General features: G+C 35.5%; 65 protein-coding genes and 2 pseudogenes (1 of these 67 running past the window's edge). 47 read left to right on the forward strand and 20 right to left on the reverse strand.

Features of this window, described 5'->3' with window-relative positions; genetic code table 11:
* On the reverse strand, positions 1-90 hold the 5' portion of the coding sequence (locus LRP81_RS11570; protein ID WP_230501428.1) for a sugar O-acetyltransferase. It extends 471 nt beyond the left edge of the window; only the first 90 of its 561 coding nucleotides appear in the window; it begins with the start codon at positions 88-90; its stop codon lies off the left edge, out of view.
* A gap of 185 nt (positions 91-275) precedes the next feature.
* Here LRP81_RS11570 and LRP81_RS11575 point away from each other — a divergent pair, with 185 nt between their 5' ends.
* Entirely contained in the window at positions 276-1,427 is a 1,152-nt protein-coding gene (locus LRP81_RS11575; protein WP_230501429.1) for a PstS family phosphate ABC transporter substrate-binding protein, read from the forward strand.
* A gap of 52 nt (positions 1,428-1,479) precedes the next feature.
* Here the strand turns inward: LRP81_RS11575 and LRP81_RS11580 are convergent, their stop codons facing one another.
* Positions 1,480-1,722, reverse strand: coding sequence for an HPr family phosphocarrier protein (locus LRP81_RS11580; RefSeq protein ID WP_230501430.1), 243 nt, complete (start codon positions 1,720-1,722; stop codon positions 1,480-1,482).
* 92 nt (positions 1,723-1,814) lie between these two features.
* Here LRP81_RS11580 and LRP81_RS11585 point away from each other — a divergent pair, with 92 nt between their 5' ends.
* Both LRP81_RS11585 and LRP81_RS11590 read left to right on the forward strand, forming a co-directional pair.
* Positions 1,815-2,648, forward strand: coding sequence for an SPL family radical SAM protein (locus tag LRP81_RS11585; protein WP_230501431.1), 834 nt, complete (start codon positions 1,815-1,817; stop codon positions 2,646-2,648).
* Between the two features lie 2 nt (positions 2,649-2,650).
* The gene (locus LRP81_RS11590) at positions 2,651-3,331 is read left to right on the forward strand and encodes a GNAT family N-acetyltransferase (RefSeq protein ID WP_230501432.1); all 681 of its coding nucleotides are present in this window, start codon (positions 2,651-2,653) and stop codon (positions 3,329-3,331) included.
* A gap of 14 nt (positions 3,332-3,345) precedes the next feature.
* Here the strand turns inward: LRP81_RS11590 and LRP81_RS11595 are convergent, their stop codons facing one another.
* The gene (locus tag LRP81_RS11595) at positions 3,346-3,837 is read right to left on the reverse strand and encodes a hypothetical protein (protein ID WP_230501433.1); all 492 of its coding nucleotides are present in this window, start codon (positions 3,835-3,837) and stop codon (positions 3,346-3,348) included.
* An 888-nt stretch (positions 3,838-4,725) separates the two neighbouring features.
* On the opposite strand from LRP81_RS11595, the gene LRP81_RS11600 reads away from it, so the two are divergent.
* The 7 genes from LRP81_RS11600 (at position 4,726) to LRP81_RS11630 (ending at position 9,959) form a co-directional block, all read left to right on the forward strand.
* Positions 4,726-5,577 (forward strand): DUF2785 domain-containing protein, encoded by an 852-nt coding sequence (locus LRP81_RS11600; RefSeq protein WP_230501434.1) that lies wholly within the window; start codon positions 4,726-4,728, stop codon positions 5,575-5,577.
* A 15-nt stretch (positions 5,578-5,592) separates the two neighbouring features.
* Positions 5,593-5,967, forward strand: a complete 375-nt coding sequence (locus LRP81_RS11605) for a hypothetical protein (protein WP_230501435.1) — start codon at positions 5,593-5,595, stop codon at positions 5,965-5,967.
* 17 nt (positions 5,968-5,984) lie between these two features.
* Positions 5,985-6,557, forward strand: a complete 573-nt coding sequence (locus LRP81_RS11610) for a GNAT family N-acetyltransferase (protein ID WP_230501436.1) — start codon at positions 5,985-5,987, stop codon at positions 6,555-6,557.
* A complete protein-coding gene (locus LRP81_RS11615; RefSeq protein WP_230501437.1) occupies positions 6,529-7,287 on the forward strand; it encodes a DUF7683 domain-containing protein in 759 nt (252 codons plus the stop codon). Before LRP81_RS11610 ends, LRP81_RS11615 begins: the two co-directional genes overlap by 29 nt.
* Positions 7,288-7,304: 17 nt before the next feature.
* Entirely contained in the window at positions 7,305-8,126 is an 822-nt protein-coding gene (locus LRP81_RS11620) for a GNAT family N-acetyltransferase (RefSeq protein ID WP_230501438.1), read from the forward strand.
* Between the two features lie 178 nt (positions 8,127-8,304).
* A complete protein-coding gene (locus LRP81_RS11625; protein ID WP_230501439.1) occupies positions 8,305-9,138 on the forward strand; it encodes an arylamine N-acetyltransferase in 834 nt (277 codons plus the stop codon).
* 23 nt (positions 9,139-9,161) lie between these two features.
* Complete coding sequence (locus LRP81_RS11630) at positions 9,162-9,959, forward strand: phosphotransferase family protein (protein WP_230501440.1); 798 nt, start codon at positions 9,162-9,164, stop codon at positions 9,957-9,959.
* Between the two features lie 93 nt (positions 9,960-10,052).
* Here LRP81_RS11630 and LRP81_RS11635 read toward each other — a convergent pair whose 3' ends face one another.
* Positions 10,053-10,256, reverse strand: a complete 204-nt coding sequence (locus LRP81_RS11635) for a zinc ribbon domain-containing protein (RefSeq protein ID WP_230501441.1) — start codon at positions 10,254-10,256, stop codon at positions 10,053-10,055.
* Positions 10,257-10,480: 224 nt separating this feature from the next.
* On the opposite strand from LRP81_RS11635, the gene LRP81_RS11640 reads away from it, so the two are divergent.
* Complete coding sequence (locus LRP81_RS11640) at positions 10,481-11,509, forward strand: serine hydrolase domain-containing protein (protein WP_230501442.1); 1,029 nt, start codon at positions 10,481-10,483, stop codon at positions 11,507-11,509.
* 186 nt (positions 11,510-11,695) lie between these two features.
* Here LRP81_RS11640 and LRP81_RS11645 read toward each other — a convergent pair whose 3' ends face one another.
* Positions 11,696-11,908 carry a CDGSH iron-sulfur domain-containing protein gene (locus tag LRP81_RS11645; protein WP_152444920.1) on the reverse strand — a complete coding sequence of 71 codons (213 nt, stop codon included), beginning with the start codon at positions 11,906-11,908 and terminating at the stop codon, positions 11,696-11,698.
* A 166-nt stretch (positions 11,909-12,074) separates the two neighbouring features.
* Between LRP81_RS11645 and LRP81_RS11650 the strand changes: the two genes are divergently transcribed.
* The 9 genes from LRP81_RS11650 (at position 12,075) to LRP81_RS11690 (ending at position 18,602) form a co-directional block, all read left to right on the forward strand.
* Positions 12,075-12,410 carry an iron-sulfur cluster biosynthesis family protein gene (locus tag LRP81_RS11650; RefSeq protein WP_230501443.1) on the forward strand — a complete coding sequence of 112 codons (336 nt, stop codon included), beginning with the start codon at positions 12,075-12,077 and terminating at the stop codon, positions 12,408-12,410.
* Entirely contained in the window at positions 12,407-12,655 is a 249-nt protein-coding gene (locus LRP81_RS11655; protein ID WP_230501444.1) for a DUF2552 family protein, read from the forward strand. Before LRP81_RS11650 ends, LRP81_RS11655 begins: the two co-directional genes overlap by 4 nt.
* Before the next feature lie 255 nt (positions 12,656-12,910).
* Positions 12,911-13,159, forward strand: a complete 249-nt coding sequence (locus LRP81_RS11660) for a hypothetical protein (protein WP_230501445.1) — start codon at positions 12,911-12,913, stop codon at positions 13,157-13,159.
* A 1-nt stretch (position 13,160) separates the two neighbouring features.
* Complete coding sequence (locus LRP81_RS11665; RefSeq protein WP_230501446.1) at positions 13,161-13,520, forward strand: cupin domain-containing protein; 360 nt, start codon at positions 13,161-13,163, stop codon at positions 13,518-13,520.
* Positions 13,517-14,194, forward strand: a complete 678-nt coding sequence (locus LRP81_RS11670) for an HAD family hydrolase (protein WP_230501496.1) — start codon at positions 13,517-13,519, stop codon at positions 14,192-14,194. Before LRP81_RS11665 ends, LRP81_RS11670 begins: the two co-directional genes overlap by 4 nt.
* A 118-nt stretch (positions 14,195-14,312) precedes the next feature.
* Positions 14,313-14,933 (forward strand): signal peptidase I, encoded by a 621-nt coding sequence (gene lepB / locus LRP81_RS11675; protein WP_230501447.1) that lies wholly within the window; start codon positions 14,313-14,315, stop codon positions 14,931-14,933.
* 20 nt (positions 14,934-14,953) lie between these two features.
* Entirely contained in the window at positions 14,954-15,745 is a 792-nt protein-coding gene (locus tag LRP81_RS11680; protein WP_230501448.1) for an aminoglycoside adenylyltransferase domain-containing protein, read from the forward strand.
* Positions 15,742-16,212 (forward strand): GNAT family N-acetyltransferase, encoded by a 471-nt coding sequence (locus LRP81_RS11685; RefSeq protein ID WP_230501449.1) that lies wholly within the window; start codon positions 15,742-15,744, stop codon positions 16,210-16,212. Before LRP81_RS11680 ends, LRP81_RS11685 begins: the two co-directional genes overlap by 4 nt.
* Before the next feature lie 458 nt (positions 16,213-16,670).
* Positions 16,671-18,602, forward strand: coding sequence for an endonuclease MutS2 (locus LRP81_RS11690; protein ID WP_230501450.1), 1,932 nt, complete (start codon positions 16,671-16,673; stop codon positions 18,600-18,602).
* Between the two features lie 116 nt (positions 18,603-18,718).
* Here the strand turns inward: LRP81_RS11690 and LRP81_RS11695 are convergent, their stop codons facing one another.
* The gene (locus LRP81_RS11695) at positions 18,719-20,641 is read right to left on the reverse strand and encodes a S8 family serine peptidase (RefSeq protein WP_230501451.1); all 1,923 of its coding nucleotides are present in this window, start codon (positions 20,639-20,641) and stop codon (positions 18,719-18,721) included.
* Between the two features lie 188 nt (positions 20,642-20,829).
* Between LRP81_RS11695 and LRP81_RS11700 the strand changes: the two genes are divergently transcribed.
* The 7 genes from LRP81_RS11700 (at position 20,830) to LRP81_RS11730 (ending at position 28,157) form a co-directional block, all read left to right on the forward strand.
* On the forward strand, positions 20,830-21,522 hold the full coding sequence (locus LRP81_RS11700) for a response regulator transcription factor (protein ID WP_230501452.1): 693 nt from the start codon (positions 20,830-20,832) through the stop codon (positions 21,520-21,522).
* A 1-nt stretch (position 21,523) separates the two neighbouring features.
* Positions 21,524-22,528 carry a sensor histidine kinase gene (locus tag LRP81_RS11705; RefSeq protein ID WP_230501453.1) on the forward strand — a complete coding sequence of 335 codons (1,005 nt, stop codon included), beginning with the start codon at positions 21,524-21,526 and terminating at the stop codon, positions 22,526-22,528.
* Between the two features lie 80 nt (positions 22,529-22,608).
* Positions 22,609-22,806: a hypothetical protein gene (locus tag LRP81_RS11710; RefSeq protein ID WP_230501454.1), complete on the forward strand. Its 198-nt coding sequence runs from the start codon at positions 22,609-22,611 to the stop codon at positions 22,804-22,806.
* Positions 22,796-24,739: an ABC transporter permease gene (locus tag LRP81_RS11715; RefSeq protein WP_230501455.1), complete on the forward strand. Its 1,944-nt coding sequence runs from the start codon at positions 22,796-22,798 to the stop codon at positions 24,737-24,739. Before LRP81_RS11710 ends, LRP81_RS11715 begins: the two co-directional genes overlap by 11 nt.
* Positions 24,740-24,914: 175 nt before the next feature.
* Positions 24,915-25,685 (forward strand): ABC transporter ATP-binding protein, encoded by a 771-nt coding sequence (locus tag LRP81_RS11720; protein ID WP_230501456.1) that lies wholly within the window; start codon positions 24,915-24,917, stop codon positions 25,683-25,685.
* Positions 25,675-27,633 (forward strand): FtsX-like permease family protein, encoded by a 1,959-nt coding sequence (locus tag LRP81_RS11725; RefSeq protein ID WP_230501457.1) that lies wholly within the window; start codon positions 25,675-25,677, stop codon positions 27,631-27,633. The genes LRP81_RS11720 and LRP81_RS11725 overlap by 11 nt, the downstream gene beginning before the upstream one ends.
* A gap of 377 nt (positions 27,634-28,010) precedes the next feature.
* Positions 28,011-28,157 carry a hypothetical protein gene (locus LRP81_RS11730; RefSeq protein ID WP_230501458.1) on the forward strand — a complete coding sequence of 49 codons (147 nt, stop codon included), beginning with the start codon at positions 28,011-28,013 and terminating at the stop codon, positions 28,155-28,157.
* A gap of 182 nt (positions 28,158-28,339) precedes the next feature.
* Here LRP81_RS11730 and LRP81_RS11735 read toward each other — a convergent pair whose 3' ends face one another.
* Positions 28,340-29,041, reverse strand: a complete 702-nt coding sequence (locus LRP81_RS11735; RefSeq protein ID WP_230501459.1) for a DUF459 domain-containing protein — start codon at positions 29,039-29,041, stop codon at positions 28,340-28,342.
* 119 nt (positions 29,042-29,160) lie between these two features.
* Here LRP81_RS11735 and LRP81_RS11740 point away from each other — a divergent pair, with 119 nt between their 5' ends.
* Positions 29,161-29,607 (forward strand): DUF4306 domain-containing protein, encoded by a 447-nt coding sequence (locus tag LRP81_RS11740; protein WP_230501460.1) that lies wholly within the window; start codon positions 29,161-29,163, stop codon positions 29,605-29,607.
* An 83-nt stretch (positions 29,608-29,690) separates the two neighbouring features.
* Here the strand turns inward: LRP81_RS11740 and LRP81_RS11745 are convergent, their stop codons facing one another.
* Entirely contained in the window at positions 29,691-31,172 is a 1,482-nt protein-coding gene (locus LRP81_RS11745) for an esterase/lipase family protein (RefSeq protein WP_230501461.1), read from the reverse strand.
* A gap of 273 nt (positions 31,173-31,445) precedes the next feature.
* Between LRP81_RS11745 and LRP81_RS11750 the strand changes: the two genes are divergently transcribed.
* From LRP81_RS11750 to LRP81_RS11760, 3 genes are read left to right on the forward strand one after another with little or no spacing between them, the layout of a single operon-like run.
* Complete coding sequence (locus LRP81_RS11750; protein WP_230501462.1) at positions 31,446-31,742, forward strand: hypothetical protein; 297 nt, start codon at positions 31,446-31,448, stop codon at positions 31,740-31,742.
* Positions 31,743-31,751: 9 nt separating this feature from the next.
* Positions 31,752-32,234, forward strand: coding sequence for a hypothetical protein (locus LRP81_RS11755; protein WP_230501463.1), 483 nt, complete (start codon positions 31,752-31,754; stop codon positions 32,232-32,234).
* Positions 32,235-32,244: 10 nt separating this feature from the next.
* Positions 32,245-32,415, forward strand: a complete 171-nt coding sequence (locus LRP81_RS11760) for a hypothetical protein (RefSeq protein ID WP_230501464.1) — start codon at positions 32,245-32,247, stop codon at positions 32,413-32,415.
* A 28-nt stretch (positions 32,416-32,443) separates the two neighbouring features.
* Here LRP81_RS11760 and LRP81_RS11765 read toward each other — a convergent pair whose 3' ends face one another.
* Complete coding sequence (locus LRP81_RS11765; protein WP_230501465.1) at positions 32,444-33,196, reverse strand: hypothetical protein; 753 nt, start codon at positions 33,194-33,196, stop codon at positions 32,444-32,446.
* Positions 33,180-33,395 carry a helix-turn-helix transcriptional regulator gene (locus LRP81_RS11770; RefSeq protein WP_230501466.1) on the reverse strand — a complete coding sequence of 72 codons (216 nt, stop codon included), beginning with the start codon at positions 33,393-33,395 and terminating at the stop codon, positions 33,180-33,182. The genes LRP81_RS11765 and LRP81_RS11770 overlap by 17 nt, the downstream gene beginning before the upstream one ends.
* A 148-nt stretch (positions 33,396-33,543) precedes the next feature.
* Between LRP81_RS11770 and LRP81_RS11775 the strand changes: the two genes are divergently transcribed.
* Positions 33,544-33,879, forward strand: a complete 336-nt coding sequence (locus LRP81_RS11775; protein ID WP_230501467.1) for a zinc ribbon domain-containing protein YjdM — start codon at positions 33,544-33,546, stop codon at positions 33,877-33,879.
* A gap of 85 nt (positions 33,880-33,964) precedes the next feature.
* Positions 33,965-34,366: a GNAT family N-acetyltransferase gene (locus LRP81_RS11780; protein WP_399207599.1), complete on the forward strand. Its 402-nt coding sequence runs from the start codon at positions 33,965-33,967 to the stop codon at positions 34,364-34,366.
* A 504-nt stretch (positions 34,367-34,870) separates the two neighbouring features.
* On the opposite strand, the gene LRP81_RS11785 is transcribed toward LRP81_RS11780, so the two are convergent.
* Entirely contained in the window at positions 34,871-35,500 is a 630-nt protein-coding gene (locus LRP81_RS11785) for a LysE family translocator (protein ID WP_230501469.1), read from the reverse strand.
* A gap of 130 nt (positions 35,501-35,630) precedes the next feature.
* On the opposite strand from LRP81_RS11785, the gene LRP81_RS11790 reads away from it, so the two are divergent.
* Positions 35,631-36,701, forward strand: a complete 1,071-nt coding sequence (locus LRP81_RS11790; protein WP_230501470.1) for a YqcI/YcgG family protein — start codon at positions 35,631-35,633, stop codon at positions 36,699-36,701.
* A 19-nt stretch (positions 36,702-36,720) separates the two neighbouring features.
* Here LRP81_RS11790 and LRP81_RS11795 read toward each other — a convergent pair whose 3' ends face one another.
* Positions 36,721-37,197 carry a DinB family protein gene (locus LRP81_RS11795; protein WP_230501471.1) on the reverse strand — a complete coding sequence of 159 codons (477 nt, stop codon included), beginning with the start codon at positions 37,195-37,197 and terminating at the stop codon, positions 36,721-36,723.
* A gap of 566 nt (positions 37,198-37,763) precedes the next feature.
* Between LRP81_RS11795 and LRP81_RS11800 the strand changes: the two genes are divergently transcribed.
* From LRP81_RS11800 to LRP81_RS11810, 3 genes are all read left to right on the forward strand, one after another.
* Positions 37,764-38,354, forward strand: coding sequence for a nitroreductase family protein (locus tag LRP81_RS11800; protein ID WP_230501497.1), 591 nt, complete (start codon positions 37,764-37,766; stop codon positions 38,352-38,354).
* A gap of 262 nt (positions 38,355-38,616) precedes the next feature.
* Complete coding sequence (locus tag LRP81_RS11805) at positions 38,617-39,159, forward strand: histidine phosphatase family protein (RefSeq protein ID WP_230501472.1); 543 nt, start codon at positions 38,617-38,619, stop codon at positions 39,157-39,159.
* On the forward strand, positions 39,159-39,713 hold the full coding sequence (locus LRP81_RS11810) for a GNAT family N-acetyltransferase (protein ID WP_230501473.1): 555 nt from the start codon (positions 39,159-39,161) through the stop codon (positions 39,711-39,713). The genes LRP81_RS11805 and LRP81_RS11810 overlap by 1 nt, the downstream gene beginning before the upstream one ends.
* Before the next feature lie 34 nt (positions 39,714-39,747).
* Here LRP81_RS11810 and LRP81_RS11815 read toward each other — a convergent pair whose 3' ends face one another.
* On the reverse strand, positions 39,748-40,173 hold the full coding sequence (locus tag LRP81_RS11815) for a ferritin-like domain-containing protein (RefSeq protein ID WP_230501474.1): 426 nt from the start codon (positions 40,171-40,173) through the stop codon (positions 39,748-39,750).
* 258 nt (positions 40,174-40,431) lie between these two features.
* Between LRP81_RS11815 and LRP81_RS11820 the strand changes: the two genes are divergently transcribed.
* Positions 40,432-40,872 carry a hypothetical protein gene (locus tag LRP81_RS11820; protein ID WP_230501475.1) on the forward strand — a complete coding sequence of 147 codons (441 nt, stop codon included), beginning with the start codon at positions 40,432-40,434 and terminating at the stop codon, positions 40,870-40,872.
* A 234-nt stretch (positions 40,873-41,106) separates the two neighbouring features.
* Positions 41,107-41,335: pseudogene (locus LRP81_RS11825) on the forward strand (hypothetical protein).
* Between the two features lie 74 nt (positions 41,336-41,409).
* On the opposite strand, the gene LRP81_RS11830 reads toward LRP81_RS11825, so the two are convergent.
* Positions 41,410-42,342 (reverse strand): alpha/beta hydrolase, encoded by a 933-nt coding sequence (locus LRP81_RS11830; RefSeq protein WP_399207592.1) that lies wholly within the window; start codon positions 42,340-42,342, stop codon positions 41,410-41,412.
* A 94-nt stretch (positions 42,343-42,436) separates the two neighbouring features.
* Between LRP81_RS11830 and LRP81_RS11835 the strand changes: the two genes are divergently transcribed.
* Positions 42,437-43,150 (forward strand): nucleotidyltransferase domain-containing protein, encoded by a 714-nt coding sequence (locus tag LRP81_RS11835; RefSeq protein WP_230501476.1) that lies wholly within the window; start codon positions 42,437-42,439, stop codon positions 43,148-43,150.
* Positions 43,151-43,258: 108 nt separating this feature from the next.
* Here LRP81_RS11835 and LRP81_RS11840 read toward each other — a convergent pair whose 3' ends face one another.
* On the reverse strand, positions 43,259-43,435 hold the full coding sequence (locus LRP81_RS11840; protein ID WP_230501477.1) for a hypothetical protein: 177 nt from the start codon (positions 43,433-43,435) through the stop codon (positions 43,259-43,261).
* A gap of 486 nt (positions 43,436-43,921) precedes the next feature.
* Here LRP81_RS11840 and LRP81_RS11845 point away from each other — a divergent pair, with 486 nt between their 5' ends.
* Complete coding sequence (locus tag LRP81_RS11845; RefSeq protein WP_230501478.1) at positions 43,922-44,491, forward strand: hypothetical protein; 570 nt, start codon at positions 43,922-43,924, stop codon at positions 44,489-44,491.
* A 14-nt stretch (positions 44,492-44,505) separates the two neighbouring features.
* Here the strand turns inward: LRP81_RS11845 and LRP81_RS11850 are convergent, their stop codons facing one another.
* Positions 44,506-44,775, reverse strand: coding sequence for a hypothetical protein (locus LRP81_RS11850; RefSeq protein ID WP_230501479.1), 270 nt, complete (start codon positions 44,773-44,775; stop codon positions 44,506-44,508).
* A 66-nt stretch (positions 44,776-44,841) separates the two neighbouring features.
* On the opposite strand from LRP81_RS11850, the gene LRP81_RS11855 reads away from it, so the two are divergent.
* Together LRP81_RS11855 and LRP81_RS11860 are read left to right on the forward strand one after the other, a co-directional pair.
* On the forward strand, positions 44,842-45,027 hold the full coding sequence (locus tag LRP81_RS11855; protein WP_230501480.1) for a DUF6366 family protein: 186 nt from the start codon (positions 44,842-44,844) through the stop codon (positions 45,025-45,027).
* Positions 45,028-45,089: 62 nt separating this feature from the next.
* Complete coding sequence (locus LRP81_RS11860) at positions 45,090-45,989, forward strand: aminoglycoside phosphotransferase family protein (protein WP_230501481.1); 900 nt, start codon at positions 45,090-45,092, stop codon at positions 45,987-45,989.
* A gap of 111 nt (positions 45,990-46,100) precedes the next feature.
* Here LRP81_RS11860 and LRP81_RS11865 read toward each other — a convergent pair whose 3' ends face one another.
* Positions 46,101-46,316, reverse strand: a complete 216-nt coding sequence (locus tag LRP81_RS11865; protein ID WP_230501482.1) for a hypothetical protein — start codon at positions 46,314-46,316, stop codon at positions 46,101-46,103.
* A gap of 128 nt (positions 46,317-46,444) precedes the next feature.
* Between LRP81_RS11865 and LRP81_RS11870 the strand changes: the two genes are divergently transcribed.
* The gene (locus tag LRP81_RS11870; protein WP_230501483.1) at positions 46,445-46,774 is read left to right on the forward strand and encodes a YnfA family protein; all 330 of its coding nucleotides are present in this window, start codon (positions 46,445-46,447) and stop codon (positions 46,772-46,774) included.
* Positions 46,775-46,900: 126 nt separating this feature from the next.
* Here LRP81_RS11870 and LRP81_RS23225 read toward each other — a convergent pair whose 3' ends face one another.
* Positions 46,901-47,032 (reverse strand): hypothetical protein, encoded by a 132-nt coding sequence (locus LRP81_RS23225; protein ID WP_263458238.1) that lies wholly within the window; start codon positions 47,030-47,032, stop codon positions 46,901-46,903.
* Positions 47,033-47,087: 55 nt separating this feature from the next.
* Positions 47,088-48,005, reverse strand: a complete 918-nt coding sequence (locus tag LRP81_RS11875; protein WP_230501484.1) for a hydroxymethylglutaryl-CoA lyase — start codon at positions 48,003-48,005, stop codon at positions 47,088-47,090.
* 141 nt (positions 48,006-48,146) lie between these two features.
* Here LRP81_RS11875 and LRP81_RS11880 point away from each other — a divergent pair, with 141 nt between their 5' ends.
* The 3 genes from LRP81_RS11880 to LRP81_RS11890 are packed head-to-tail and all read left to right on the forward strand — an operon-like array spanning position 48,147 to position 50,725.
* Positions 48,147-49,331 (forward strand): acetyl-CoA C-acetyltransferase, encoded by a 1,185-nt coding sequence (locus tag LRP81_RS11880; RefSeq protein WP_230501485.1) that lies wholly within the window; start codon positions 48,147-48,149, stop codon positions 49,329-49,331.
* 25 nt (positions 49,332-49,356) lie between these two features.
* Positions 49,357-50,046: a CoA transferase subunit A gene (locus LRP81_RS11885; RefSeq protein ID WP_230501486.1), complete on the forward strand. Its 690-nt coding sequence runs from the start codon at positions 49,357-49,359 to the stop codon at positions 50,044-50,046.
* Positions 50,047-50,062: 16 nt separating this feature from the next.
* Positions 50,063-50,725, forward strand: a complete 663-nt coding sequence (locus LRP81_RS11890; protein WP_230501487.1) for a CoA transferase subunit B — start codon at positions 50,063-50,065, stop codon at positions 50,723-50,725.
* Between the two features lie 146 nt (positions 50,726-50,871).
* Here LRP81_RS11890 and LRP81_RS23455 read toward each other — a convergent pair.
* Positions 50,872-51,035: pseudogene (locus LRP81_RS23455) on the reverse strand (transposase); the annotation flags it as partial.
* Positions 51,036-51,232 lie beyond the last annotated feature (197 nt).

Genomic DNA, 51,232 nt, shown 5'->3' on the forward strand with positions numbered 1-51,232 from the left:
GTTTCTAGCATTTTCCCGATCTCTTAAAAGTTCGGGATCTTCTGGATTATACATATCTCCTGCAATCATTCTTTCCTTTTCCGTTTTCATCTGTAGCACCTCTTTTACACATATTAAATGGACCTTACAGGTAGTTTAGCATATAAAATGGAACATTGGTTTAGCGATAGTGGCAGAACAGAAAAAGATACTAAATACCTCACAAATAATGTTAAAATAGGAAGGAAAACCAAATAAAAGAGAGATAGAGAAGAACAAACAAAGGGGAAAATTGCATGAGAGTTCTTGCTTCACTTGTAGTTACGTTTATGATGTTGTTTATGGGGTTTTATGGAATAATAATTATCGCATTGTCAGCAGGAAAAGAGTCATACGCTTTGGTTGCAGCAGGTCTTGTGCTTACACTTATAGTATTTGCCAATTTAGGCGTATGGGGACAGTTTTCAAAAAAAGGAGTAAGGTTTGCATTTTTAGGAATCATAAGCTGCTTTGTTCTTTTTGTTGCTATAGAAGGTGGAAAGGCTTGGCATTTGCGATCTTTGCAAATAATGAGTACACAGGATGTTGATCTTACTGTATATGAGCCATTTAAAAATGACTCTCTCGTGGCGGTCTTAGACTCTCAAGCCTCCTTAAAATTGGAGTCGCCATTACCACAACTTGATGGATCAACGGCATTGTATCCCATTTATTCTGCATTTGCTCAAGCAGTGTATCCAAAACAAACGTATGATTCCATTAAAAGTGAAGTGAGATCAACACAAACATCTGGTGCCTGGGTTAGCTTGTTTAAGGGGGAAGCAGATTTAATCTTTGCTCCAGACCCATCAAGTAAGATGGAGGACCAGGCAAAAATGCTAGATAAAGAAATTAAATTAACACCGATAGGAAAAGAGGCATTTGTGTTTTTTGTCCATAAAGATAACACTGTTAGTGATGTTACTCTTGAGCAGGTCCAACAGATTTATGCAGGTGAGATTACAAACTGGAAAGAACTAGGTGGCAAGGACGAACCGATTTTAGCGTTTCAACGCCCTGAAGACAGTGGAAGTCAACAAATGTTAAATAAAGTAATGGGAACGAAACGATTGATGGAGGCTCCAAAAGAACAATTTGTATCAGGTATGGGAGGAATAATAGAAGAAACGTTAGACTATGAAAATAGAAAAAATGCTATCGGTTTTTCGTTTCGTTTTTTCTCAGAGACAATGGTACAAAATAACAAAATAAAACATTTGTCCATTAATGGTGTTGCGCCTTCCATCGAAACTATTCAACAAGACAGCTATCCTTTAGTAAGTCCGTTCTATGCGATTTATTTGGCAGATACAGAAAATCCTAACATAGAACTGTTTGTTGAGTGGATGAAGTCAGAAGAGGGGCAAACATTGGTAAAAAGAACAGGCTATGTACCTTTTCATGAATAAAAAATAATAGTAGACACCCCATTAAATTTGTAAAGGGGTGTCTACTACTATACTAAATCTTTTTTTCAAAAACTCCTAATGCTAAAATAGCCTCGAACACTTCTTCCCCTTCATCAGAAGTTACTTCTACTTCTTGACCAGGTTGAAGGGCAAGAGCCAATACGCCAAGCAAACTCTTTGCATCCACCACCCAATGCTCTTTCTTGAACAATACGGTGCCAGAGTAATTACTAATCGTGTTTACTAAATTACTTGCAGCCTCTGCAAAAATCGGTTTTACTACTGTGAGTACCATGTATACCATCCCCTTTGTAATATGATACTTTAAGTATAGAGAAAATAAATAAATCGACAAGAGAAAATTCTTGAAAAAGGTGGTGCCAACCCATGAAAATCAGTGAAAGAACACCTCGAACACTGTTAACAAAGGCTAGTGGATTTTTAGAAGGCTATACTCATACGTTAAATCCCTATGTCGGTTGTGCGTTTGGATGTTCTTACTGTTATGTTAGACAGAGTCCAGTTGGGCTTTTTAATGAGGAAGAGTGGGGAACATGGGTTGATATAAAAAGGAATGGTCAAGAAAAGCTCTTAAAAGAAATGAAGTTGCTCAGAAAAAAAGGACAACCCATCCGTATCTTTATGTCTTCCAGTACGGATCCTTATCAACCTATTGAACATAAAGAAAAGATTACGAGAGCTTTATTAGAAGTGATGGAAGTGGAACAGCCTGACTTTCTAATGGTACAAACAAGAAGTCCGATGGTAACAAGAGATATTGATTTATTGAAAAGTTTAGGCAAAAAAGTCCTTGTGAGTGTCACTGTTGAAACGGACCTGGAAGAAGTACGCAAACGCTTTTCATCTGCTGCTCCCCCAATCCCTGCAAGACTTAATGCTTTAAAGACTCTCCATGATGAAGGTATTCCCACACAAGTAGCGATTGCTCCGGCACTTCCATTTTCAGATGATTTTCCAAAAAAGCTAGAAGGGATAGTCGACAGAATTTGTGTGGATGACTTTACCGGTGATGGAAGCGGAGGAAAACGAACAGCGAGACTTAACATATATGAAAAGTATGAGCAGCAAGAAGTTGCAAATTGGGTAGATGGGGATGTTCAAAGGCGAGTATATGAAAAAATGCGAGCAATGTTTCCAGAGGTACTATTAAGCCCAGCAGGATTTTTCCCGCCAATAAATGAAACCGAAAAAGAGGAATGAAGATGACAATTATTTGGAAAGAAATAAAAGATGAGAATTCGCTTGTACTAGAGGAAATATTCAAGTTTTACGACAATGCTTTTCCGATAGAAGTAAGAGAACCACACGATATCTTTTATAAAAGTATTCAATATGGTCGGCAAAATAACTTAAACAACTTTAGATGTTTAGTCGGGTTTGAAGGTAAAACAATCGTTTCGTTTGCAACGGGGCATTATTTAGCAAACGTAAATGCGGGATTTATAGTTTATATTGTCACAAACCCTCATCTCAAAAGCAGGGGCTTAGGTTCTAAAACCCTCAAGAAAATGGAAGAGCTTTTCATAGAAGATGCTAAACTTGCTGGAAATACCACACTTAGTGAAATATACCTTGAAACAGAAAAAGAAGAAATGCTGCATACTGAACAAGAAAAGGCAGACTCGCTAAGAAGAAATGCATTTTTTAATCGTAACGGCTATTTGCTTTGTGAAGACGTGACCTATTATCAACCACCACTAAATGGCGAAGACCAAATCATCCCATTAAATCTTTTTGTCAGAAATATTTCTCCCAGTGAGCAGGGAATGGATAGTGTAATAAAAGCTATTTATCAAGAAAAATACTTATCTGTTAATCAAATAGACGAGCGTCTACTTAATAAATGCCTTGTAATGATGGGGATAGCAGGAGATTTACGATAAAAAATTAGTTAAGGTTATTCATACCATCCATTAGCTTCGGGTAAATCCTGATATTCCTCTCTTGATGAAACGATTGTATGAATAAAATCTTGAAGTTTAATTAATTCCAATACATCTTTCGTTGAATTACAAAAAGATATGTCTTGCGTTTCACCATTTATTTGGATATGCCATTTTGAATATGAAGGTGGCTCACTCATGCATGAAAATTGATACTCATATTTATCTACAGCCATAATATTAATTCTAACCATTTCATCTAATATTTGCTTTTTTTCAGCTTGAGTCAAGGTTATTTTAGCCTCAATCGTTCCGTCTTTTATGAGATCTTTTACAATTATGCCATTAAATGTATCAATCTTTTGTTTCCCATATGTACTATAATCAAGACTGAAATTAAAATCTTTAGGCATTTCATCCATGGTTTTAGTTGTGTGAGAATTACTACATGCTAGCAAAAGTATTACAAAAACCACCAAGAAAACTTTTATTGAAATGTATTTCATATTACACCCCCTGAACTCTTTGACGAAAAGAATGAATAAAAGTTACAGTGAGAAGAGCTTGAATAGTTTGTACGCCTGATATTGGAGATTCTCTCACTTTCTATTACGCAAATTAAGTTTATTAAGTTTGTGTGAATGAGATAGCGAGTTCAATGATTTTCAGTCATGCAAACCAAGAATGCATGACTGAAATTGTGAATCCCTGATTTTGAGTCATGCAAATCCAGAATGCGTGACTGAGATAGCGAAATCCCCGAATTATAGTCATGCAAATCCAGAATGCGTGACTGAGATAGCGAGATCTCCGAATTTCAGTCAAGCAAACCTAGTATGTGTGACTGAGTTTGTGAGATCTTCCATTCTCAGTCACCCAAGTTCTACAATCAATAATTTCTCCTCAGTTACTTTTCCGATAAAGAAACCTACATCTTCCTAATTCTTAAATGTCTTTTATCGGCGGCATTTAGTATGAAAAGAATAGCAAAAAAATGAACGACACCCCCTATAATTAGTAATATCCAATCACTTATAGGGAATACATGTGAAATCAAAAACAGTACTAATGGACTGACTAATATTAATATTAGTCCAGTTAAAAATGAAACCTTCTCAGGTATTGCCTTAATCATATTTATCATTGACTCCACCTCTTACCATTATCTGTTTACACAAAACAAATACATTCTTTAATATAATTGTATACCAAATAAGGAATATTTTGCTAAACTAATAGTTAATAGTAATTGGGAGAGATTTGCCTAAGCAATAGGCTAGATTTTAATAATAGTTTGTTAGTCATCGAGGAAAGAAAAGGTGGGGGTTGTGTACTTTCGTAGTGAGTTAGACCAATTTGTTTACACACTAATTATTTTCTAAGGAGTAGTCAACATGAGCTTATTAAAAGACAGTAGAGTGATGAGTGAAAGTGAATTGAAAAAATTATTAGAAGAAAAGGATGGAGATGTGAATTCATGGTCTTACGTAGATAATGATGCATTGGTGAGATCAATGGTCGCTCACATTGGGTCGATAGACAGTGAGCTTAGGGATCAATTAATATATTCGTCATTTTATCGATTCATCATTGAAGAAAATCGCCTGAAGCATGAGCTATTAAAAGAATTGCTAGACTGTTGCATGAATGAGTTGTTAATGAAAGGAATAGGGGAAAATGGAACGGATACAGTTTTTACTAGATCTTTTACTACTCTTTTAGTGGCACTTATTTTGTATAGAGACAATCAAGATTCTTTATTAGAAGCGGAAAAAGTTAAAGAAGTAAAAGAAAAATTGTTACATTATATGAATCACGAAGTAGACTTAAGAGGATTTGTACCTAATAAAGGATGGGCTCACAGCATTGCGCATGTAGCAGATACCTTTGATCAACTTGTGAAAAGTACGAAGTTAGAGAAGGAAACATACCCAGAAATTTTAAATGCTTTATGGAATAAAGTTCTTGTTTCCAATAGTATCTATATTCATGATGAGGATGAAAGATTACTCGTTCCCATATTGAATATGCTGCATAATGGCTTGGATGAAAAAGGAATATCAACATTGTTAAAAGAATTACCATTACGATTAAGAATGGAAAAAGAACAATTAAGAGAAGAAAACTACTGGTTTTTAGTTTGTAATTGTAAATCGTTCTTAAAAAGTTTTTATGTGATACTTGGTGAAAAAAATCAATTCTTGCAATTACAGGAAAGCGTTCGACTATGTATAAATAAAATTTAATAGGGGGAATTAGTTTTGGAGCTCACAGAACTATTTTTCTTTGTGTTTATTTGGGGAGGATTGATGGTGTATTTTCTAATCCCCTTTAAAAGTAACGCAATGCATAATCCTAATCATACGTTTAAGAATGCTGTAAAGGATAGCTTAATTCATTATGTTTGCCATAAAAAAGCCACGTTGGCGTACTGTATGCTAATTTTAACCCTCTTAGGAATATGGTGGTTTTATAAGGATTTAGAGTTGTACAACACTGCTCATGGAGGCGGCCCATTGGAAATAGATTTTTCTAGAAAATCAGCCTATTACATGGTAGGCGTTATTTTATTTACCATTACAATCTATTTAGGCTTAGTTTTGGGTAGGACTAGGGAATTACAAAAAAAGGACTGAAAATAGGGGCGGAAAAGATGTTTAAGGTACAGATAGATTCAAAAACATATATACAAACATTAGAAAAAAGACATGCACATGAACTATACCAATTAATTAATGGAAGTAGAGTAAGTATTGGAGAGTGGCTCGCTTTTCCTACGAAAACAAAACATGTGGAGGATAGTGAAAAATTTATTGAAAACTCCTTAAAAAGGTTTACGAACGGTAATGGCTATTGGGCTGGGATCTGGCATGAAGGGAAACTTGCTGGTTCTATTGGCTTTTTGTATATCGATTGGACGGCGAAAAAAACAGAAATAGGTTATTGGTTAGGAGCTGCTGCTGTAGGAAGAGGTATAGCTACAATAGCAGTTAAACAATTTAATGAGCCTGCATTTAATGAACTAAATTTAAAAAAGATTGAAATCAATGTTGCTAGCCATAATACGAAAAGTCGGGCAATTCCTGAGAGATTGGGCTTTCAACACGAAGGTACTATCCGCAATTATGAATATTTAAATGGTGAGTACCTTGATAGAGAGGTATATGGAATGCTTAGAGAAGAATGGAGAACAGGAAATGAATCAGTGGCGTGTAACGAAGTATAATCCAATATACCGTGATGAGCATGGTCATTTTACATTGAGGGAAGAGTGGACCAGCCCTTCAGAAATCTGGAAAACCATTAACGGAGAAGTATTGACTTTGGATAAATATCTTCAAGTCGAAGCTACATATATTGATTCTATCATTAAATTTATGGATGCGAGTGACTTAGACTACTTGCGTGTAATGATGCTTTCCATAAACACTATATCCGAAGAAGAAAAAACATCAGCTTTGTACTATAAGGACTTTGAGAAAATTGTACTTCAAGAAGATAAAATAGTTAACCGTAATGAAATTAGACAAATATGTAAAATGATTTTAAGAGATTTCATATTTTGTCAGTTTTACAATGAGGACAAGTTTTTTGTTCATTTTGGTTGGGATTACTACATGTATATAGGATCATATGTTAAATGTTTACCTGCTATTGAATTTGCGGTGAACAATGATTTATTTGTAGAGTCAATGAAGTCACCATATCTACTATCTGAAAGAGAATTAATAAGGACAATTGCGTGGAATGAAGTCCACTCTAAAATAATTATAGGTGAAGAGGAACTTTCTAATAATCTGTTAGATGATTATAAGAAGATATTTCATTTATCTGAGGAACATCCTGTAATAGGTTCTTTTAGAATAAGAGAAGAAGATAGGGAATTTTTTCAGCCCTTAATCAAGCATCAAATGGACTTCAAAAAGTATGAGTATTTTTTTAACGCAGGAGATTAAATGGAGGCGAGATAACAATGATAATAGAGCTAGATAAAAATGAGTTTATAAAATGTTCATCCTTACTCCCATCGGATGGACAAATGGAAGCAAAAGCTATTGCAGCTGGTGTAAATCCTGGGAGAATCTTTGTAGATGATCAGCAATCCCCCACAACTGGACTAATTTGGCTAGGTAATAATGATGGATTCATTTTTATTGGTGATGAAACAAACGACAAGTTTACTAATCAATTAAATGATTTTGTTGATAAATTCATTTTAATAGAAGCAAAAAAAGTAGGCTTGGAATGGTTTGAGGGCATCGGTATTCATGGGAAATGGGATCCTATGATTGAACGGGTTTTCGCGTATCGAGAACTAAATAGTTGGAAGCAACGAGTGTATACTATTGCTGCAGAGTGCTTTAATAAAGACACACTCCCTCATAACTTTGAAGGCTATCAAACCAAACGAATAAGCAAACAGCTTTTTGATAGTGAAGAGATTAACACCAACCTTTTGGATACACATATTGATGAATATTGGCCAACAATACAAGACTTTTTCGATAAGGGCATTGGTTATTGCAGCATCTACAACAATGTAGTGGTGGCGTACTGTTTTTCTTCGTTTATTTTTGAAAATGTGCATTGTATTGACATTAAGACCGCTGAAAACCATCGAGGGAAAAAGATAGCCCAGAACCTAGCATATTTTTATGTAAAAGAATGCATTCAAAGAGAAATCACCCCATATTGGGACTGTATGGAACAAAATAAGCCTTCCATTGCAGTTGCCGAGAATATTGGCTTTACACATACAAGGACCTATACGGGTTATGAGTTTCCACTTAAATAAATGGAATGTCCAGAGAGCTGCTTAAGAGTAGATATCTGGACATTTTTTAAATTTCAATATTAACTACTACAAAAGCAGTAGGGAAAGATGCAGCTTATTTCTGAAGATTTCTTCCTCATTCAGATGTTAGTCTATCCTTAGATAGTATAAAAAAAGGGATATAAAAGGAGCATATAACATGTCGAATATAACATTTAGCGTACAAAGATATCTGGATTGTCTAAATTTACAAGTTGAAGGACCTTCCTTAAAATATTTAGAGAAAATCTGCCATGCTAATCTCCATATTTTCCCATTTGAGAACATAAGCAAGCTACTTTTCTACCATAGAAGATTGCCGTTCCCTTCATTTGACCTATTCACGAATAATTATTTCGAAAACAATTTCGGAGGGACCTGTTATATTTTGAACACCAATCTAAAGATTTTTTTAGAATCAATAGGGTTTGAATGTTACCATGTCATGCTAGGTGAGGAGCATATGGGGATTATTGTTAACATAAATAATGATAAATATTATGTAGATTGTGGGGCTGCAGCGCCGCTTTTTAAGCCGATTCGCATAGATAATACTACTAAAAGTGTATCTTCATTTGGAAGAGACGAAATTTATATACTCCCAGTAGATTCGGAAGGTATAAAATATAAATATGACCGATTTACTAATGGTAAACAAAGTGGGAGGACATGGCACTTTGAGCCAGGAAAAGAGGCAATAGTTAGTGACTTTGAGGCAGTAATTAAAAAATCCAATAAGCCTGCAGCACCATTTATGAACATACTAAGATGCCAACTTTATCAAACTACTGAACAAAGAAGTGTTTCTTTAGTAAATAATAAATTTAGTATCCAATACGCTAATGGGGATATCAACATAATGACTTTATCTTCAGAAGCAGAAGTGCAAGAAGTATTATCGGAAGAATTTAAGCTTCCTAACATACCAGTAAAGGAAGCCATACATGTATTAGAAACATTGAACGTAGACATTTTTGCCTCAAATACAAATTAAAATTATTAAATAAATTGATAGAGGTGGTTTTTTTGCAGCCAATCAAGGTAAGGAATATTCCATATGTGTTATTAGAACGTTTACAACCTATCAAAACGATCACGTTTCCTCGCCAAGGTTATACATCAAATGTAGGAATTGTAGAAAGCAGCGAGGGAAGATTTGCCCTGAAATGTTCAAGAGAAAAACTATATCGCACTTGGTTAAAAAGAGAAGCAAATGTATTGGAGAGTTTACAAAACAAAACGAATTTCCTCATTCCAAAGCTCATACAATTTACAGAAACAACGGATGCCTCATGGATTCTCATGGAATGTTTAGAAGGTGAAACATTGAGGTCTGCACTATTAAATGAGGAAAACGAAAATAAGCGACAAGAATTGATTTATGAGTTTGGAAAAGTATTAGCACAAATACATGCGACACCGTGCCCCAATAATTTAACATATAGTCGTCCTTGGTTGGATGAAATGTTACACCGGGCACATGATAATTTTACCCATTATAAAGTAGATGGCACAGAACAAACGTTAAAAAGAATTCAGTCTGAGAGGCCAGAACCACATAAACAAACATTTATACATGGTGATTTTACAATTGATAATGTCCTAGTTTCAAAAGGAAGAGTGACGGGTGTTATTGATTGGAGTGATGGCGCTTTCGGAGATCCTAGATATGACATGGCGATAGCAATTCGTCCAAAACCAAATGCTTTCGAGCTAGCAAAAGATAAACAAATATTTTTTGAGGGATATGGTACTGAGATTATTAGTGAGGTTGACTATGAGTATTTTGAAAACGGATTATATGCTTTTTTTTAAGTTCAGAAGAATGGCATAGAGACATTTGCTCTAGCCATCCTTTTTTATGAAGGTCGCAAAATCTGTTGCCTTTGCGTACTTGTCTTCTATAAATCACCCAAAAAAGAAGTCAATGACATTGGACGCGGTGGAACTTTCTTTACTATAAAACTCGGAATACCCACAGTTTTTACAACAAACAACGATAAAACGATTATGCTGAATGTCAAACATCTTGGACAAGCCTGTGCCCGTAGTGGCAATTTCTTTAGTAGCGGCATCCTTGACTCCACATTTAATGCATCCTGTTTTTTTCATGATATCTCCTCCAAATTAGGTGTGAGGTACATTTACCTCGTGCCTTATATACGAAAAAAGAGTATACCCGCGTTTCATAAATATGGGAATGAACATGAATAATATGGTAAACTTGTAGCTGAGTCCAAAAACCGCATATATAGTTGCCAGTCACATTAGCCATTAGGAATATAGTCTTGGTCGCAGTGCGAATCAAGACCTTCAGAAAAAGGAGATGTGTAACGGTGGAAAGCAGATTAAAAGAGTTAGAGATTAGTGTCATTAATAAAGTAAAAGAATTAGATTTTTCCGGGGTTGTTTTCTTTCAAAACAATCAAGGTCCAGTAATTGCGACAGCTAGTGGATATTCAAACCGTTCAGAGGAAATTCTTAATGTAGTAAATACTAGATTTGGCATTGCATCTGGTTGCAAGCTCTTCACAGCAATAGGTATTTGTCAGCTCGTAGAGAAAGAAAAGCTAACGTTTGAATCAAAGTTAGCTGATCTCTTGGATCATAAATTTCCTCACTTTCATCCTGATATAACGATTCATCAGCTGTTGACACATACATCAGGCATCCCAGACTATTTTGATGAAGATATTATGGATGATTTTGAAGAACTTTGGGTGGAAAAACCGATGTATAAGATGACGAACTTGGAAAGTTTTCTACCGTTCTTTCAACACCTACCGATGAAATATGAACCTGGGGAGAAGTTCCATTATAATAATGCAGGTTATATATTATTAGGATTAATAATAGAAAAGGTAGCAGAAGTACCATTCAGTCAGTATGTCGAAGAAAATGTATTTAGCCCCGCCCAAATGGTTGATTCCGGTTATTTTTCCTTAGATAGATTGCCTGCTAAAACGGCAATTGGATATGTAGATGAAGAGAATGGCTCATGGAGAACAAACCAGTATTCGATTCCTGTTAAGGGAGGATCAGACGGCGGAGCTTATATTACAGCACCTGACATGTGTAAGCTCTGGGATGCACTAAATGCTGGGAAGCTTGTCAGTCTTGAAATGGTGGAGAAAATGAAAACAGATTGGGTCCATGTAGAGGATGATCAGGAATTCTATGGATATGGATTATGGATTGAGAAAGATACTAATCAAGTCGTCACGAAATACCATGTAATGGGCTATGATCCTGGTGTTAGCTTTGCATCAGGCTACTATCCACAGTCGAACTCGGTTGTAGTGATACCATCTAATCAGGAGAGCGGGCCACACAAACTGATGTTCGAAATTGAAAAGCATATGTGAAATTAATCAAGTCTCTAAAAGAAGATGGTTGATAGTCAATCTATGGTAGGTTTAAAATTTCTTTTTTGGAAATCCAACAGTAACAAGTATCTAATGAAGTTCGATAAATGCAATGAAGTTAGTTAAAAATATCTTAAACAAAGAGCTGCAGTAATGTTGCAGCTCTTTGTTTGTATAGATATCAAATCAGTCATTCAACACTTGGACAGCACGCACACAGGATTCGAAATTTCCTTTATGCGAAGCGTCGCAGTAAGGAAGCTTTTTGGAAAGGCCACATCGGCAAAGTGTGAATGCAGGCTTGTCCTCAAACTTGTTTCCTTCTGCATCTATTAGCTCGACATCGCCTGTCACACGGAACCCTCCGTTATCCAGTACTTTGATTGTAACTTTTGACATTGGTAAACTCCTCCTTCATATAAAGATAATAGTATCGTACCTACAATTAACCATTTTTACAATATGTACTTTTTCCTCTTCCATCCTATCAAAAGGTTTCTAGTTATATACCTTGGGTGAAATATGATACAATCAGGCTAAGAATGAATCAGTTGGAGGCATTAACGTGAAAGTGACGTTTACGGAGAAAGCTATAGAAAAAATCAAAGTGAAACTAGATGCCAATCATGGCAAATGGTTAAAGCTTAAATATGATACAGATGGATGTGGGTGTGTCGTAAGTGGAGTGTCGGCATTATGGGTTACTCCTGAAAAAGACGATGACGATGTAGCTCTTAACACAAACATCGGTCCATTATTAATGGAAAAGTCCAAGCTCGTTTTTTTTGATGAGGATATGACGGTGGATTTTGTGGAAAGTGCTAACAGCTTTATGTTGAAATGCCCAAGCCAAATTTTAAATCCACGAATGAGTTTATTGGTTGTGGGAGGCACAAAATGAGTAACAAAGGCAAAATTAATTCAATAAAAAATGTAGCCCAGTCGAAAACATGGGCATCCTTTTTAAATCATAATCACCCATATAGCTTACTGCATTGGTCGATTGGCGGCATAAATTCTGATGACAAAGATGTCTGGCTGCTACAGGACGAAGTGACGTTTGAGGTGCAGGAGTTTGAAAATATAGATGCAGCAGTATCTTGGATTACAGAAAATATGGATGGTATTACAGATGTATTAGGTTAAAAACGGAGATGTTCTGTAAAAACTCATTTACAGAGTTGGTGTTTGCCTATTATGACACAGAGTACCCAGTAAAAAAAGTACATCACATAAATAGTGGTGTATTTTTTTTACTGACCTTCTTAATGATTTCATTAAAAGAAGAAATTTCTCCGTTTATTAATTTTCCGAATACCATTTATTTACACACTAACCAACTTTCACTATAATTATAATTATATATATTCACACAGATTAATGAGGAAGTGGGAGACGTCAATGAAATTAATGGCTTGGATAGGTATTTCAGCAATTATTTCGCTCATTGCTATTTCTGGTGGCACTATAGGATTGGTGATATTAGCTTCCATTATCCTAGGGGTACTTTTTAGGAGTTTTACATTATTACTAGAAATAAAGAATAGGCTTTCTCAAATTACCGAGAATCCAAACCCAAAGGTAGATCCAGTCAAAGATGCTTTTGAAAAATATCTAAACGAAAAGAATACTGCTTTGAAAGGTGAATGAAATGGATTTTTATCGATTTGATAAAGAAGTCGGATTAGCAATTAATAAATATGAAACAAGAGCCGCTTTTTTTACGAAAGTATTACGTTCCCTTGAAGATATGAGATTAGGATTCATTCAGGTGGAAGCAACTGGCATTGTTGGCTATCATCAAGCAACAGTATACCAGCTCTTTATTGTTGTCGAGGGAAAAGGCTGGGTAACTGGCGAAGATAGGATTCGAATTGAAATCGAAGCCGGGGAAGGTGTCTTTTGGCAATCAGGTGAATGGCATGAATCTGGTAGTGATGAGGGAATGAGAGCTCTAGTAATAGAATCCACAAACATCGATAGATCACTTTTAGTGAGGAGCGATAGATAATGCAAGCCGTTATTTTTGACATGGACGGTACGTTATTTCAAACCGAATCCATTTTAGAGTCGTCACTAGATGATACATTTACGTATTTACGAAGCAAAGGATTATGGGAAGAGGAATGCCCGACACCGATTGACACATATAGAAACATAATGGGTGTGCCGCTTCCGGTCGTATGGGAAACTTTACTTCCAGAAAGTACTGAGATAGTTCGCATAGATGCGAATAAAATTTTTCATGAAAAGTTAATCGTTAATATTAAAAAAGGGAATGGAGCGCTTTACCCACATGTAGAAAAAGCTTTGGCAACATTAAAACAACAAAACCTTGATATATACATAGCAAGTAATGGACAAATACCGTATTTGGCGGCTATTGTGGAGCATTACCATTTAGATCGATGGGTGAAGGAAACGTGGAGTATTGAACAAGTAGAATCTTTAAGTAAAACGGATATGGTAAAGCAAATAATGATGAAGCATGGAATTACAACTGGTGCAGTGGTGGGAGACAGGCTATCAGATATTATCGCTGCTAAGGAAAATGGGTTGCTTGCAATTGGCTGCCGTTTTGATTTCGCCCAAGATGATGAATTGGTACAAGCCGATGTAGTTATTGATAAAATGGAAGAATTGGAAGGGGTTTTAATTGATCGGTATACGTATCTTGGTCATTAAGAAAAATCGATTGGCATAATGAAACATTAGCCCAACTTCATACGTACTAATATGAAAAGGGAGGCTAGTTAGGTCTCTAAAGCATTGTGTCTCGTCTAAAAGAAAAAGGGTGAAGGATATGAGTTTACAAAACTTACAAAAAGAAATCTTTAGCTGGTTGAAGCTATGTGTTATTGGGCTTTTGGTTGCTGTATTTATCAGTGCATTTGTCATTCAGCCGTTCACAGTAAAAGGGAATTCCATGGAACCCACCTTAGAAGGTGAAGACCTTTGGAGGAATGAAAAAACAGGTGACCATGTATTGATTTTTAAAAGCGGTTACATGGTGGGAATGGAAGCTGAATACAACGACATTGTGGTGATAGATAGCAGAATTGAGCGGGAGAGAAGACTTTTTGACAACTTAAGAGAAAGTCCTTTACTAACTAAATTACTAAATGAGGGGCATGGAAAGAATTACTGGATAAAGCGTGTTATTGGTAAAGAAGGTGATACCCTAGAGTATAAAGATGGAATTGTGTATCGAAATGGAGAGGCGTTGGTAGAGGACTTTCTACTGGAAGAAATGGTCACTTCGTTTGACAAGATAACAGTTCCAAAAAACCATGTATTTGTTTTAGGGGACAACCGTAACAATAGTCGGGATAGTCGTGAAATAGGTGCAGTTCCTCTAGAAAATGTAATGGGAAAAGTAGTGTTGCGCTATTATCCCTTCGATCGAATGGATACTCCAAATTAAAAGGAAGGAATTGCTGCAACATGAAACCTTGTATTCTGCTAGACCAAGCGGTGGAGGCATTCCTAAAAGATATTACTAGTAATATCAAAAATACTCTCCAATCCAATTACACTGGAACATACCTACATGGCTCTGTTACTCTCGGTGGGTTTAATCCTAATAGAAGTGATATCGACATACTGGTTGTAACAAAATCCGAAATTCCTATAGCTTCACAGTTAAGGCTGGCAAGATTTTTTCTTCAATGCTCTAAAAATCCTTATCCAATTGAAATTAGTTTCTTGGCTGAGAGTCAACTATCACCATGGTTTCATCCTACACCTTATGAGTTTCATTATAGTGAGGCATGGAGAGAAATTTATTTGAAGGAAATGGAAACTGGAAGGTACAAACATATAAACGAAAAAATAAAGAATGACCCAGATCTTGCAGCGCATATTACGAATTTAAATTATAGTGGAACTAACTTTGATGGCCCACCTATTCATGAAATTTTTCCACAAGTACCTAAAAAAGATTATCTTGCGACACTTTTGCTTGATTTTAAGGATTGTCTAACAAATATGGAGCAAGACCCAGTTTACACCGTCCTAAATACAATTAGAGTATATAAGTATGTAAAAGATGGAGAGATTATTTCCAAAAAAGATGCAGGCCAATACGGGGAAAAGCATCTCCCTTATCTATACAATCCGACGATTAAAAAGGTTGTAAATGCATATAGCAAGAATACGAATGAAACATTTTCTACCCAAGAGCTTTCCGTTTTTAAAGCATTTATCCATTCGAAAATAGAGGAGGTTCTTCCATGACCATTCGCAACCTAGAAGATCAAGACTTCCTTAGAATTTCCACTAATCTTAATCATTGGTGGGGTGGTCGCGATATGGTAGATATGCTGCCCCGCTTGTTTATTGAACATTTTAAGAATACTAGCTTCATCATGGAGGAAAATGGGGAGACACTTGGTTTTGTCATTGGTTTTGTTTCCCCAGTTAATTCATCCAACGCTTATATTCATTTTGTAGGAGTTAATCCAAACGTTCGAAAACAAAGAATTGGGAGAACATTATATGAACATTTTTTTCATGAGGTGAAAGACAAAGGATGTAAGATTGTAAATTGTGTTACTTCACCTGTGAATCAACCCTCTATCGAATTTCATTTGAAATTGGGCTTTAAAATGAAAGATGGCGACTTTGAAGTAAAGGGCATCCCAATTCAACAAAATTATGATGGCATCGGAATAGACAGAGTATTGTTTGAAAAATCCCTTTAATAAAGGTGACATCTTCCGAACAATCCGATATAATAACATTATCTTGTACTAAAAGGAGTTTGTTTTATGGAAGGTGTAGTTCTTAACTAACGTAATTTAATACGTGCGTGATGAGAAAAAAAGCTAGTGTGATCCTTAGCTCTATTTAATTATGCTTTTTTCTCTGAAACGAAATGTTAAGAACACAGGTTTTGCGCCTATCATAAACAATGAAATCTATCAGCATTTTGTGCTGGTTTTTATCCTATCTATGATTCCATTTAAACGCAAAGAACAGTGTGTTGTTCTCTGCGTTTTTTTATTGGTTTAAACAGGACCACCTAAAATGGGAGCCGTCCTATTAAGACTTTAATATTAAAAAGATAGGTATACGACTTGTTTGTTTTCTTACTATTTCCCTCGCACGTATTAGTAGCTTCCAAAGTAAACTGCTTACTAATTATTAGGAGGAATTCAAGTTGAACAAAGATACTATTCAAGCTTTACAATTTAACGAGGTAAAAAAAGAAATCGCTTCCTATGCTATTTCGGAACCAGGAAAACGAACTATTTTAAATCTAGAACCTTCTTTTTATAAAAAACAAATAGAAGCATTGTTGAATGAAGTGACAGAAGGGAAGAGAATCCTACAAATCAGTTCCAGTGTCCCTATTCACGGTCTGCAAGGAATTGAATATATCCTGAAAAACTTGCATAAAGGTGTTGCGTTTAGACCAGATCAACTGATGGGACTTTTTGATTTTCTTGAAACAATTGAAAAGCTAAAACGATTCATGAAGGATAAAGAATACGCTGCACCAGTGATTACAACATATATTTATTCCGTATCTGAACTGTCACAAGTTGCGAATGAAATCATCAAATGCATCCGAAATGGAAGAGTGGATGATTATGCGAGTAAAGAGCTATTAAAAATAAGAAAGCAATTATCCACATTGGAGGAAAGAATTAAAGCGCGAATGGAGCAACTCGTAAAATCGTCAAAATATAGTAAGTACTTGCAGGAAAGTATCATTAGTACACGAAATGGGAGGTACGTAATTCCTGTTAAAAATGCTTATAAAAATCAAATGAAAGGATCAGTGCTAGATGTGTCTGCATCCGGTTCTACCGTATATATCGAACCTGAGGAAATAAGTGTTATTCAAGATTCTATCAGTATGCTGAAATACCAAGAAGAAGCCGAAGAAGAACAAATTCTTTTTGCATTAACTGGCTTGGTTCAAGACCATGAACGTGAAATAAAGCTTGCATTAGATTTGATGGTAAATTATGATGTGATTTTTGCAAAAGCTAAACACAGCATGATGTTAGAAGGAACTGCCCCACAAATAAATACACATCACCTCATACGTTTAGTAGATGCTAGACATCCATTGCTAGGTAAAGACGCAGTTCCATTAAACGTTGTCCTTGGTGAGGATTTTGATGCGCTTGTCATTACTGGACCAAACACTGGTGGAAAAACAGTCACTATCAAAACAGTCGGGCTTCTCACCTTGATGTCCCAGTGTGGGATGCATATACCAGTTGGAAAAGAAAGTGAAATAGCTATTTTTCAAAAAATCTTAGTTGATATTGGGGACGGGCAAAGCATAGAGCAGTCTCTAAGTACGTTTTCTTCCCGAATTAAAAATATCATTGGTATTTTAGAGGAAGCAAATCCGCAAACTTTAGTATTACTCGATGAACTTGGATCAGGGACCGATCCTGCAGAAGGGATGGGTATTGCTACTTCAATATTAGAAGAGTTATATAAAAAAGGGACCACTATGCTTGCGACAACACACTACAGTGAAATAAAGGAATTTGCAAATGAAAAAGAGGGGTTCATAAACGGTTCCATGGAGTTTGATGTGGAAACATTGAAACCCACCTTTCGCCTAGTAGTTGGTAAAGGGGGGGAAAGCCAGGCTTTTGCCATCGCACTACGATTAGGTATGCATCCTAAGTTGATTGAGAGAGCCCATCAAATCACTTATAAAGAAGAAAAAGGGTACATGTCAAATATAGTCAAACCAATGTATGAATTGGAAAAGCAGTTGGCGATGAATAGTAAATATATACGTAAAATGAAACACCCCGAGAAAGAGAAAGAGAAACAAGAAATTCCATTTAAAAAAGGAGATAATGTGAGAATTCCATCCATAAATGAATTTGGGATTGTGCATACAACAGCTGATTCACTCGGGAATTTAGAAGTATTAGTGAAAGGAACGCTACAAGTATTTAATCATAAACGCTTATCACTTTATATTAAAGCAGAAGACTTGTACACCGAAGAATATGATTTGGATATTGTATTTGAATCGAAAGAAAATCGAAAGCTGCGTAATCAAATGAAAAAGCGGCACATAGATGATGTAATTTTAGAAAAGCCTGAGGAGTAAGGGATATTAAATAATGGGACCTACTTGTTAAGGATTAATAGCCAAACTTTAAAACAACATTAAAAAAACAGCCGCATCAGGAAATTACCTTCCGAATGCAGCTGTTTTTTTTCATATTAGTTCACAATAGCCAATGAAAATGCCTGTGGTCCTACTGGGACATTGTATGCCTGAACTTCAATCGTGTAAGTACCGCTTTGAGGTGCATTAATAAATACATTCTCTACATTGTTGCGGCCATCCCAATTATTATCAAAAGGTGCAGTGAAGTCATTTCCAACATATCTTGTGCCGTTCGGGGCAGTGATGACTAAATCAAGGTCATTAACTAACGTTATAGAGGCAGTTGTACTAGCTGGAGCATCAGACCAAACTAAAGAAATTTTTAATGGTTTCCCGGCAGTTGCTGTAAAGGAATACGTTGCTTTTTGACTAGTGGAAAGTGCTGTTGTTTCGTTAACAAATGCAGTATTGATTGACTTGTCAAGTGAAACTCTTCCCCAGCCTTGGTTTCCATTCGGATATCCTAGTCCAATGTCTGTTGCACCAGCAATAAGTGCAGCTTTCAACAAGGAAGGTTTAGGTGTAATCCCTCTATTTTTAATAAAGTGTTCACGTAATTGTGCTACATTTCCTGCAACAATTGGTGTTGCCATAGAAGTACCGCCCATGTACGCATATTTGCTGTCATGGTTTGCCCAGAAGGAAGAATTTGGAGCCAAGGAAGAACGAGCTGATAGTATATAGGTTCCCGGTGCCATTACGTCAGGCTTAATTCGTCCATCCCTAGTTGGACCACGGGAGGAGAATTGCGCAACATGGTTAATGTTATCTGCGTAAGAGCCAAAACTAGGACGTAGGTTTTCCGTTGCTCCGACTGTGATGGCATTCTTGGCAGTTCCTGGTGCGCTAATGGTTCCGCTATTTGGACCTTCATTACCAGCTGCAAACAACACAGCCATATCATTATTTCTCACATATTCGTCTACATTCCTAGAGTCTGTTGTATACGCACCGTTTACAGCAGCTCCCCAAGAGTTGGTGTGGATTCTAGCTCCAGCATTGTATGCTTGACTGAAAAGGGTGCTTAAATTGGATGGAAGTCCACCAAGACCACCGCCGCTGTCCATGATAGATTGGAAGACAAGGTTTGCTTGCGGTGCCATCCCTTTATTGGATGGACCATTTCCAAGTACTGATCCAGCTACATGAGTTCCATGTCCATTTGGATCATTAGAATTATTGGTACGACCTAGTGCATATAAAGCGGTAATTTTTCCACGGAAGGCTTCATGCATAGAGCTATCATTGCGTCCTGTGTCAAGTCCAGTATCAGCTACTGCAACAATTTGCCCCTGACCGTATAAACCATGGGTATTTTGGGCAACGTCAGCTTTTACAATTCCTCTGGCAACATCATTCATCACTTTATATTCTGGTTTAGGAGAAATATACAGTACGTCATTATTAAGCGCGTATTGGATAACTTCATCCAGGCCATTAAAGGTTATTTCGTTATTTTGTTGCTTAATATTTTGTGCAACTGCTTTCATAAATTTAGAGGCACCATTTTCAAAAAACAGAGGATCCACTTTATATAAAGGTAAGTATGGATCAACCGATTGTAAATGCTTTAATTCGTTAGAGGCTTTATTCAAGTCTCCTTTGAACTGAACTACATAGGCATAATCTGGTATGTAATCTAAGATAGTTGCTCCTGTATTCTCAAGGTCTTTCTTGGTTTCTTCTAAGATTGGACCGTCAAACTGAACGATATAGAGATCATTATTTTTTGGAACAGTCTCCAACTTCTTTTGTATTCCTGGTGGGATCTTCACATTTTCTGTGTTTACTAGAAAAGATGCTTCCCCCATTTTTCCGTTTCTTGATTTATTGGTAGTTTCGTTGATACTATTAACACCTTTAAAATCCAATTCAAAGCTGTTAGCTCCTCCTGCAGAAGGATTACTTAAAGCAACGCTGGACAATATCGCTGCTGCAGATAAAACAGATAAAAAAACTTTGTTCTTCTTCCTCATCTAAAACTCCACTCCTCTCAGTATCTAACACACTATAAATGTAGCACGCGGAAAAGTGTTTTTATATTGGGAAAATTCAGATTGAAAATAGTTAATTATGCATGATTTTTATCTATGTATTTCCAGAGAAAATTAATTCTACAAATATGGTAAAATATACTTATAGATAAAGATAAGGTGTGATGGAAATGAAAAAAATCCTACTCATAGAAGATGACAAACAATTAAGTATGCTTGTACAAGATTTTTTGCAAAAATATGGATATGACGTTAATGTTCCGTCTGATTTTCAACATATAATAGAACAGTATCATTCCTATCAGCCTGAATTAGTGCTATTAGATATCAATTTACCTTATTATGATGGATACTATTTGTGCCGAAGTATTAGGCAAATCTCCAATGTCCCAATTATCATTATTTCAGCAAGAAATGCAGATATGGACCAAATTTTAGCGATTGAACTTGGAGCAGATGACTACATCACAAAACCATTCACCTTTGATATTCTACATTCAAAAATAAAGGCGACAGTTAGGCGAGTATATGGAGAATATGCCGAAAAGGATGGAATGATTTTGGAGGTAGGTCCTCTAAAAATAAATTCGCAAACTATGACAATAGCTTATCAGGGTACAAAGTTGGAATTAAGTAAAAATGAATTTTTGTTATTGAAAAAAATGGTAGAGCAGCATAATGCTTATATTCCTAGAGAGGTACTAATGGAGGAAGTTTGGGATACGATTACTTTTGTTGACGACAATACATTAACAGTCAATATTACCCGGATTAAGAAAAAGCTTGCTACCTTAGGTTTACATGATGTAATTAGTAGCAAAAGAGGTGTAGGATACCGTCTGAATGTATCGGTAGGTAACTAGCATGAATAAAATAATCTTTATAAGATTTATAAAAGATAGAATGCTTCTAGTAGGTTTTTACCTATTCAATATTATTTCCGTCATCACCTTTTTTCACTTAGCAGAGCCATCCAATACAGAAATAATCTACCCTTTCATTGTTGGATTATTTCTAATAGTAGTGTATTTACTAATAGATTGGTTCCGTTATTATCATACAAATGTAGCCGTTGAGAAAATGATTCAAGGGCAGTATACAGAACTACCAGCTGTGACAGAGGAACAAAAAGCTTTTCACCGTCTACTTCAATTAAACATGAAACAATATTCTAAAGATAAGAAAGAGCAGTTAGAAAAGAATAAAGAACGGCTATACTTTCTTTCTCATTGGATGCACCAATTGAAAACGCCTGTATCCGTCATTGATTTACTAATACAAAAAGGTTATGCGAACAATAATACATTGCGAGAAATTGATTTAGAGAATAAGCGGTTACACTCCTCTATAGAACAAGGTTTAACAATGATTAGACTAGATAGCTTCGATAAGGATTTGGAAATAAGTGAAGTGAATCTTGTGACTTCTTTACGGAAACTAATTAATCAAAGAAAAAGTGAGTTTATTCACTTTGCTATTTTTCCTGTGATAGATTTCCAGGAAAAAGAAGTAACAGTATTAACTGATAGTAAATGGAATGAGGTAGTTTTAGATCAACTGTTATCCAATGCTATTAAATATTCTGGGCTGGTGGATGGAAATAAAAAACTTATATTTAGCATAATACAGAAAGGTGAAGAATTAATCTTATCTCTTAAAGATGAAGGGATTGGAATACCTTCATATGATATTGAAAGAGTATTTGATCCATTTTTTACAGGTGAAAACGGCAGAAAAGTGAGCAATTCAACTGGAATTGGCTTGTATTTATGTAAGAAAATCGCTAAACAATTAGGTCATAAATTAGCTATTCAATCAGATGGACAAAAAGGCACAACGGTATCGATTCAATACCTTACAAAATTGTAAGGTATTTTTCCTGTTGGTCGATGGTTACATCAATATATTGAAATTATGATGGAGTAAAAGAGAGAAGAGGGGGGATCAAGATGGGAGAATATATTCTCAAAACAGAGAAACTTGTCAAAGTTTTTGGTGAATCAGGTGGCGACGGTTCGACAACTGCAGTCGATGGACTCAATCTTGAATTTCATTCCTCCAACGTTAGAAAAGCAGATCGTAAGCAATTTCTTAATCAATTCATGGACAATTTAGTAGTACTAGGAGGAAGAGTTCGTGACGTTTAACCAGTTGATTTGGAAAATGGCGCAAGGGAACAAGAAAAAGTATATATTTTACTTTCTCTGTAACAGCTTTGCCGTTATGTTTTTCTTTATTTTTACGACCATTTATTTGAATGAAGCTCTCTTTGGGGTTGAGGAACTAGAAGGACTTCATGATATTCTGTTAATACCTGGAGCTGCCCTTCTGTTTTTTACTGTGTTCTTTATTAACTATGCACACAAAATATTTATAAAAAGAAGAAAAAAAGAGTTCAGTTTACTAATGACGTTGGGAATGTCCAATCGAGACCTATTAAAGTTAATACTTTTGGAAAATGGATGCTTAGCAATATTAGCATTAGCAAGTGGATTAACAGCAGGAGCTATATTTTCCAGATTATTCTTTATGCTATTAATGAATAGTGTTGGATTAAAAATGATTTCTTTCCACATATCATTCGAAATGTTGGTTACTACTATTACTGCGTATTTAATTGTATTTGTTTTTACAGTAGCAATGACCATTTACAATCTCTTAAGTAAATCATTAACAGAAAGTCTTAAAAGTGATAGATATGTAGAGAACCTCAAGTATAGAAGTCCGGTAATTGGTGGTTTAGGTATTATTTTACTTGTTGGTACCGCAGTCTTATTTTATATTACTGCAATAAACCAAGGACAGGATAGTGGAACATATTTTTTTATTTGGACATCTGGAATTATTATGGGATTATATATTACTCTCTCACAATGCATGAGTTTTTTAGTGGATGTTGCGAAAAGATACCCTTCCTTTTATTTTCCGAGAGTATTATTCTTCAGTAGCATAGAAAATAAATTCCGAAACCTTACTTCGATATTAGTTCTGGTATCAATAATGAGTATGGTTACTATTTTTTTCACTTCGTTTACATTCTTTTTAATTAAATACCAAGAAAAAGAATTGGTGGATTGGTACCCTAATGATATATCTTTTGTACGAACAGAGTGGAAGAATAATATCTCTGATGAAGAACTAAATAGAATATTAACTAATCCAAATAACCCTCTTATAACTCATGAAGAGCTGAGAGCTTTTTTGTATATTGTTAAAGACCAAAACTACCCCGAATTGGATTATGAATTTATGCCTCTGTCTGATTTTAATAGGATATCCAATGAACAAATAGAACTTGCTGATGAAGAGTACTTGTATTTTATAAACATGGATTCAGAATATGCGTATGTGCAGGAATACTTAAATAACGGCATCCAATTGATGGGAAATGCAAAAGTGTTGGAGTATTCAATAGATGATATTTACTCGAAAAGGATTCTTAATGAAGGTGGAGATTATCTAATTCTTACTGATAAAGAGTTCGAAAGAATAAAAAATGAAGTAACAGGACTCGAGTATTCTATTCAAATATTGAATGTACAAGGTTGGAAGGATAGTGCTCAAATTGTGGAGGAGTTAAAGAGTAGGCTTTCTACTCTAAACAGTGAGAACCTCAGAGAAATTCCGCAGTCATTAGTAGATGCGAATTACTGGTATGAAGTTAATTCTAGAATCCAAGCTTACAACAATACCATATTTACTAATGGAATCATTTTTTTTGTTACGATTTTTATTTGTGTCCTGTTCTTTTTCGGTACGTTTATTTTGTTGTATTTAAACGTTATATCCAATACAGAAGAGGAGAAGAGACGATTCCAAAAGCTTTATAAAATTGGTATTACAAGAAAAGAGTTCAGGCTCTTATTGTCAAGAGAGCTTGGAATGATTTTCTTCTTCGCACCAATTATAGGCAGCTGCCTAGCATTTGTCTATATACTTACCTTTGGAAAAGATGGTGGGGGATTACTGGAGAATATTAGCTTACTTTATAGTTATCTTTCCATGTCTGGTTTATATCTTATTATTCAAGTATATGCTTATTTATACGCACGGAAAAAACTATTTGAACAAGTTATGTAACATATAGAAAAGGTAAGATTCTATTTTCCTATGAAATTTTATAAAGCTTCATAATAGGACATAGGATTCCCTTTGATACCTTACGAAACTGTAAGGTATTTTTCCTGTAAGAAGATGGTTGAGAAAAAGTAATGAAGGTATGATGGTTACATAAAAGAGAAAGAGGGGGATTTATATGAAAGAATCCATTCTTAAAACAGAGAAACTAGTGAAAATTTATGGTGAAGCAAGTGGAGACAGTTCAACAACTGCAGTCGATGGAGTCAACCTTGAAATAAATAAGGGAGAGTTTCTAGCAATTATGGGACCCTCGGGTAGTGGTAAGACTACTTTACTACATTTACTAGGTGGAATTGATAAACCAACTTCTGGTGAAGTGTTTATAAACGGTGAACCTATCAGCGAAATGAATGGAGATGAGCTCGCCGTTTTTCGTCGCAAGGAATTGGGGTTAGTATTTCAAGAATTTAACTTACTAGACAGTTTGACAGTTAGGGAGAACATCTTAATTCCGATGATACTGGAAAAGAAACCGATAGAAGAAATGGAAAAAAAAGTTAAAGAATTAGCGACTTTATTCGGTATTACGAACATTTTGGATAAATACACCTATCATGTATCAGGCGGACAGATGCAACGAACAGCAGTGAGCAGAGCTTTAGTAAATAAACCAAGCATTCTCTTGGCTGACGAACCAACTGGAAACCTAGATTCCAAGTCATCAACGACCATCATGGAGTGCTTTGAAAAAGTAGTAGAGGAACTTCAAACTACCGTACTAGTTGTTACTCATGACGTATTCGCTGCGAGCTACTGCAAAAAAGTTATTTTCATAAAAGACGGAGGCATTCATTCCTCCATCGTCAGAAAAGGAGATCGCAAACAGTTTCTAAATCAAATCATGGACAATTTAGCTGTACTTGGAGGAAGAGTTCATGACATTTAACCAGTTGATTTGGAAAATGGCGAAGGAGAACAAGAAAAAGTATATTTTTTACTTTCTTTGTAACAGCTTTGCCGTCACTTTTTTCTTTCTATTTGCGACTATTTATTTTAATCAGGCAATTATAGAAGTAAAAGAGTTAGAAGGTATTCAAGATATACTTATTATCCCTGGAGTTGCACTCGTATTCTTTACCGTTTTTTTCATTAACTATGCACATAGAATTTTTATAAAAAGAAGAAAAAAAGAGCTTAGCCTTTTAATGACGCTAGGTATGTCCAACCAAGATATATTAAAACTTATCTTAAAAGAAAATGGAGCTATTGCTCTTGGATCAATTGTAACTGGATTGACGACTGGTCTAGTTTTTTCACGGTTATTCTTTATGATATTAATTGAAAGTGTTGGGCTGGATAGAGTACCATTCCACTTATCTTTTAATATGTTTGGGTACACAATTGGTACATACATCCTAGTATTTGCGCTTTCCATTGCTATGACAATCTACTTTTTGTTATCAAAATCATTGACAGAAAGTCTAAAAAGCGATAGATATGTAGAAAACCTGAAACATAGAAGCCCTATAATGGGGGGGCTAGGAATTTTATTATTAGTGGGGTCATGTTATTTATTATACTTCACCTTTTTGAATCCAGAACTAGGTGGGGATGATGGTACCTTTCTATTAATGTGGACCATTGGAATAATAATTGGTCTTTGTATAACTATTTCCCAATGCATGAGCTTTTTCGTACATACCGCTAAAAGGTTTCCTTCCTACTATTTTTCCAGGTCTTTATTCTTTAGTAGTATTGAAAATAAATTTCGAAACTTAACAGCCATATTAGTACTCGTCTCAATCATGAGTATGGTGACTATTTTTTATACATCATTTTGTCTATACTTCTTAAAATATCAAGAAGACCAAGTGGAGAGAGATTTTCCATATCACCTTTCATACGTAGAAACGGATACAAGCAATAATATTTTTGGGAAAGAGTTAAATACAATAGTTGATAATAAGGATAACTCCATTACAAATCATGTGCAAGTAGATGGTTTTATGTATAAAAAATTGTACCAGCATTGGGATGATTATTATGAAGATTACTATAGAGATTATCTTTTTATTTCTCTTTCAAGTTTTAATGAATTAAGTAATCAACAGATCAGTTTGTCTGATGATGACTACTTTTATTTAGTAAACTCGAATTCAGAATATTATTACGTAGATGAAGAGTATAGTAGAGGAATTCAATTGGAAGAAAATGGGTCAAATTTCGAGTTTACGTTGAAGGATGTTTTTGTGGAAAAAATGATTAATCGTTGGCACACTAACTATCTAGTAGTAACTGATCAAACGTTTGAAAAAATAAAAAAAAGTTTGAATGGTATTGAAATGTCCATACATTTAATGAATGTTACAGATTGGAAAAATAGTGGAGCCATCATAAATGAATTTGAGGATAAATTAAACAACAAAAATAATAGCTCTCAACCAGATGGACAGTTGGAAGATTATTGGTATGAAATTGATTCTAAATTACATGCTTACAACACTATTAAATACACAAATGGAACCATGTTTTTTGTAACAATATTCATAAGTATCCTATTCTTTTTAGGTTCCTTTATCTTATTGTATTTGAATGTATTTTCTAACGTGGATGAGGAAAAGCGTCGTTTCTTAAAACTTTATAAAATAGGTATTACAAAAAAAGAAGTAAAACAGTTAATATCAAAAGAGCTAAGGGTGATCTTATTTTTTGCACCAATCTTAGGAAGTTGCCTTGCATTTGTCTATATCCTTTCCTTTGCAAAAGACGGCGGAGGATTGTTAGAAAATATGAGTCTATTTTACTGCTTTCTCATCATGTCAGGAATATATTTTTCTATACAAATCATCTATTACTTTATTGCACGTAAAAAACTACTCGAACAGGTCATGTAACGAAGAGGCTGGGACAAAACTAAAGAACACAAACAAAAAGACGAACAATATAATGCCGACAATAAATATCGCTATTGATTTCCGTGCAAGACTTCGCTTTCCACGGGTGACCCGCGAGCCTCGTCGGCTTCGCCTGCGGGGTCTCACATTAGCCACTTCTCCCGCAGGAGTCTACGTCTTGCCCTCCAATCAACCGCTAGTGTAATCTAAAAAATAAAAGCATATTTTTATACTAAAAAACCGAACATATTTCATCAATCACTCAAATAAGTTCGGTTTTGTCTTAGGCTAAAACATTTTTGTCCCAGCCCCTTCATATTGCTGTTTACCATTATATGTGAAATAATCATGTGGAAAGGGGATTAATATGCAGAGATGTGAAAAATGTTTACATGCTTTTCCGTGGATACAATTATATAAATCTATCTGGCTTAGTAGTGAAAAAGTTAGTATTACTTGCAAATTATGTGACACTAAACACCAACTTCAAAGATCATCAACAGCAATTCTTTACATTACCATGATTCCTGTTATTATTTTTACTTTTTACTTGTAAAACAGCTTAAAACGGATTCATACTTACTCTTTATGTTTTCAGTCTTTACAGCATTTGCAGTTAGTTCTACACTCTTTCCATTTTACGAATCGATCTACCATTCAAATCACAAGGAGCCGGAGTACAGAACAGTGAATAATAAGTAAATACTCAAAAATCGTATTCTTTGACAATTCTTTCGGTAATTTTCTCATAGCCTTTTTCGTTAGGATGTAAGGCGTCACTAAAGTATTTGGTTGATTTTTCTTCAAAAATATCATTAGTTGAAATAAATTTAACGTTTTGATAGCTGTCCACTGCATCTTTACTATTTTTGTTCCAACTCTCAATGATATGCTCGATTTCTTCAGAACCAGGATAAGGGTTGTATAGACCTAAAAATAGTATTGGAGAAGAAGCGTTTTCCTCTCTAATTTTTGACAGGATTTCATGGAGATTTTCTTCGTATTTTTGAGCTCCAGCCTCTATGCTGGATTTGTTAATATCACTAAGATTTCCTCCATTACTTTGCAGCAAATCATTAGTACCAATAAATAGAATGATATAATCAGCTTGTTGAACATCTTGAGTAATGTTCGTAAGGTTTAGTTGTTTTTTTACACCATCACTTTCTTGTCCTCGAATGGCATAATTTTGGATGGTTACTTTAGCCTCTTTCTCTTGATTTAGTAGTTCTTCCAGATTATTAACATATCCTTCACCAGTTTTATCTCCTACTCCATCTGTAAGAGAGTCACCTAGTGCTACGATGTTTTGTACTTCGTCATTTGCTGGGTTTTCGTTTTGATAAAAAGCAGATACAAAAAGTATACCGCTTAAAAATATGGCAATTATGACAATCGTTTTATACATGGGAAACCTCCTCATATGCCTCTAGGATTTCCCCTTATAAGATATAAATAAACATTAAGAAATATAAAACCTTTTGTCCATTTAAATCGTCATAAAAGTTAGAGTAAGGGAGGGGTAATATGACAAGAATTGTTTTATTTGGATTAGCATGTTTACTTTTTGCAGTGGCAACATTTGTATCATGGTATCAAGGTAGCAATTTAGTAGATAGTCCGAGTGACTGGTTATATACCGCGATATTTTCAAAGTGGCTACATGATGGACCATTAGAAAGTAGCAACATTTCACAGCTCGACTTTTTTGTCTATTCCATAAAATATCATCCTGTCTTTCCAATTCTCATGATGGTAAGTTTTGTTTATATTTTCATTGCATCAAGTGCAAGATGGTTTAAAAAGAGCTTAACATGGATTGTAGCATTCTTAATGGGATTGTTAATTATAGGAGGGATATCCATTGCTTCTTCTCCAACAGATGGAGGTCGTTTAATGATGCTGTCCATGTTTGGAGTGGCAATTTTATTAATGGTTTATATAATTGGGTTTAGAAACAAAGCAATTTCTTAAAAAAGCTAGGTTTTACGGATAAAAAATAAAACCCTGATGGAAAAATAATCCATCAGGGTTTTATTCTACTGCTATGTTAAATTTTAATGTTTCTTACCATTCTCATCTACATAAACAGATTTTACAATCGTTCGCTCAAATGGATTTCCGTTTGTTGTTTTACCTTTTACATCGAGTGTAATCGTATATACACCCTCATCCGTGAAGTTTGTGTTTACTTTTCCTTTTGTTGCTACTTTCATTCCCTCGCTAAAGTATGGTTTACCATTCTTATTAATCTGGACATCAACATTTATGTCTTTTACCTTTTTGCCAGTATTCTTTAATTCAAACGTTTGATTCTCTAGGACAACGTCATTATTAATTTCTGAATGAAAACCTACTGTCATTAGATAAGCTGCTTTGTCTTTATTGACCTCAACTGACCACTCACCCTGTTCTGGAGTAGAGATTTGGAAAGTATGATGATGGGCACCTTTGAAAAATTCCTCATCCTCTGCATGAACGAAACCAGAGTAAACCTTACCAGAAGGGGTGATTACTTTAATAGCTTCTGTTTTTTGGTCGCTTAACCAGTCCAAGTCTATTTTTTGGACATTCTCTTCCACTAGGAATGTTTCTTTTACAGAGGTTTCAAATTCTCCACCACGATGTAAAGCACTAATAGTGGCTGCTTCCTCTTCAAAGGGTTCACTCGTTGCAGCAACTTGTGCACTACTTATCCCCGCTGTTTGAAAGGTTGTTAAGTATGGTCTAAAATATTGAAACGTTCCGCCTTCTCTAACTGTTGTATGGTTCCAGTTACTAACTCTCACTTCTCTACTGTACCCTAACCTAGAATTAGCCACTGTCACTGCTCCATCATTTGAACCATAAGCGCTTAAGTATAATCCGCCCCAATAGAGAGATGAACCGAAGCTACCCCAGCTAGTGCCTGCCAATGTATACACTTGGTTTCTTGTGCGATTTGCGTGCTGATCTGTTTGAGATCTATAACTATTCATATAACCAGTTTGTAAGGAATAAGTTGCATCATTTGTACTGCCTAATATACTAGCAAGCCAGCTCGCCCAGCCGCTGTATGCAAGGTCAGCAAGCTGAGAGCCGTAATGAGGTGTTGATAATGTGATGAGGTTTGAAACATAGGGGTGTGCACCATAGTGGACCAAGGCATTTTGGGAGTCGATGCCACCTTTACTATGTGCAATAATAACTATTTTCTTATTACCATAATGGTTGTATATATCACGAATGCGGCTATTAATAATGGCACCATTATCCCACATGTTTTTATCAGGATGTACATCAATAAATGCTGTTTGATATCCATTGTTTAATGCCGTTTGATACATATTGTTATCTTGCCACCACGTACGTGAAGAGCTATTAATTCCATGCACAAATACAAGAACGGGTTTATTTGGATCGATAAAGCTTGGAGTATCACCAACATACCATTGTCCAGGTATACCTCCAGGGTTATCTTTTCCACCAATCGTACCAGCATTAACGGAAACAGGCAGAATGAGAAGGATTGCTAACAACATGAACACCAACCTTTTCATTTCAACACTCCATTCATCTTTTTGTAGGAGTTATACTCCCCATCTATTTTATCGGATACGGTGGTAGATTCAGAATAATTTTTCTGAAAATGAGCGGAAGGGCTTGGATCTTTGAGTATTAGCTTAGGAATAAAGTTATAAAATTGACAAAAAAAAGCAGGATTTTTGAATGAAGGGAAAGAAATGTAAGGAGTTCATCGTAAAAAGGTACTGATTCTTATGAGAAAGGGTGGGATGATGAGGAAGCTTCCCAAATGGTTCAGGTGGAGCCTTGTGTTATTTGTAATTTATTCCCATATTAGTATTCCGATTGCAGGGCTATTCGCAAATCATGCTAGAGATGTTGTATTTATTATCTTTTTAAATGGTTTAGTCATTTATCCCACACTAGCAATTATTTTATTTATATTGGTATTAAGGAAGGATGAACTCCATTCGGATGACAAAATTTGGGCGTTCTCATCTTATTTGTCCCGATTCTTACTTAATTTCCTCTCTGGTCAGTATTACAATAATTTTTACAGCTTAATAGCAACCACTTCTAGAAAAAATCCTTTTATAAAAAAATGAGGAATCATGTTGAAGAAAATCTTTGTGTTAGTTATAGGGATTTTATCTTTAATCATTCCTACAATTGGGGCGTATATATTAAGTGGTTACATACAGTATATTCTATTTGTTCCCGATGACTTTTTGCTATGGACATTTAAGTATCCCTATGCTCGATTTGTCTTATTGTTTCTATTACTGTTTGCAATTGTTTTTTTTCGATTAGTCTTTGATAGATTTATAGTAAATAATCCAAAGAAGAAATGGGGGAATTCCCAAAGAATAATTTTCATTGGAACGTTTGTAATCCTTTTTTATATTTCAATAACATCTATTACAGTTGTTACTAAGCAGCAAATTGTAGACCACACCTTTTGGAATCCTATTGGGAAGGAATACAATTTAGAGGATGTTGTTTCGATTGAAGCTGGAATAAGAGAAGACCGTTTTTATTTTCCTTTTACCCATAATAAAGGAGATTTTTTTAGAATTAGAAAATGGAAAAGTTATTGACCTTATGGAAGTGGGTGGGTTCAGGCATATTGAGAGCGAGGTATTTGATCTAGATGTTTTTGATAACCTTTTAGTGGAAAAGGGTGTAGGTAAAGAAGCTAGCTTGGACAACTTTTCACTGGTAGAATTACATTTGGATGAAAAATATACATCTATCATAAAGAAGATACTAGAAAGGTGAAACTGCTGAAGTACAACTTCAGCGGTTTCTACTTTTTACAAGAAAATTTGGATAAACTCCAAAAGCTCCCTCCTTCAACCATTGCAGTACCTCCTTGATCCATGCAATGCTCCATTTTTGAGATAATATCGTTGGAGTTAACCTGTATTAGTGCAATTCTTGAAACACCGATGATCACGATAACTATTGTAATAGCAATAAGCCCTCTTACCGCATATTTGTTCCACATATTTATTTTATTTTTAGGAACTTCCGACTGATAATTCCCTTTGTAAAAACTACGAATCTCCCAATAAAATAAAGCATAGTGAGCAATTAAAATGATGAATATAGTGAAAAGATAGACAAATCGATGCAATGGAAGGAGCATCAAAAGTATTAAAACGGGTAATGCGTTTGTGTATAGAATATAGACCTTCTTCATCGCACTTTTTGAAACGTGAGATAACATTTCATCATCCTCTAATAGTTCACTAGGTCGGAAAAAGGAAAAAAAGTATATTTTCTTTTTAGGATTCGCTAGATTATGCTTGCGTAGCCTTATTATAAAAATGCCTAAGTAAAGTATGAAAAACAACATGCTTATGTAAAATTTAATAAGCACAGGATGCCAAAAATGGATCGAAATAGAAGGACCCTCCGCATAAAAAAATTCTTCCGAGTTATAAAGCAAAATATCAATCATTTTTACACCATAATAGTAAAATATCATTAACAGCAAAATTGAGCCAATTGTCCACAGTGGTAATTTTACTCGTAAATCTTCATTCATTATCTTCATCTTCTCCCTCCAACCAAAATAGATCGTCCACTTTCACTTGTAAGCGTTTGGCAATCCTTAAGGAAAGCGCAATAGATGGCGAGAACTCGCCTTTTTCTATAAATCCGATTGTTTGCCTCGTAACCCCAACAAGGTTTCCTAAATCAGTTTGAGAAAATCCATGTCTTGCTCTCAGTTCCTTTACCCGATTTCGAAGCATAACAACTCTCCTTCATGTAAACTTTACTAACCTAAATGTAAAGTATTATTAACATAATGTCAATGAAAATTAACGTAGTAAAAACAAGTCTATAAAATAATATACTTCAATGATATTCTAATAGGAGATAAATGAAGGAGGAAAAATGATGGCAACATTACCTAACTGTCCAGCATGTCAATCTGAATATACATATGAGGACCGAAATCAGTTTGTCTGTCCAGAGTGTGGCAATGAGTGGACTTCTGCTGATGACACAGAAGTGGAAGACAAAGTGTTTAAAGATGCAAATGGAAATATCCTAAATGATGGAGACACGGTAACGGTTATTAAAGATCTGAAGGTTAAGGGAAGTTCATCTGTTGTAAAACAAGGAACTAAGGTAAAAAATATCCGTTTAGTTGATGGTGATCATGATATTGATTGCAAAATTGAGGGCTTTGGTGCAATGCAATTGAAAACTGAATTTGTAAAAAAACTATAAAAAGTGAATAGAGGTGATATTTACAATGCAAATAAGAGTAGATAATGTCCAGGAACCAGTTGTCATTGATTTCTTACACGAACATATGCGTCTTCTAAGTTTAGAGTCGCCACCTGAAAGTAACCATTATTTAGACATAGATGAATTAAGACAACCTGGAGTTACATTTTGGACAGCTTGGGACGGAAATGAATTACTAGGGTGTGGTGCACTGAAAGAATTAGAATCTGGCCATGGAGAAGTGAAATCGATGAGAACTTCCGCAAATCATTTAAGGAAGGGTGTAGGAAAACTGATTCTTTTAGAAATCATTGAAACTGCAAAACATCGAGGATACTCAAGGATTAGTCTTGAAACTGGTTCGCTAAATGCATTTGTCCCTGCACAAAAGCTTTATGAAAGTTGTGGCTTTACTTATTGCCCTCCATTTGCGGACTACAAAGAAGACCCAAATTGTGTTTTTATGACGCTTATATTAAAAAATTAATGAGTGATTATAAGAAATTTATTTTAATATTGTCGAATTTTTATTTGGAATAATAATATAATGCAGAGGTTTGCTTTATGAAAAGTAAACCTTTTTTTGCGAAACTATATATTTTTTTACGTATGTATAGTAGGAGGAGGTGGAATTGGAAAATATTGAAAAGAGACAACAAGCAACAGATAATAGAAGAAAACGACTGACTATTTTTATTGTCATTACTTGTCCTAGAGAAGTGGAGATGTAATTTTTTCAATAGAATATGATGGAACTATGTTAATGACGAAGGAAGAACTACTGAAAATGGCAAACTCCATAAAGTAATGTTCCAGAAATAAAGAGGAGTAATAGAATTACAGCTGACCCATTTACGATACTCTTCTATTCAAATATCACTATATTAGTATTAAACATTCAGATAGCTTCAAATCAATCTATTAGTTTCTTACTCCGCATTTTACTTCACTATAAAAACAATACTAAATCTCCTAAAGTGATATTCATTCTTTAAAATACTAATTCAAAAAAGCTTTTGAGAAAAGGCACAGCAGCTATTATCAATAATAATCCAGCGACAAGGTTAATCACTCTTAATATTTGGTCTTTTATATAAGTGCGGGCAAAATGGACGGTGAATGCAATATTTAGATTCCAGAGGAAAATACCGCATAGTAATGCAATGGAACCCACGAAGGCGATGTGCCATCCATGGACGATTAATGATTGAATGGAAGAACCGAAAATTCCAAACCAAAATACAAAATTGATTGGATTGAAAGCCGCAATTCCAAACCCGACTAAAAAAGAATTTTTTTGAATGGGTTGATCAATAGTTAGAATTTGATTATTTTTTATATTAGTCATGATGCTTGAAAAGCCAAGGTACAGTAATAAACTGCTCCCAATCCCATACATGCTAATTTGGATAATTTCTAATTGGAGGAATGGCTCCATTCCAATTAGAATACATAGTAGAAACATTATATCTGCTGTCATTCCTCCAAGACCAACCAACCAAGAGGAATAAAAACCTCCCGTCACTCCCCTTTTTATCATTTCAAGATTAATCGGTCCAATTGGCGCGGCAAGACTAATTCCTAGGACTGCAAATTTGATCACAATCAAAAAAATATCCATGTCGATGGCTACTCCTTTTATCCATAACTTGTCCTCCTATATATATGTGGATGGTCTATAATCTGATGCATATTAATGGGCATTGTTTCGTATTATTTATTATGACTTTAGATACATAAGGGGGAGTTCTATGCTGCCTGTAGATATAGCTAGTTTATATACCTTTAATAATATTCAGCATTGGGGACACAAGGTTTTTGATGATTTTACGAAAGATATGCTCTCCAATACGCGTCCATTTCCATGTGTGCTCGGGGTAGAAGGTTTTAGGCAAGGTGCATTGCGGTTTGCTTTTATCGAAAGCACTAGCTCTAATGAATCCATTCATAAGCTAGGGACTGAATTAAAAAACTATCTGCAAACAGCGAGGAGTTTAGGAAAAAACACCTCATTTGTGTCGTTTTTTAAACCGGAAGCATTAAAGACTTTAGAAGAGTATGAAGCACAATTTTGGGATGTATTAAATGCTCTGCATCATTTAGACGAGAAAAAATGGCCGAACCATATTCCAACTGATCCAGATCATTATTTGTGGGAATTTTCTTTCTGGGATGAGCCAATGTTCGTTGTTTGTAATACTCCGGCACACGAAAAAAGAGTGAGTAGAAAAGCTTCTACTTTTATGATTACTTTCCAACCAAGATGGGTGTTTGAAGGTATTAACGGAAATACAGTGGTTGGCAAACAGTTACAAAAGAAAGTTAGAGAGCGAATGGAGGGATATGACAGTATCGCACCACATCCTGCATTAAACTGGTACGGAAACGAAGATACGAGAGAATGGAGGCAATATTTTTTAATGGATGATAATAATATGGATGCAAAAATGTGCCCGTTTCAAGCTGCATTAGATAATACTAGCTCCTCAAAAAGCTATCATATCGACCATCGATTTTCAGATTTCCGAGTAGAGAAGGGGGTGGGGAGAGCTCTTGAAGAGGTGGTCAATGAATTACTACCAATAAAAGGAACAGGCTATGTAGAGGTTCAAAAGGATGAACCATTTAAAGCCCATCCTTCGCATACTCATCCTTGTAATGAAATTTTACATATATTAAAGGGTTCTATTTCATTAGAAGTAAATAGTGCGTTGTATGTGTGTAACGCTGGTGATAGGATTTTTTTACCAAAAGAAATGGTACACGGTTCGTTGGCTGGAATAGACGGATGTTTGTACGTAATCGCGGTATTAACAGAATAAGTTGCTCTATAACTTAAATTTACTTTCGGTTTTGTTTAATCATTTTTTGAATATAAGCAATCTGACCAATATGATATGCATTATGTGTAGTTGCATTTGATATAATATGCCACCATTTTGCCTCTACAGGAAATCCAGTAACAGTTGATTCAAGGTGCTTGTCATCTAATAATTCTTGCCACTGTAACAGTGTTTTTAATAATTGTCCTTTTAGGTCTTGGAAGGATTGTTCTTCCGTAACAAAAAATGTATGATCATTATTTTTTACTGGTGGTATAGCATTTACGTTAGACAATTTATATCTTTGTTGCCATGTTTCATTCCAATAAACTAAATGTTGAACAATCTCAGCAATACTGTGGCTAGTACTATCCGGTTTCCAGAATGCCTCATTTTCAGAAACACCATCGACAGCCTCAATAAATGGAATATACCAACTAGGATCATTTGCATTAGCTAATAATTGGTCTAATAAAACATCTTTTGCATGGGTCATTCAAACAGCTCCTCAATAGTAATAATTTTTAGTTTCGACTGTTTTCGCAAACTTTGTTACTTTTTCGAACTTAATAAGATACTAGTAATAATCGTTACTGTCGTGCTCTTTTCCTGTATATAGTTTCAGTCAAAAGGACAAGTTTTCAATGAACATGCACGTAAAAAGTCCAGAATCCGACTTTTTACCGTTTACTAGCAACATTCTTTTAGAAAAGAGCCTTAGTTTATTATAACAATTTAAGAAGTATGGCGCGAACGTGGTTTATGTTTGTAGCCATGCTATTTTATTATAAAGTGAAAAAAATGAAGGATTAACATACAACTGCTTTTATACCATTTCCTAATAAGAAATACATAAATATGTAGTATTTTCCATTGCAAACTTGCAATTTTTTGGACAGCCTATCTAGAACGCATTATTAATAATCAAATCATTTTTTGTATTTTGAAAGCATACATTTTGACACCAAGATTTTCACATGTTAAAAATATAAAATATCCAACAAAAAAAGGGGAGAATTCTACTTGGCTAATACAACAACAAACAAAAGTGCTATCGATATTATGAAGGAACGTCATTCCGTTAGAAAATATACAAAATATGATATGCCACAACAAGATTTAAATGAAATTTTAGAAGCTACCATTACTGCACCGTCTTCATGGAATCTTCAACCTTGGAAGTTTCTGGTTATCCAATCCGATAGTCAAAAAGAAAAATTACTTCCAATTGCTTATAATCAACAACAAATCGTTGATAGTTGCGTAACTATTGCGATCCTAGGTGATTTAGAAGCTCACTTGAACGCTGAGAAAGTATATGGAGAAGTGGTAAGTAAAGGATTCATGAAACCAGAAGTAAAGGATATCCTAACTGGTCAGATAAATGCAGCTTACAATAACGATCAATTTGCACGTGATGAAGCAATAATGAACAGCTCACTTGCAGCGATGCAATTAATGCTTGCTGCAAAAGATAAAGGGTATGATACTGTCCCTATGGGCGGTTTTGATAGAATTGCTTTTAAACAAGAATTCCAAGTACCTGAACGCTTAGTACCAATAATGTTAATCTCTGTTGGAAAAGCAGCAGCAGCGGCTCATGGCACTTTAAGATTCCCATTAGACGATGTTGTCACTTACGAAACGTTTTAATGAATGGTGGACTCACTCTATTTTCTAGAGTGGGTCTTTATTGATAAAATAAGGAAAAGTACATGGTAAAGAAACATTTTTTAGATAGATTCCTCCATTGTAAAGACGAGAAAAACTATACATTAGTTCGTCACGATATACTAGAGGGATTAAAAAAGTTGATTAGGGGATGAAGAAATACGTGGAAAGCGCAAGAACTAATGGATATTGTGGAGGATCAGAACTATAGTAAAAAGAACACAATGTAAGGGGACGGGGAATATTGAAAGTTGGCTTAATTAGGCATTTTAAAGTGGAGCGAGGATATCCAGATAAAATGGTTTCCTCCAATGAATTGCTCTCATGGATAAAAGAATACGATGACTCTCCTGTTGAGTTAAAAGAAATAGATTTAAAAGAGATAGATTGGAAAAGGTGTTACAGCAGTGATTTACCAAGAGCGGTTATTACGGCTGAGAATGTCTTTGAAGGTGAAGTGCAAAAAATGAAAGAGCTAAGAGAAATAACACTAGCACCCATACTGCCTCAACATGTAAAGTTGCCTCTTAAACTCCATTTCTTATTTATCAGATTGGCATGGATGATAAACCACACATCACAACCAGTAAGTAAAAGGGAATTGCGAGATACAATAAATGTCGTTCTTGATAAAATACTAAATGCAAACGAAAATATATTAATTGTTAGTCACGGTGGAATCATGATGTTTTTACGAAAAGAATTGCTACGGAGAGGGTTCACAGGTCCTAAATTTAATATAGCCAACAATGGTGAACTTTATGTTTTTACTAAGGGGTCTGAATGATGAAGAACCAAATAGTAAGTGATGTTGAAATAAGAAAGCCTAGTAATCTAGATATAAAAGAACTGCATCAACTTTTTCAAACAATTGTTACTGACACATTTCAAAAAGAAGGAATAAGTGAGATGCAAGGATCACTTAACGAAGAGATCGCAACTAAGAAGGTTTACTTGCAACAGGATTTGAATAGCAATGGAATGGAGAGATATTTTCTTGTTGCATCTCATCAAGGAAAATTGATTGGGACAATCGAGTATGGACCTAGTAGCGAACTTATTCGAACTTGTACGAATGGAACATTTAGTAATCTTGTAGAAGTAGGGACGATATTTGTACACCCAGATTTTCAGAATAAGGGTATTGGCAATAAGCTGCTAAATACGATGTGCGAACATTTGCAAGCTCAAAAAATTTTCGAGTTTTGTTTGGATAGCGGTTATAAAAATGCGCAAAAAGTCTGGCAAAAGAAATTTGGTACACCCGATTTTTTATTACTAAATTATTGGGGAGTAGGTTTTGATCATATGATTTGGAAGATTTCAATTAATACTAACTAGAAGAGGGGTGGCAATCCCTCTCCTAGTTAATATCTTATTTAAAATGCTTCTTTAACATATCGATATGCTGCTTGTGCTCTTTTAAAATGGACTGTACGATGTTTCTACTCTCCTGATCAAGATCCCCTTTAACAAATTCCGCCATCATTTCTGATCCAAATTCCTCGCCGTGTATAGCACCTTCCACAATGGAATTACTATCTTTTGGATAGCCTTTTACTTGTTGAAGTCGCTCCTGAAAAGCTCCAATAAGTCCAACATCGTCAACCGCAGTTCCACCAAGATCTTGAATCCTTTCAGCTACAAAAATCGCATGCATTTTATGATTTTGCTGAATTGCTTGCAAATCCTTTTTTAATGTATTTTCCTCTGTATTTTGTATATAGTGTTCATACGCATGAATGCCCATAAACTCTCCTTCTAAAAAAGCGTTCAACTCCTTGATTTGCTCATCCTTCATGTTTGTTCATTCCTCCTAATAGTAGCTATTAATAGCGTTCTATATATATAAAGAAATTATTCTATATAAAAAAATGAAACAATTAAAAAGGAGAAATGTATAATGAAGTATAATTCTGTAAGGTAATTGGAATTGTTTCGGAGGATTAATAAAAATGGTAGTTATCTGAGATACTTTTAATACAAATTATCGTTAAGATTATAAAACAGAATCTTTACCTAACTCAGTGTTTTCCACTAAAGGTCTATGGGGGTATTCATGAAGAGAATAATGACGATTACACTGCTTCTTATTTTTATGCTTTCTCATACGATTCATGCATTATCTTGGGCTTTTCCTTTTGTGGTTTGGCAAGGAAAGGTGTATGAAGCAAAAGTAGAGGAAATTATTCCAGAGAACGATATTAATAAAATTATTGGGGAAGTAAAGACCCAACCTAATGACATGACGGGTAATTATTATGGAGATGCATCAAACTATTACCCAAGTGGGACAAAATATTATGAAATAAAAGGAATTCTGACTTCCACTGCAATTGCAGTAAAAGAAAATAACCAGTGGGTGAAAGCTGTTTATGACCATGATGCCCCATTTCATATAATGAATGTAATTTCTAATTTTTACTTTATTGCTTCTGTTATTTTACTTGCTCTAATTGTAGGAGGAGTGGTATTTCGAAAAAAATCAAAAACGAGATAGTAAGATAAATCTAATTGGTGTATAAACCCTTTAATGGACATTTTAGATATTCCACCACTTTCAAGACAAGAATAGATGATAATAATAGATTCTGTGATGAAGTTGATAGTATAATGGGGCTGGGACAAAAATGTTTTAGTCTAAGACAAAACCGAACTTATTTGAGTGATTGATCAAATAAGTTCGGTTTTTTAGTATAAAAATATGCTTTTATTTTTCAGATTACACTAGCGGTTGATTGGAGGGCAAGACGTAGACTCCTGCGGGAGAAGTGGCCAATGTGAGACCCCGCAGGCGAAGCCGAGGAGGCTCGCGGGTCACCCGCGGAAAGCGAAGTCTTGCACGGAAATCAATAGCGGTATTTATTGTCGGCCATTATATTGTTCGTCTTTTTGTTTGTGTTCTTTATTTTTGTCCCAGCCTCATTTTTTTAAAAAGAATAAAAATGGTTGTTTTAGTGTAGCTATTTTCCTTCCTACATGTAGGATGTAAGTCCCGATTTTTTAGTAAAGGTAAATATACAGTAATGGACCGCATTCATTTTTGATCATATTCTCCATAGCCAATCTCCTCTAAAAACTCATCGATTGCTTTTTCATATTCTTCCCGGTTTTCCGAATAGCTCATTGCATGCATGCCATTTCTGGCAACATAAAGTTTCTTTTTTCCCCTTTTTTTCTCAAACAACTGCTGCGTCATCATGAGGGGAATAAAATCGTCCGGTTCACTATGGATAAAAAGAACAGGATTATCTATGTTTTCCATTACATTTATTGGTGAAACATCACGTATGGAATATTTATCTCTTATTCGTAAAAATGTGTTCGCTATTGGCATGACTAATTGTTTAGGTATCCGATAATCCATCTTAAGTCGATAATTCAGCTGTTCTTCTAGATCGGAAAATGGACAATCTGCTATGTAAAAATCTGCTCCATCTTCAATCGCTCCCGCATATAATAACAATGTTGCGGCTCCCATCGATTCCCCGTGTATCCCAATAACAGCATCTTCTGAGGTACTTTCCCTTACCCAATCAACCACTGCCTTCAAGTCATGCTTCTCGTAAAATCCATAGCTGGTCGTTTTACCCCCTGATCTCCCATGTCGGCGGTGATCATACAATATCACATTCCAACCTCGTTCTAAAAAAATGTTCATATACTTAATAGAGTTTAGTGTATTTTGGGTTACTCCATGACTAAATATCATAAATCGATTAGAGTCAGGAACATCAACCATTTCCCCATATATGTTGTATCCGAAAGGAGAGGCAATCGTCAGTTCTTTTTTCGGAATGATATCGTAAAGTTCCTCTTGGTAATGTCCAAGCAACTTTTCACGTTCCAATATCTCTTCATTTGTTTTTTTTCGGATATACATTACTTTATTTGTGAAAAAAATACCGATAAATAAAATATAAGAAAGAAGAATACCAACAATAATAATAATTCGCTTTAGCTGTCTCACAAGGTATACCTCCAGTTTGGGAATATACCTTAGTTTACCATTTGGAAAAGCAAGATGGGAAATATGTAGTAAAATATTAGGAGGAGGGGACGAAATGAAGGTACATAGAAGCGATCCACTAGAAGCAGCAGCTAGGATAGTGAAAGAAAGGCATCCATCATGTAATGCTGCGATACTAGCAGGTAGTATTGTAAGAGGGCAAGAAACTGAAACTTCTGACCTTGATATAGTGGTATTTGATTCAAAGGTAACAGAGTCCTACAGAGAATCCTTTGTTCAAGAAGGGTGGCCAGTAGAATTATTTGTGCACAATCTCATAAGCTATAAGACTTTTTTTGAAGCTGATCGAATGCGAGCGAAACCATCACTGCCAAAAATGGTTTCAGAAGGTGTGATATTGATTACTAGTGATGCACTTGATCAAATTGTGTATGAAGCAAAGAAATTAGTAGCAGCTGGACCACCCGCTTGGAGTGAAGAGACCATACAATTAAAGCGCTACTTCCTAACAGATTTATTGGAAGATTTTATTGGTTGTACTAACAGAGGGGAAGCAATCTTTATTGCTGGTGCACTTTCTGAAGCAGCAGCCGAATTTGAACTTAGGACAAATAGGAAGTGGCTTGGTTCGTCTAAGTGGGTGTTGAGAGCATTGAAGGAGTTTGATGAGTTGTTGGCGAACGAGTTTGTGGTGGCGTTTGATATGTTTTATAAAAATGAGAAAAAAGAAAAAGTAATATTATTGATTGATAATTCATTGGAACCATATGGTGGTCGACTATTTGAAGGTTTTTCTCTTGGGAAATGAATGTATGAAAGTGCAAATTTATTTTTGAAGTCGACAAAATCCATCATCATACATATGGTAAAATATAACACAAAGGTCAGCTCGATAATAAGAGCTGACCAGTGGCTGTTATTTATTAAATATGTCATTCCAGTCATTCACCATATCCCATGAGAATTCAGGGATCATTGCAAAAAAACTGTTATTCGAAAGGACAGATGCTAATAATATCGACCCTAAAAATAGCCCAACTAAAACGATAAGTAATGCATAAGTTTCCAATGATTTTCTACTTTCTGTTTTCATACACTCTTCCTCTTTTCCGTTTGATATAAATTAGCAATCATTTTTATATCATGTGGGAAGCGAGGTAATTTCCTTCGTAGAAGACAGGTGTAAGATAAAACTGTAGATGAATGTCTTTTGTTGTAGTTTTTTTATCAATAAATGTAAAAAAACTAGAATTCTGATGGGTAAGTCTTGATGGGACTATCCACTCTTTCTTCTTTTTTATATCTGAATACGTGTTAGGTAATGAATAAGCTTGCACAAAAGAATAATGCTTGTCATCGGTTAAAAGAGGACTCTCAGAATAGTCCTTGATAACAGTTGAATCCCCACTAATAAAGGAAGGGAATATAATACAACCAATTATTATGAAAATAAAATGTTTGAATCTCATATTCTCCAAGTCCTTTATAGTCAAGTTTATTCATATTTTACTCTTAGAGCGTCATTCAATCAATATTCAAATGTATAAAAAAGAAAAAATAATAAATAAAGGGGATATATATGCTAAAAGAAGTCCATTTAACTGAATTTATTTTTATTTTTATTATTTTACTATATTTAATAAAAGTAGGACTTAACGTATTCTCTATAAACAAAAAAGTTAGTGTGGCAATTATTTCTTTTTCGGTGTTAGTTGGTGGATTTATTGGGTACCAGCATTTTCGTCCTATCTCCTTTACAACATATACCCAAGCATATATGGAAGAAGATAGTATACTGCAAAGTTTAACCATAACACGGGTGGTAGAGGGAAGAGGTAATTTGAAAGAAAAAGCAGTAATTGAGCAGGAGGAAATTATTCAAAAGGTTTTGGATGATTTATTAAGAGTGAAATTATACAAGAATATGAACCTGGAACAATATTACAATCACACGTATCGTCTAGAATTTAGAGTAAGTACACTGAAAAATGGAATGCTTATAACGAATCGACATTTTTATTATGTTGATGAAACATATGTAGACAATAATAAAATTGTAAAAGATGTTAATCATCTAAAAACAATTAGAGAATTAGATGCAAACAATGACTTAAATTGGGAGATACAATCAGATGGAGAAAAGGGTTAAAGAGATAACAGATATTACGTTACTTCTTTAGCCTTCTTTTTTATAACGAAAATGGAAGCAATACTTAAAAACGTATAGTTTAGCAAAAATAACACAGTCAACCATATAGATTGTTGATATACATAATAAACATTCCAAAAAGATACAATGACAAAAATACTTAATAATATGTAGGCTTTTTTTCGAGATTGAAAATAAAGCGAATTGAAAATAGCAAGAATTAAACTAGATCCAATTAAATGTGCAAAGGATAAAATAATCGTCCAAAAAGGTCCAAAAGGCATAGAATCACTCCAAATGAAGAACTAATCTTTATATTAACATAATTACCCAAAAAGAGGTGATGATTTTTGAAAAAGCCTGAAGAGGAAAGAGAGAGGCTTCAAAGAGAGGAGCTTAGGAGGAATCCTGGCGGAGCGTTTAATAATGGACTAATCAGGGCAATAGTAGGGAGTTCTTCTGGCCTGGGGTTGCAATTTACTGGAATAATAATTATTATGTTGCTCATTATTATTTGTATACTTGCATTCTTCTAGACCTTTTGCCAGTTTTACGAGATAATCAATTTCTGACAATTTTAAGCAAAGGGGACGGGGGAATGAATTTAGAAAGGATTTCACTTTTTGATGATGCAAAAATGATTGTAGAATTACATAAAGGACTTTCAACAGACAAGAAGTATCAAGTGGATGAAAAATTTTTGGTACGGGTTTTTCCTTTTGAGGATGTAGATAAACGTAGGAAAGAGTTTGAAGTTGTTAAGGAACTCTCGCGTTTATCAGAATATGTACCAGAAGCAGTGAAATTTGAAGTCGTAAAAAAAGAAAACCTCGCTTATATGGTTTTAGGGTTTTTGCCTGGGAAAGATGGCGAAGAAGCGTTAGTAAATGAGAGCGAAAGACAACAATACTTGATAGGATTCAAAGCAGGACAAGAGTTAAAAAAACTCCACAAGCTACAAGCACCTGATGGCTATGAGTCATGGTATTCTTTAAAAAAACGAAAAAGTGACAAGTATTTGGATGAGTTACATAACGTTTCGGGTGTTGATATGGCTGTAGTGGAAATTCTAGAAACATACATTAGAGAGAACGAACATTTAATGTCCGGTCGTCCAAATAGATTTCAACATGATGATTTTCACCCGAATAATCTGATCGTCCAAAATGGTGAGTTTGCCGGATTTATAGATTTTCAACGTATGGATTGGGGAGATCCCATTCATGATTTGCAGAAATTGGGATTTTTTGCTATTAAGGTGAGTGTGCCTTTTTCCATTGGTGCCATTGATGGGTATCATGATGGAAATGAGGTTCCGTCGGAGTTTTGGCGTCTATTTTCCTTATATAGTGCCATGCATGCAGTATCTGGTATTGTGTGGGGGAAAAAGATGGGAGATAAGCAGTTTAACCTGCTTTTAAAGTATGCTTTGGATGTGTTAAAAGACCATGATGATTTTAAAGAAATGATACCGATTTGGTATAAGAGAGAATTTTGAGGATGCCTTGCCCCTTGAAATCATAAGCTAAGCAGTCCAGAAGGGGGATATCAACCTTTTTGCTTTTTAGCTTATACTTGTCAGGGGCTAAAACAGGCACTTGTTTTTTAATTATTTTTTCTTCTTTTTTGAGAGGTCGATTAATTGTTTTTTTACCACTTTCTCTAAGGAAACATAGACATTAATGTGTGTTTCGTTAAGATTGACTACATTTAGCACTTTTGCTTTTCTACCCTTGATTTTCAATTCCTCATCGACTACTGGAATCTGTTTTCGAAATTGACTCAGTAAAACATTTTTCTCTTCTAAAAAATGAATATAATACAATACGACCCCACCTGTACTCAAGATTATATGCTACTCGATTGTAATCTTATAGCCCTTCCTACAAAATATGAATGGGCACTTCTAGATAGTACTAATGGGAATAATTATAATTTTTGGAGTGATTACATATGGTACAAGCAACTTTTTTATTTTTGATTGCAGGTCTTGCTGAAATTGGGGGAGGATACTTAATATGGTTATGGTTAAGAGAGGGCAAACCATTTTCTTGGGGAATAGTTGGTGGAATTGCTCTAATTCTTTATGGAATAATTGCAACATTTCAAAGCTTCCCGACATTCGGTAGAGTTTATGCTGCGTACGGAGGAGTTTTTATTGTGTTATCTGTGTTATGGGGGTGGGGAATTGATAAGAAAGCTCCAGATTTGTATGATTGGGTCGGAGCAGGAATATGTATTGTTGGTGTATCGGTAATGTTGTTTGGGCCAAGAGGAGGATGAATGAGTCCATTCATTTTAAGTAAAGATGAAGAAATAGTAGAAATTCAATTGATAATGAAAACTGCCAATCAAGTTTACACCATACAATAGTACAAACTTAATTGGACAGCTCGTTCGGCAAAAATATTATTGTTTAGAATTTTGACGTTTTGTTGGTTGGCTTGCCCGTTCTACTTCTTCTGCAGAAACCACTTGCTTTACGTTATCAGCGTTTGGTTGGCCCTTTTGGCTAGGGCCATTTGTATGATGTTTAGACAATATAAAATCTCCCTTCCTCATTCTCACTATTTAATGTGGATTCGGAAGCGAATAATTATGCACTAGGTTCTGTGACAGTGCTGCCTTGCACTAATTTATAATATTGACTTTCGTACTGTTTATCAAGATGAGGTAAAAGATTTTCCAGTGCTTTTACGACTAATTTTAAGTTAACCCCTGTTCCAATCCCCATATGTTCCAACATATAAACGACATCTTCAGTTGCCACGTTTCCAGATGCACCTGGAGCAAACGGACAGCCTCCCAGGCCGCCAGCAGAAGTGTCAAAACGGTCAATTCCCGCTTGAAGAGCAGCAAAGATATTAGCAAGTGCCATCCCGCGTGTATTATGAAAATGTGCGGTAATCATGACATCCTCTAATTCTTCTTTTAGTAGGGTGAATAAATCATATGACTCTTTCGGGTTTGCCTCTCCTACAGTATCCGCTACACTTAATTCATCTACACCAAAATCAACAAACCGATTACATAAAGAAACAACATCTTCCATTGCTACTTTTCCTTCATAAGGACAATAAAAAGAAGTGGAAATGCAAGCCCGGACAAAATATCCTTGTTCTTTTAATTCACGAATCAATGGCTCAAGCTCTGTCATGCTTTCTTCCGTTGATTTATTGATATTCTTCTTATTAAAAGTATTACTAACTCCTACAAATACAGCGGCATTTTTACATGAGGTACTTTTTAGGCGATCCATTCCTTTTTGATTTGGTACTAAAACAAAATCGCGAGCTTTAAAATCATGGCAACTATCAATAATTACTGCTGCATCAGACATCTGAGGTACCCACTTCGGCGATACAAAGGAGGTAAGCTCCATTTCGGTAATGCCAGCTTTTTTCAATTCTTTAATGAATTCAACTTTAGCCTCGGTTGGAACAAATGTTTTTAAATTTTGGAGCCCATCCCGGGGTCCCACTTCAATGATGGTTACATTTTTTGGCATTTTCATGATTGTAATAATCCCCTTTGCTAAAGAATTTCTCCCCTTCCTTAATTTTACACAATCAAAAGCAGAAATTATAGAAATTTTAAAAAAAAGAAGGATTTTCGACAAGAATCTAGAAATATTACAGGGAGAGGAGAGGAAATTATGTCGAATAAAGAAGTAGTGATTGTAAGCGCTGTCAGAACAGCGATCGGAAGCTTTGGAGGGGCATTTAAAGATGTTTCTGCTCCGCAACTCGGAGCAGCGGTAATTAAAAAAGCTCTTGAAAAGGCTGGACTCTCACCTGATAGTGTAGACGAAGTAATCATGGGGAATGTACTGCAGGCAGGGCTTGGACAGAATCCTGCAAGACAAGCAGCTATTGCAGCTGGAATCCCTCATGAAGTATCTTCCATGACCATAAATAAAGTATGTGGCTCAGGTCTAAAAACTGTTCACCTTGCGACACAAGCAATTTTAGCTGGAGATGCAGATATTGTTGTTGCTGGGGGAATGGAAAATATGTCACAGGCACCTTACCTTGTAAAGGGTGCTCGCGATGGATTTAGAATGGGTGATCAAAAGATTGTTGATAGCTTGGTAGCAGACGGATTGACTTGTTCTTTCAATGACTATCACATGGGTGTAACTGCAGAGAACCTATGTGACAAATATGGACTTACTCGTGAAGAGCAAGATGAATTTGCTGCTAACAGTCAGCAAAAAGCTGTAGCAGCGATGGAAGCTGGGAAATTTAGAGACGAGATTGTTCCTGTAGATGTGAAAAAGAAAAAAGAAATTCTTTCTATTGATACAGACGAATATCCTAGAAAGGGAACAACTGCAGAAAAACTTGCAGCATTGCGTCCAGCTTTCAAAAAGGATGGATCCGTAACTGCTGGTAACGCTTCTGGTATCAATGACGGCGCTGCTGCAGTAGTGGTCATGAGTAAACAAAAAGCTGAAGAACTTGGGTTAAAGCCCCTTGTGAAAATTGTTGCAAATGCTAGCAGCGGGGTAGATCCGAGCATAATGGGAATTGGCCCTGTTACAGCTGTAAAAAAAGCTTTGGAAAAAGGATCACAATCGATGGACGATATGGATCTTATCGAAGCGAACGAAGCATTTGCTGCTCAAGCCCTAGCAGTAGGAAGAGAACTTCAATTTGATTCCGAAAAATTGAACGTTAACGGTGGGGCTATCGCACTAGGACATCCAATCGGAGCTAGTGGTGCTCGTATTTTAGTTACTCTGATACACGAAATGAAGCGTCAAAATGCCAAGAAAGGCTTAGCGACGTTATGTATTGGCGGAGGTCAGGGTGTCGCAACAATAGTGGAAAATATTTAATCTTATAGAAAGAGGTGCAACAAAGATGAAACCGATTTATACATCCTTTACAGAAGCGGTAAAAGACATCCACGATGGTGCAACGATTATGGTAGGTGGGTTTGGCCTTTGTGGAATTCCGGAAAACTTAATCCTTGCCCTTGTTGAAACAGGTGTAAAAGATCTCACTGTAATCTCCAACAACTGTGGAGTGGATGAGTGGGGACTTGGTCTATTATTAAAGAATAAACAAATTAAGAAAATGATAGGATCATATGTTGGTGAAAACAAAGAATTTGAACGTCAGGTACTATCAGGTGAACTTGAAGTGGAATTGACCCCTCAAGGAACTTTAGCAGAGAAAATCAGAGCAGGTGGAGCTGGGATTCCTGCATTCTTCACCCCAGCCGGAGTGGGAACACCAATTGCAGAAGGAAAAGAAATTCGTGAATTCAACGGTAAAGAATATTTACTGGAAGAAGCGTATACTGCTGATTTCAGTCTAGTTAGAGCATCAAAAGCTGATAAAATGGGGAATCTTGTTTACAACAAAACGGCCCGAAACTTTAATCCGATGATTGCTGCGGCTGGAAATATTACAATTGCAGAAGTTGAGGAGCTCGTGGAGACTGGCGAATTAGACCCTAATTCAATTCAAACACCAAGTATTTATGTACAACGACTAATAGTCGGCAGGCAGGAAAATAAAATTGAACGTGTTACGACTAGAGACTAGCGAGGAGGGGCCAACTATGACAAAAATTAATAACCGTGAAAAAATAGCCAAAAGAGCGGAAAAAGAAATTGAAAACGGGTACTATGTAAATCTTGGAATCGGTATGCCGACGCTAGTGGCAAACTACATATCTGATAATAAACAAGTTGTTTTACAATCGGAGAATGGATTACTTGGAATCGGACCATATCCAACAAAGGATAATGTTGATGCTGATCTCATTAATGCTGGGAAAGAGACTGTTACAGCGATTCCTGGAGCCGCATATTTTGACAGTGCAGAGTCCTTCGCGATGATTCGTGGAGGGCATGTTAACATTGCCATTCTTGGTGGAATGGAAGTCAGCGAAAGCGGCGATCTTGCCAACTGGATGATACCAGGAAAGATGATAAAAGGAATGGGTGGTGCAATGGATCTAGTTCACGGCGCTGAACGAATTATTGTCATCATGGACCATGTAAATAAGACTGGAGAAGCTAAAATTTTGAAGGAGTGTACACTTCCTTTGACAGGTAAAGCTGTAGTGGACCGCATCATTACAGATCGTGCTGTTATTGACGTTACTGATAGAGGATTAAGGCTGGTGGAAGTTGCAAGTGGCTATACCGTTGAAGATATTCAAAACTCCACAGAACCGACTTTAATTGTTGATGAGCATGTGAAGTTAGAAGCTTTTTAATTATTTTTTGTAAATGAGACTGCCCTTTGGAGGACACTGCCAAAAGAGCATAATTGCTACGCACTTTTAAGTAAAAAAGCCCCTAGTTTATGAATTTACATAAACTAGGAGCTTTTTTGTTTTGAGTTTATCTACTCCTCCTATCCCTACTGGGATAGGGCTTTGTGTAGCTTAACCATCCTCTTTATGTTAACAACAAAAGCAGTTAGAAATGCTTGTATTCGCATGCCAAACTGACCACGGTATATTTAGCCCTGGTCATTCTATGTGCATTCTTTAATTCAGCATTTTTATGCTCAATATGGGAACGAATACCTTTTCTTTAAAGATATTCATCCGATTCTAGGTAAGCCATTGGTTGACTATGCTCTTCAGATTTAATGCTAAATTGAGTATGTTTTTTCTTTGGTATTGTTATAGCATCTTTCTCTTAAAGGACATTGCTTACAAATGTTCGTATCAAAATAAAAGGTTAGACTTGAATTAGTACCCGTTCCAGTTTTTCCT

Origin of the sequence: Sutcliffiella rhizosphaerae (genome assembly GCF_917563925.1) — a bacterium.
In the GTDB taxonomy this organism is placed as follows: Bacteria; Bacillota; Bacilli; order Bacillales; family Bacillaceae_I; genus Sutcliffiella_A; species Sutcliffiella_A rhizosphaerae.

Bases quoted from the DNA above. Each gene is read 5' to 3' on its own strand.
- LRP81_RS11735 (WP_230501459.1), bottom strand. From the start codon at position 29,041: ATGTATAAAACGATTGTCATAATTGCCATATTTTTAAGCGGTATACTT.
- LRP81_RS11890 (WP_230501487.1), top strand. From the start codon at position 50,063: ATGACAAAAATTAATAACCGTGAAAAAATAGCCAAAAGAGCGGAAAAA.
- LRP81_RS11860 (WP_230501481.1), top strand. From the start codon at position 45,090: ATGAATTTAGAAAGGATTTCACTTTTTGATGATGCAAAAATGATTGTA.
- LRP81_RS11695 (WP_230501451.1), bottom strand. From the start codon at position 20,641: ATGAGGAAGAAGAACAAAGTTTTTTTATCTGTTTTATCTGCAGCAGCG.
- LRP81_RS11820 (WP_230501475.1), top strand. From the start codon at position 40,432: ATGAAGAGAATAATGACGATTACACTGCTTCTTATTTTTATGCTTTCT.
- LRP81_RS11835 (WP_230501476.1), top strand. From the start codon at position 42,437: ATGAAGGTACATAGAAGCGATCCACTAGAAGCAGCAGCTAGGATAGTG.
- LRP81_RS11775 (WP_230501467.1), top strand. From the start codon at position 33,544: ATGGCAACATTACCTAACTGTCCAGCATGTCAATCTGAATATACATAT.
- LRP81_RS11845 (WP_230501478.1), top strand. From the start codon at position 43,922: ATGCTAAAAGAAGTCCATTTAACTGAATTTATTTTTATTTTTATTATT.
- LRP81_RS11600 (WP_230501434.1), top strand. From the start codon at position 4,726: ATGAGCTTATTAAAAGACAGTAGAGTGATGAGTGAAAGTGAATTGAAA.
- LRP81_RS11785 (WP_230501469.1), bottom strand. From the start codon at position 35,500: ATGGATATTTTTTTGATTGTGATCAAATTTGCAGTCCTAGGAATTAGT.
- LRP81_RS11720 (WP_230501456.1), top strand. From the start codon at position 24,915: ATGAAAGAATCCATTCTTAAAACAGAGAAACTAGTGAAAATTTATGGT.
- LRP81_RS11740 (WP_230501460.1), top strand. From the start codon at position 29,161: ATGACAAGAATTGTTTTATTTGGATTAGCATGTTTACTTTTTGCAGTG.
- LRP81_RS11685 (WP_230501449.1), top strand. From the start codon at position 15,742: ATGACCATTCGCAACCTAGAAGATCAAGACTTCCTTAGAATTTCCACT.
- LRP81_RS11615 (WP_230501437.1), top strand. From the start codon at position 6,529: ATGAATCAGTGGCGTGTAACGAAGTATAATCCAATATACCGTGATGAG.
- LRP81_RS11655 (WP_230501444.1), top strand. From the start codon at position 12,407: ATGAGTAACAAAGGCAAAATTAATTCAATAAAAAATGTAGCCCAGTCG.
- LRP81_RS11795 (WP_230501471.1), bottom strand. From the start codon at position 37,197: ATGACCCATGCAAAAGATGTTTTATTAGACCAATTATTAGCTAATGCA.
- LRP81_RS11595 (WP_230501433.1), bottom strand. From the start codon at position 3,837: ATGAAATACATTTCAATAAAAGTTTTCTTGGTGGTTTTTGTAATACTT.
- LRP81_RS11780 (WP_399207599.1), top strand. From the start codon at position 33,965: ATGCGTCTTCTAAGTTTAGAGTCGCCACCTGAAAGTAACCATTATTTA.
- LRP81_RS11880 (WP_230501485.1), top strand. From the start codon at position 48,147: ATGTCGAATAAAGAAGTAGTGATTGTAAGCGCTGTCAGAACAGCGATC.
- LRP81_RS11710 (WP_230501454.1), top strand. From the start codon at position 22,609: ATGGGAGAATATATTCTCAAAACAGAGAAACTTGTCAAAGTTTTTGGT.
- LRP81_RS11810 (WP_230501473.1), top strand. From the start codon at position 39,159: ATGAAGAACCAAATAGTAAGTGATGTTGAAATAAGAAAGCCTAGTAAT.
- LRP81_RS11840 (WP_230501477.1), bottom strand. From the start codon at position 43,435: ATGAAAACAGAAAGTAGAAAATCATTGGAAACTTATGCATTACTTATC.
- LRP81_RS11870 (WP_230501483.1), top strand. From the start codon at position 46,445: ATGGTACAAGCAACTTTTTTATTTTTGATTGCAGGTCTTGCTGAAATT.
- LRP81_RS11575 (WP_230501429.1), top strand. From the start codon at position 276: ATGAGAGTTCTTGCTTCACTTGTAGTTACGTTTATGATGTTGTTTATG.
- LRP81_RS11800 (WP_230501497.1), top strand. From the start codon at position 37,764: ATGAAGGAACGTCATTCCGTTAGAAAATATACAAAATATGATATGCCA.
- LRP81_RS11665 (WP_230501446.1), top strand. From the start codon at position 13,161: ATGGATTTTTATCGATTTGATAAAGAAGTCGGATTAGCAATTAATAAA.
- LRP81_RS11585 (WP_230501431.1), top strand. From the start codon at position 1,815: ATGAAAATCAGTGAAAGAACACCTCGAACACTGTTAACAAAGGCTAGT.
- LRP81_RS11680 (WP_230501448.1), top strand. From the start codon at position 14,954: ATGAAACCTTGTATTCTGCTAGACCAAGCGGTGGAGGCATTCCTAAAA.
- LRP81_RS11645 (WP_152444920.1), bottom strand. From the start codon at position 11,908: ATGTCAAAAGTTACAATCAAAGTACTGGATAACGGAGGGTTCCGTGTG.
- LRP81_RS11725 (WP_230501457.1), top strand. From the start codon at position 25,675: ATGACATTTAACCAGTTGATTTGGAAAATGGCGAAGGAGAACAAGAAA.
- LRP81_RS11790 (WP_230501470.1), top strand. From the start codon at position 35,631: ATGCTGCCTGTAGATATAGCTAGTTTATATACCTTTAATAATATTCAG.
- LRP81_RS11620 (WP_230501438.1), top strand. From the start codon at position 7,305: ATGATAATAGAGCTAGATAAAAATGAGTTTATAAAATGTTCATCCTTA.
- LRP81_RS11580 (WP_230501430.1), bottom strand. From the start codon at position 1,722: ATGGTACTCACAGTAGTAAAACCGATTTTTGCAGAGGCTGCAAGTAAT.
- LRP81_RS11745 (WP_230501461.1), bottom strand. From the start codon at position 31,172: ATGAAAAGGTTGGTGTTCATGTTGTTAGCAATCCTTCTCATTCTGCCT.
- LRP81_RS11610 (WP_230501436.1), top strand. From the start codon at position 5,985: ATGTTTAAGGTACAGATAGATTCAAAAACATATATACAAACATTAGAA.
- LRP81_RS11885 (WP_230501486.1), top strand. From the start codon at position 49,357: ATGAAACCGATTTATACATCCTTTACAGAAGCGGTAAAAGACATCCAC.
- LRP81_RS11635 (WP_230501441.1), bottom strand. From the start codon at position 10,256: ATGAAAAAAACAGGATGCATTAAATGTGGAGTCAAGGATGCCGCTACT.
- LRP81_RS11590 (WP_230501432.1), top strand. From the start codon at position 2,651: ATGACAATTATTTGGAAAGAAATAAAAGATGAGAATTCGCTTGTACTA.
- LRP81_RS11815 (WP_230501474.1), bottom strand. From the start codon at position 40,173: ATGAAGGATGAGCAAATCAAGGAGTTGAACGCTTTTTTAGAAGGAGAG.
- LRP81_RS11875 (WP_230501484.1), bottom strand. From the start codon at position 48,005: ATGAAAATGCCAAAAAATGTAACCATCATTGAAGTGGGACCCCGGGAT.
- lepB (WP_230501447.1), top strand. From the start codon at position 14,313: ATGAGTTTACAAAACTTACAAAAAGAAATCTTTAGCTGGTTGAAGCTA.
- LRP81_RS11765 (WP_230501465.1), bottom strand. From the start codon at position 33,196: ATGAAGATAATGAATGAAGATTTACGAGTAAAATTACCACTGTGGACA.
- LRP81_RS11850 (WP_230501479.1), bottom strand. From the start codon at position 44,775: ATGCCTTTTGGACCTTTTTGGACGATTATTTTATCCTTTGCACATTTA.
- LRP81_RS11770 (WP_230501466.1), bottom strand. From the start codon at position 33,395: ATGCTTCGAAATCGGGTAAAGGAACTGAGAGCAAGACATGGATTTTCT.
- LRP81_RS11705 (WP_230501453.1), top strand. From the start codon at position 21,524: ATGAATAAAATAATCTTTATAAGATTTATAAAAGATAGAATGCTTCTA.
- LRP81_RS11700 (WP_230501452.1), top strand. From the start codon at position 20,830: ATGAAAAAAATCCTACTCATAGAAGATGACAAACAATTAAGTATGCTT.
- LRP81_RS11625 (WP_230501439.1), top strand. From the start codon at position 8,305: ATGTCGAATATAACATTTAGCGTACAAAGATATCTGGATTGTCTAAAT.
- LRP81_RS11660 (WP_230501445.1), top strand. From the start codon at position 12,911: ATGAAATTAATGGCTTGGATAGGTATTTCAGCAATTATTTCGCTCATT.